Source organism: Paraburkholderia sp. JPY419 (assembly GCF_050435705.1).
Lineage (GTDB): Bacteria > Pseudomonadota > Gammaproteobacteria > Burkholderiales > Burkholderiaceae > Paraburkholderia > Paraburkholderia youngii.
In genome coordinates this window covers 692,060-748,258 of the sequence record NZ_JBNDKV010000002.1, presented here as the reverse complement: position 1 = coordinate 748,258, position 56,199 = coordinate 692,060, and the positions used below count along the sequence as shown (strand labels likewise).

Annotated in this window: 50 protein-coding genes and 3 pseudogenes (2 of these 53 only partly in view); 30 read left to right on the top strand and 23 right to left on the bottom strand. The window is 65.0% G+C overall.

Annotated elements, in window-relative coordinates; translation table 11 throughout:
- The 3 genes in view from bcsA to QFZ91_RS09605 are tightly spaced (at most 50 nt apart) and all read left to right on the top strand, a layout consistent with a single transcriptional unit that may run on beyond the window.
- Window positions 1-2,482, top strand: partial view of a UDP-forming cellulose synthase catalytic subunit gene (gene bcsA / locus QFZ91_RS09615; protein ID WP_176378075.1) — the 3' portion only. 50 nt of this gene lie to the left of the window's left edge; 2,482 of the gene's 2,532 nt are visible here — the last part of the coding sequence; its start codon lies beyond the left edge, outside the window; the stop codon is at window positions 2,480-2,482.
- Window positions 2,483-2,532: 50 nt separating this feature from the next.
- Entirely contained in the window at window positions 2,533-4,104 is a 1,572-nt protein-coding gene (gene bcsG, locus QFZ91_RS09610) for a cellulose biosynthesis protein BcsG (RefSeq protein WP_176123394.1), read from the top strand.
- Window positions 4,101-4,349, top strand: a complete 249-nt coding sequence (locus tag QFZ91_RS09605) for a hypothetical protein (RefSeq protein WP_429567094.1) — start codon at window positions 4,101-4,103, stop codon at window positions 4,347-4,349. The genes bcsG and QFZ91_RS09605 overlap by 4 nt, the downstream gene beginning before the upstream one ends.
- A 16-nt stretch (window positions 4,350-4,365) precedes the next feature.
- Here the strand turns inward: QFZ91_RS09605 and QFZ91_RS09600 are convergent, their stop codons facing one another.
- Window positions 4,366-4,995 (bottom strand): LysE/ArgO family amino acid transporter, encoded by a 630-nt coding sequence (locus QFZ91_RS09600; protein ID WP_368612039.1) that lies wholly within the window; start codon window positions 4,993-4,995, stop codon window positions 4,366-4,368.
- A 116-nt stretch (window positions 4,996-5,111) separates the two neighbouring features.
- On the opposite strand from QFZ91_RS09600, the gene QFZ91_RS09595 reads away from it, so the two are divergent.
- Window positions 5,112-6,005 (top strand): LysR family transcriptional regulator ArgP, encoded by an 894-nt coding sequence (locus QFZ91_RS09595; protein ID WP_429567093.1) that lies wholly within the window; start codon window positions 5,112-5,114, stop codon window positions 6,003-6,005.
- Window positions 6,006-6,042: 37 nt separating this feature from the next.
- On the opposite strand, the gene QFZ91_RS09590 is transcribed toward QFZ91_RS09595, so the two are convergent.
- Window positions 6,043-6,993 (bottom strand): LysR substrate-binding domain-containing protein, encoded by a 951-nt coding sequence (locus tag QFZ91_RS09590; protein WP_429567092.1) that lies wholly within the window; start codon window positions 6,991-6,993, stop codon window positions 6,043-6,045.
- Between the two features lie 117 nt (window positions 6,994-7,110).
- On the opposite strand from QFZ91_RS09590, the gene QFZ91_RS09585 reads away from it, so the two are divergent.
- The gene (locus QFZ91_RS09585) at window positions 7,111-8,283 is read left to right on the top strand and encodes a M20 aminoacylase family protein (protein ID WP_429567091.1); all 1,173 of its coding nucleotides are present in this window, start codon (window positions 7,111-7,113) and stop codon (window positions 8,281-8,283) included.
- 57 nt (window positions 8,284-8,340) lie between these two features.
- Window positions 8,341-9,723: an MFS transporter gene (locus QFZ91_RS09580; protein WP_429567090.1), complete on the top strand. Its 1,383-nt coding sequence runs from the start codon at window positions 8,341-8,343 to the stop codon at window positions 9,721-9,723.
- 141 nt (window positions 9,724-9,864) lie between these two features.
- On the opposite strand, the gene QFZ91_RS09575 is transcribed toward QFZ91_RS09580, so the two are convergent.
- The gene (locus QFZ91_RS09575; RefSeq protein ID WP_429568616.1) at window positions 9,865-10,377 is read right to left on the bottom strand and encodes a hypothetical protein; all 513 of its coding nucleotides are present in this window, start codon (window positions 10,375-10,377) and stop codon (window positions 9,865-9,867) included.
- A gap of 431 nt (window positions 10,378-10,808) precedes the next feature.
- Between QFZ91_RS09575 and QFZ91_RS09570 the strand changes: the two genes are divergently transcribed.
- The gene (locus QFZ91_RS09570) at window positions 10,809-11,366 is read left to right on the top strand and encodes a glycine zipper domain-containing protein (RefSeq protein ID WP_429567089.1); all 558 of its coding nucleotides are present in this window, start codon (window positions 10,809-10,811) and stop codon (window positions 11,364-11,366) included.
- Window positions 11,367-11,623: 257 nt separating this feature from the next.
- Here QFZ91_RS09570 and QFZ91_RS09565 read toward each other — a convergent pair whose 3' ends face one another.
- From QFZ91_RS09565 to QFZ91_RS09545, 5 genes and pseudogenes are all read right to left on the bottom strand, one after another.
- Window positions 11,624-11,965, bottom strand: coding sequence for a cytochrome C oxidase subunit IV family protein (locus tag QFZ91_RS09565; RefSeq protein ID WP_013089047.1), 342 nt, complete (start codon window positions 11,963-11,965; stop codon window positions 11,624-11,626).
- Window positions 11,966-11,973: 8 nt separating this feature from the next.
- Window positions 11,974-12,681 (bottom strand): heme-copper oxidase subunit III family protein, encoded by a 708-nt coding sequence (locus tag QFZ91_RS09560; protein ID WP_176378066.1) that lies wholly within the window; start codon window positions 12,679-12,681, stop codon window positions 11,974-11,976.
- A pseudogene (locus QFZ91_RS09555) lies at window positions 12,678-13,290 on the bottom strand (cytochrome c oxidase subunit 3). Before QFZ91_RS09555 ends, QFZ91_RS09560 begins: the two are co-directional and overlap by 4 nt.
- The gene (gene ctaD, locus QFZ91_RS09550) at window positions 13,287-15,047 is read right to left on the bottom strand and encodes a cytochrome c oxidase subunit I (RefSeq protein WP_429567088.1); all 1,761 of its coding nucleotides are present in this window, start codon (window positions 15,045-15,047) and stop codon (window positions 13,287-13,289) included. Before ctaD ends, QFZ91_RS09555 begins: the two are co-directional and overlap by 4 nt.
- A 13-nt stretch (window positions 15,048-15,060) precedes the next feature.
- Window positions 15,061-16,206, bottom strand: coding sequence for a c-type cytochrome (locus QFZ91_RS09545; RefSeq protein ID WP_429567087.1), 1,146 nt, complete (start codon window positions 16,204-16,206; stop codon window positions 15,061-15,063).
- Window positions 16,207-16,596: 390 nt separating this feature from the next.
- Here QFZ91_RS09545 and QFZ91_RS09540 point away from each other — a divergent pair, with 390 nt between their 5' ends.
- Window positions 16,597-17,046, top strand: a complete 450-nt coding sequence (locus QFZ91_RS09540) for a DUF1269 domain-containing protein (protein WP_429567086.1) — start codon at window positions 16,597-16,599, stop codon at window positions 17,044-17,046.
- Window positions 17,047-17,250: 204 nt separating this feature from the next.
- Here the strand turns inward: QFZ91_RS09540 and QFZ91_RS09535 are convergent, their stop codons facing one another.
- Entirely contained in the window at window positions 17,251-18,516 is a 1,266-nt protein-coding gene (locus QFZ91_RS09535; RefSeq protein WP_176378061.1) for an MFS transporter, read from the bottom strand.
- Window positions 18,513-19,494 (bottom strand): annotated as a pseudogene (locus QFZ91_RS09530) (PRC-barrel domain containing protein). The gene QFZ91_RS09535 and the pseudogene QFZ91_RS09530 overlap by 4 nt, the downstream one beginning before the upstream one ends.
- Window positions 19,495-20,037: 543 nt before the next feature.
- Here QFZ91_RS09530 and QFZ91_RS09525 point away from each other — a divergent pair.
- Both QFZ91_RS09525 and QFZ91_RS09520 read left to right on the top strand, forming a co-directional pair.
- Window positions 20,038-21,432 (top strand): NCS2 family permease, encoded by a 1,395-nt coding sequence (locus QFZ91_RS09525; protein ID WP_429568615.1) that lies wholly within the window; start codon window positions 20,038-20,040, stop codon window positions 21,430-21,432.
- Between the two features lie 83 nt (window positions 21,433-21,515).
- Entirely contained in the window at window positions 21,516-22,262 is a 747-nt protein-coding gene (locus QFZ91_RS09520; protein ID WP_368716661.1) for a DUF899 domain-containing protein, read from the top strand.
- A 38-nt stretch (window positions 22,263-22,300) separates the two neighbouring features.
- Here the strand turns inward: QFZ91_RS09520 and QFZ91_RS09515 are convergent, their stop codons facing one another.
- Window positions 22,301-22,483: a hypothetical protein gene (locus QFZ91_RS09515; RefSeq protein ID WP_129956541.1), complete on the bottom strand. Its 183-nt coding sequence runs from the start codon at window positions 22,481-22,483 to the stop codon at window positions 22,301-22,303.
- A gap of 95 nt (window positions 22,484-22,578) precedes the next feature.
- Entirely contained in the window at window positions 22,579-23,490 is a 912-nt protein-coding gene (locus QFZ91_RS09510; protein WP_429567085.1) for an NAD-dependent epimerase/dehydratase family protein, read from the bottom strand.
- Between the two features lie 104 nt (window positions 23,491-23,594).
- On the opposite strand from QFZ91_RS09510, the gene QFZ91_RS09505 reads away from it, so the two are divergent.
- The 8 genes from QFZ91_RS09505 (at window position 23,595) to hutG (ending at window position 33,042) form a co-directional block, all read left to right on the top strand.
- A complete protein-coding gene (locus QFZ91_RS09505) occupies window positions 23,595-24,518 on the top strand; it encodes a LysR substrate-binding domain-containing protein (RefSeq protein ID WP_429567084.1) in 924 nt (307 codons plus the stop codon).
- A 273-nt stretch (window positions 24,519-24,791) separates the two neighbouring features.
- A complete protein-coding gene (gene hutH, locus QFZ91_RS09500) occupies window positions 24,792-26,312 on the top strand; it encodes a histidine ammonia-lyase (RefSeq protein ID WP_429567083.1) in 1,521 nt (506 codons plus the stop codon).
- Between the two features lie 25 nt (window positions 26,313-26,337).
- A complete protein-coding gene (gene hutC / locus QFZ91_RS09495) occupies window positions 26,338-27,033 on the top strand; it encodes a histidine utilization repressor (protein WP_176378054.1) in 696 nt (231 codons plus the stop codon).
- A gap of 81 nt (window positions 27,034-27,114) precedes the next feature.
- Window positions 27,115-28,803: a urocanate hydratase gene (gene hutU, locus QFZ91_RS09490; protein WP_429567082.1), complete on the top strand. Its 1,689-nt coding sequence runs from the start codon at window positions 27,115-27,117 to the stop codon at window positions 28,801-28,803.
- Between the two features lie 29 nt (window positions 28,804-28,832).
- Window positions 28,833-29,459, top strand: coding sequence for a HutD/Ves family protein (locus tag QFZ91_RS09485; protein WP_429568614.1), 627 nt, complete (start codon window positions 28,833-28,835; stop codon window positions 29,457-29,459).
- Between the two features lie 84 nt (window positions 29,460-29,543).
- Window positions 29,544-30,773 (top strand): imidazolonepropionase, encoded by a 1,230-nt coding sequence (hutI, locus tag QFZ91_RS09480; RefSeq protein ID WP_429567081.1) that lies wholly within the window; start codon window positions 29,544-29,546, stop codon window positions 30,771-30,773.
- 20 nt (window positions 30,774-30,793) lie between these two features.
- A complete protein-coding gene (locus tag QFZ91_RS09475) occupies window positions 30,794-32,179 on the top strand; it encodes a formimidoylglutamate deiminase (protein ID WP_429567080.1) in 1,386 nt (461 codons plus the stop codon).
- A 50-nt stretch (window positions 32,180-32,229) separates the two neighbouring features.
- Window positions 32,230-33,042 (top strand): N-formylglutamate deformylase, encoded by an 813-nt coding sequence (gene hutG / locus QFZ91_RS09470; protein ID WP_429567079.1) that lies wholly within the window; start codon window positions 32,230-32,232, stop codon window positions 33,040-33,042.
- 243 nt (window positions 33,043-33,285) lie between these two features.
- Here the strand turns inward: hutG and QFZ91_RS09465 are convergent, their stop codons facing one another.
- Entirely contained in the window at window positions 33,286-33,420 is a 135-nt protein-coding gene (locus QFZ91_RS09465) for a hypothetical protein (RefSeq protein ID WP_429567078.1), read from the bottom strand.
- Window positions 33,421-33,762: 342 nt separating this feature from the next.
- On the opposite strand from QFZ91_RS09465, the gene QFZ91_RS09460 reads away from it, so the two are divergent.
- On the top strand, window positions 33,763-34,425 hold the full coding sequence (locus QFZ91_RS09460; protein ID WP_429567077.1) for a hypothetical protein: 663 nt from the start codon (window positions 33,763-33,765) through the stop codon (window positions 34,423-34,425).
- Window positions 34,426-34,508: 83 nt separating this feature from the next.
- Window positions 34,509-36,455: a DUF3857 domain-containing transglutaminase family protein gene (locus QFZ91_RS09455; RefSeq protein WP_429567076.1), complete on the top strand. Its 1,947-nt coding sequence runs from the start codon at window positions 34,509-34,511 to the stop codon at window positions 36,453-36,455.
- Window positions 36,456-36,513: 58 nt separating this feature from the next.
- On the opposite strand, the gene QFZ91_RS09450 is transcribed toward QFZ91_RS09455, so the two are convergent.
- From QFZ91_RS09450 to glgC, 5 genes are all read right to left on the bottom strand, one after another.
- A complete protein-coding gene (locus QFZ91_RS09450) occupies window positions 36,514-37,665 on the bottom strand; it encodes a branched-chain amino acid ABC transporter substrate-binding protein (RefSeq protein WP_176378048.1) in 1,152 nt (383 codons plus the stop codon).
- A 427-nt stretch (window positions 37,666-38,092) separates the two neighbouring features.
- Window positions 38,093-38,554 carry a hypothetical protein gene (locus tag QFZ91_RS09445; RefSeq protein WP_429567075.1) on the bottom strand — a complete coding sequence of 154 codons (462 nt, stop codon included), beginning with the start codon at window positions 38,552-38,554 and terminating at the stop codon, window positions 38,093-38,095.
- Window positions 38,555-38,711: 157 nt separating this feature from the next.
- Complete coding sequence (pdxY, locus tag QFZ91_RS09440) at window positions 38,712-39,578, bottom strand: pyridoxal kinase PdxY (RefSeq protein ID WP_176108975.1); 867 nt, start codon at window positions 39,576-39,578, stop codon at window positions 38,712-38,714.
- Between the two features lie 260 nt (window positions 39,579-39,838).
- Window positions 39,839-41,299, bottom strand: coding sequence for a glycogen synthase GlgA (glgA, locus tag QFZ91_RS09435; protein ID WP_429567074.1), 1,461 nt, complete (start codon window positions 41,297-41,299; stop codon window positions 39,839-39,841).
- Between the two features lie 136 nt (window positions 41,300-41,435).
- On the bottom strand, window positions 41,436-42,701 hold the full coding sequence (glgC, locus tag QFZ91_RS09430; RefSeq protein WP_176378046.1) for a glucose-1-phosphate adenylyltransferase: 1,266 nt from the start codon (window positions 42,699-42,701) through the stop codon (window positions 41,436-41,438).
- 323 nt (window positions 42,702-43,024) lie between these two features.
- On the opposite strand from glgC, the gene QFZ91_RS09425 reads away from it, so the two are divergent.
- Entirely contained in the window at window positions 43,025-44,275 is a 1,251-nt protein-coding gene (locus QFZ91_RS09425; protein WP_429567073.1) for an alpha/beta fold hydrolase, read from the top strand.
- Window positions 44,276-44,532: 257 nt separating this feature from the next.
- Here the strand turns inward: QFZ91_RS09425 and QFZ91_RS09420 are convergent, their stop codons facing one another.
- The gene (locus QFZ91_RS09420; RefSeq protein ID WP_429567072.1) at window positions 44,533-45,081 is read right to left on the bottom strand and encodes an aspartate carbamoyltransferase; all 549 of its coding nucleotides are present in this window, start codon (window positions 45,079-45,081) and stop codon (window positions 44,533-44,535) included.
- 213 nt (window positions 45,082-45,294) lie between these two features.
- On the opposite strand from QFZ91_RS09420, the pseudogene QFZ91_RS09415 reads away from it, so the two are divergent.
- A pseudogene (locus QFZ91_RS09415) lies at window positions 45,295-45,573 on the top strand (alpha/beta fold hydrolase); the annotation flags it as partial.
- Between the two features lie 209 nt (window positions 45,574-45,782).
- On the opposite strand, the gene QFZ91_RS09410 reads toward QFZ91_RS09415, so the two are convergent.
- Window positions 45,783-45,929: a hypothetical protein gene (locus QFZ91_RS09410; RefSeq protein WP_176378044.1), complete on the bottom strand. Its 147-nt coding sequence runs from the start codon at window positions 45,927-45,929 to the stop codon at window positions 45,783-45,785.
- Between the two features lie 387 nt (window positions 45,930-46,316).
- Here QFZ91_RS09410 and QFZ91_RS09405 point away from each other — a divergent pair, with 387 nt between their 5' ends.
- Window positions 46,317-46,556, top strand: coding sequence for a GDCCVxC domain-containing (seleno)protein (locus tag QFZ91_RS09405; protein ID WP_429567071.1), 240 nt, complete (start codon window positions 46,317-46,319; stop codon window positions 46,554-46,556).
- A gap of 48 nt (window positions 46,557-46,604) precedes the next feature.
- Here QFZ91_RS09405 and QFZ91_RS09400 read toward each other — a convergent pair whose 3' ends face one another.
- Window positions 46,605-47,537, bottom strand: coding sequence for a DMT family transporter (locus QFZ91_RS09400; RefSeq protein ID WP_429567070.1), 933 nt, complete (start codon window positions 47,535-47,537; stop codon window positions 46,605-46,607).
- A gap of 129 nt (window positions 47,538-47,666) precedes the next feature.
- On the opposite strand from QFZ91_RS09400, the gene QFZ91_RS09395 reads away from it, so the two are divergent.
- Both QFZ91_RS09395 and QFZ91_RS09390 read left to right on the top strand, forming a co-directional pair.
- Complete coding sequence (locus QFZ91_RS09395) at window positions 47,667-48,584, top strand: LysR family transcriptional regulator (RefSeq protein ID WP_429567069.1); 918 nt, start codon at window positions 47,667-47,669, stop codon at window positions 48,582-48,584.
- Window positions 48,585-48,811: 227 nt separating this feature from the next.
- Entirely contained in the window at window positions 48,812-49,603 is a 792-nt protein-coding gene (locus QFZ91_RS09390; protein WP_368590842.1) for an SDR family NAD(P)-dependent oxidoreductase, read from the top strand.
- 126 nt (window positions 49,604-49,729) lie between these two features.
- Here the strand turns inward: QFZ91_RS09390 and QFZ91_RS09385 are convergent, their stop codons facing one another.
- The gene (locus QFZ91_RS09385; protein WP_429567068.1) at window positions 49,730-50,725 is read right to left on the bottom strand and encodes an LLM class flavin-dependent oxidoreductase; all 996 of its coding nucleotides are present in this window, start codon (window positions 50,723-50,725) and stop codon (window positions 49,730-49,732) included.
- A 327-nt stretch (window positions 50,726-51,052) separates the two neighbouring features.
- On the opposite strand from QFZ91_RS09385, the gene QFZ91_RS09380 reads away from it, so the two are divergent.
- The 3 genes from QFZ91_RS09380 (at window position 51,053) to QFZ91_RS09370 (ending at window position 54,752) form a co-directional block, all read left to right on the top strand.
- Window positions 51,053-52,654 carry a rhodanese-related sulfurtransferase gene (locus QFZ91_RS09380; protein ID WP_429567067.1) on the top strand — a complete coding sequence of 534 codons (1,602 nt, stop codon included), beginning with the start codon at window positions 51,053-51,055 and terminating at the stop codon, window positions 52,652-52,654.
- 533 nt (window positions 52,655-53,187) lie between these two features.
- Window positions 53,188-53,739, top strand: a complete 552-nt coding sequence (gene bamE, locus QFZ91_RS09375; RefSeq protein WP_429567066.1) for an outer membrane protein assembly factor BamE domain-containing protein — start codon at window positions 53,188-53,190, stop codon at window positions 53,737-53,739.
- Window positions 53,740-53,798: 59 nt separating this feature from the next.
- The gene (locus QFZ91_RS09370; RefSeq protein WP_429567065.1) at window positions 53,799-54,752 is read left to right on the top strand and encodes a patatin-like phospholipase family protein; all 954 of its coding nucleotides are present in this window, start codon (window positions 53,799-53,801) and stop codon (window positions 54,750-54,752) included.
- A 37-nt stretch (window positions 54,753-54,789) separates the two neighbouring features.
- On the opposite strand, the gene QFZ91_RS09365 is transcribed toward QFZ91_RS09370, so the two are convergent.
- Window positions 54,790-54,969: a hypothetical protein gene (locus QFZ91_RS09365; RefSeq protein ID WP_429567064.1), complete on the bottom strand. Its 180-nt coding sequence runs from the start codon at window positions 54,967-54,969 to the stop codon at window positions 54,790-54,792.
- Window positions 54,970-55,326: 357 nt separating this feature from the next.
- Between QFZ91_RS09365 and QFZ91_RS09360 the strand changes: the two genes are divergently transcribed.
- Both QFZ91_RS09360 and QFZ91_RS09355 read left to right on the top strand, forming a co-directional pair.
- Window positions 55,327-56,016, top strand: a complete 690-nt coding sequence (locus QFZ91_RS09360; protein WP_176110610.1) for an ABC transporter permease — start codon at window positions 55,327-55,329, stop codon at window positions 56,014-56,016.
- A gap of 5 nt (window positions 56,017-56,021) precedes the next feature.
- Window positions 56,022-56,199 carry the 5' portion of an ABC transporter permease gene (locus QFZ91_RS09355; protein ID WP_176378038.1) on the top strand. Its footprint extends 536 nt past the window's final position, so 178 of the gene's 714 nt are visible here — the first part of the coding sequence; it begins with the start codon at window positions 56,022-56,024; its stop codon lies off the right edge, out of view.

Genomic DNA, 56,199 nt, shown 5'->3' with positions numbered 1-56,199 from the left:
CGCGCGCGGCCTTGGCGTGCCCGCCACGCGCACGCCGCTCGACTGGTTCGTGCGGCTGTTCTTCCAGCCGCCCGCGCCGGGCAAGCCCGATTACGCGCGCCGCTGGATGCGCGCGGCCGTGCTGCATTTCGCGCTGCAATGGGGCGTGCTCGAACCGCATCGACTGCGCGCATGGCTGTGGCGCGCGTTCGTGCGCGCGCCGCGTTCGTCGTCACGAAGCGCGGCGGCGACAATGCGGGCGCTGGCCGCCTGGATCGACCGTTGGCTGGTGCCGCTCTGGCTGCTCGGGCGGCGCGGGCGCGAGCGCGTCGACGCGCTGCTGGCGAGCTTGCCGTGGCAGCGCTGGGGCACGCGGCTCGAAGACGCGACGCAGCGCGTGGGCCATGTTCGCTGGCTGCTGCCGTTGATGGTTGTCGCGGGTATCGGTTTGTGGGCGGTGATCGGCACGTCGCCGCTGCAGTCCGACGGTCAGTTCGAGTTCTTCGCCGTGCTCGTATTCATCGCGCTGATCGTGCGACGCTTTCCGGGGCGCATGCCGGTGCTGATCCTGACGACGCTCGCGATGCTCGCGATGGTGCGCTACGTGTGGTGGCGCGTCACCCAGACGCTGTCGTTCCAGACGCCGGGGGAGGCGATTCTCGGTTATCTGCTGTTCGGCGCGGAAGCGTATACATGGGTGATTCTGCTGCTCGGTTTCGTGCAGACCGCGTGGCCGCTGAAGCGCGCGGTCGCGACGCTGCCCACCGACACATCGAGCTGGCCGAGCGTCGACATCTACATCCCGACTTATAACGAGCCCCTGGCCGTCGTGCGGCCCACCGTGTTCGCCGCGCAAGGCATCGACTGGCCCGCCGACAAGCTGCGCGTCTATCTGCTCGACGATGGCCGCCGCGAGGAATTCAGAGCCTTCGCGCAGGCCTGCGGCATCGACTATCTGACCCGCGACGACAACCGTCACGCGAAGGCCGGCAACATCAATAGCGCGCTCGCCCGCACGCAGGGCGAGTACGTCGCGATCTTCGATTGCGATCACGTGCCGACGCGCTCGTTCCTGCAAACGACGATGGGCACGTTCCTGCGCGACGCGCGCTGCGCGATGGTGCAGACGCCGCATCACTTCTTTTCGCCGGACCCGTTCGAGCGCAACCTCGGCACGTTCCGCCGCGTGCCGAACGAGGGCAATCTGTTCTACGGGCTCGTGCAGTCGGGCAACGATCTGTGGAACGCATCGTTCTTTTGCGGCTCGTGCGCGATCCTCAAACGCGATGCGCTCGAAGAAGTGGGCGGCATCGCGGTGGAGACCGTCACCGAAGACGCGCACACCGCGCTGAAGCTGCATCGGCGCGGCTACACGACCGCCTATCTGCCGACCGTGCAGGCCGCAGGTCTCGCGACCGAGAGCCTCGCGAGCCATATCCAGCAGCGCACCCGCTGGGCGCGCGGCATGGCGCAGATCTTTCGCATCGACAATCCGTTCATCGGCCGCGGGCTGGGCTTTTTCCAGCGGCTATGCTATGGCAACGCGATGCTGCATTTCTTCTACGGCGTGCCGCGGCTCGTGTTCCTGACGATGCCGATGGCGTACCTGTTCTTCCAGATGTACTTCATCAACGCATCGGCGACGACGATCGCCGGATTCGTGCTGCCGTACATCGTGCTCGCGAACCTCGCGAACTCGCGCATGCAGGGCAAGTACCGTCACTCGTTCTGGGCCGAAGTCTACGAGTCGGTGCTCGCGTGGTACATCGTGCTGCCGACCACGATCGCGTTCTTCAGCCCGAAGCACGGCAAGTTCAACGTGACCGACAAGGGCGGGCGCATCGGCGAGGGCTACTTCGACTGGTCGACGTCGAAGCCGTATCTGGTGCTGCTCGCACTGAACAGCGGCGCGCTCGCGGCCGGCGTGTACCGGCTGATGTTCGGGCAGAGCGGCGAAACGGCGACGATCCTGATGAACGTGTTCTGGACCCTCTACAACCTCGTGATGCTCGGCGCGGCCTCGAGCGTTGCGCGTGAGGCGAAGCAGGTGCGCGTCACGCATCGCATCGCGATGCGCGCGGCGGCGACGCTACTGCTCGCGGACGGCTCGACGCTCGCCTGCACGACCAGCGACTATTCGACCGGCGGCCTCGGTCTCGATGTCGAGCCGGGTTTGAATCTGGCGCCGGGCGACAGTCTCGGCGTGTGCCTGAGCCGCGGCGATCGCCAGTTCCATTTTCCGGTGTACGTGAGCCGCTGCGTCGGCCGGCACCTCGGCGTGCGCTTCGACGGCCTCACGCTCGAACAGCAACGGCAACTCGTGCAATGCACGTTCGGCCGCGCCGACGCGTGGCTCGACTGGCATGAGCAAACGAGCGAGGACGCGCCGCTGCTTGGTTTGAAGGAAGTGCTCGCGATGGGCGTCGAAGGCTATTCGCGACTGTGGGGCGGGCTCGCGCGTGCCTGCGAGACACTGCTCGCGCTCGACCGCACCCGCTATTGATGCAGCCTGCGCGCATCGTGTCGCGCGCAGGCCAAAGAGAGAACCTGTCGATGACTTTGTGGAACCTGTACTTCATCCTCAAGCTGTACCTGTTCGCGGGCGGCCATCTGCAGCCGCTGTGGCTCGCGAATCTCGGCTTCGCGCTCGCGCTCGTCGTGACTTCGACGCTGCGCCGGCGCGCGCTGCGCATCGTGCGCAACCTGGTCGGTCTCGCGCTCGGCGTGCCGCTGATGTACCACGAGGCGAACGTGCCGCCGTTCTCGCGTCTGACCGAGGAGTTCGGCAATCTGACCACGTTCAGCTACGGCTACTGGCTCGAACTGGCGCAGCGCTTCCTGCCGCCGATGCTGCTGCTCGGCGCGCTCGGCGCGCTCGTCGGCTATCTGATCGTGAATCGCTGGGTGCGCGTCGCGACCTTCGTGCTGATCGCGCTGGTCGCGATTCCGCTGTGGCACGAGGGCGGCGTGGTGCTCGCGCAACTGCGTGGAGCGTCGGCGAACGCGGCGGCGAATGCCGGCCCGAATGGAGCGAACAACCCGCTCGCCGCGCAGCCGCTCGACCATAACGCTGCGCTCGCCGCGTTCCGCACGCAGGAGTCGCAACGGCAGGTCAGCTTCGGCCATCTGGCCGCCGATCCGAACGCGCAGTTCGACGTGATCGTGCTGCACATCTGCTCGCTGTCGTGGGACGACCTCGATGTCGCGAAGGCGCGCAATCATCCGCTGCTGTCCCGCTTCGACTATCTGTTCACGAACTTCAGCACCGCGGCGAGCTATAGCGGGCCGGCCGCGATTCGCGTGCTGCGCGCGAGCTGCGGCCAGCAGGCGCACGCGGACCTGTACAAGAACGCGCCGCAGCAGTGCTATCTGCTCGCCGATCTCGCGCAGGCCGGCTACACGCCGCAGACGATGCTGAACCACGACGGCCACTTCGACAATTTCCTGGAACTGGTCCACGACAACGCCGGCGTGCCGAACGTGCCGCTGATTCCGAACACGAGCGTGCCGGTCGCGATGCATGCGTTCGACGGCTCGCCGATTCGCGACGACTACGAGACGCTCGCCGCGTGGTACGCGCAGCGCGCGAGCATCGCGGGGCCGGTCGCGCTGTACTACAACACGATCAGCCTGCACGACGGCAACCGGCTGCCGAATAGCAGCCTGACGAGTATCGATTCATATCCACTGCGCGTGAACAAGCTGATGAGCGACTTCGACCGCTTCGCCGATCTGATCGCATCGTCGGGGCGGCGCGCGGTGATCGTGTTCGTGCCCGAGCACGGCGCGGCGCTGCGCGGCGACACGAACCAGGTCGCGGGCCTGCGCGAGATTCCGACGCCGCGCATCGTGCACGGGCCGGTCGGCGTGCGCGTGGTCGGCTTCCAGGGCAATCATGGGCCGACCACGGTGATCGACGATCCGTCGAGCTTCCTCGCGCTCGCGCAGCTGCTGTCGAATCTCGTGTCGAACAGCCCGTTCAAGCCGGGTGTGAGCCTGTCGCAGTACGCGACGAATCTGCCGCAAACGCAGATGGTCGGCGAAAACGAGGGGACGGTGACGATGAAGACCGCGTCCGGCTATGTGGTGAAGACGCCGGACGGCGTGTGGGTAGACGGCAAATGACGAACGCGCGCAATACGTCGAAAAACGCCGCGCGCGGCGGCTGGCCCGTCGACGATATCAGCGGCCTCGCACTGCGTCTGCCCGAGGTCGAGCCGGGCCGCTATTTCGATGCTCAGGCGAAGGAGGCTTACGAGCAGTCGCTGCTGAAGTGGCCGGTGCTCGCCCGGCTGATGAACCTCGTGCCGCGCGACGAAGCCGAAGTGCGGGCCGCGCAAGATGCGCGGCAAAAATCGGGCGTGGAATAAGGCCCGCGTCGAACGCTCAACGCAACTGCGTAACCGCCAGCAGCAGCACCATGCTGCCGATCGCGCCATCCAGCACACGCCACGCAGTCGCGCGGCGAAACAGCGGCGCCAGCATGCGCGCGCCATAGCCGAGCGCGACGAACCACACCGCGCTGACCGTCATCGCGCCGAGCGCGAAGGCGACCCGCGCGCCTTGCGGTTCGCGCGCGCCGGCCGTGCCGATCAACAGGAACGTGTCCAGATAGACGTGCGGATTGAGCCACGTGAACGCGAGCGTCATCAGGATGATCGGCAGCGCGCGTTGCGTGGGCGGGACTTGATCGGCGGAGGCGCCGCTCGAACCGTCGAGCACCGCGTGTCCCGGCCGTACCGCGCGGCGCAGCGCGCTGATGCCGAACCAGGCCAGATACGCGAGCCCGACGTAGAGCATCGCGTGCACGAAGCGCGGGTAGCGCTCCATCAGCACCGCGGCGCCGCCGACGCCTGCGCCGATCAGAATGAAATCCGACAACGTGCACAACAGCACGATCTTGCCGACGTGCGAGCGCATGATGCCCTGCCGCAGGACGAACGCATTCTGCGCGCCGATCGTCACGATCAGTGATGCGCACAGCGCCGCGCCGTGGGAGAAAGACAGCCAGTTCATAAATGGTCCGAAAAATGGAAGCAGTAGGGATAGACGGGATATTCCAGCCGCGCTAGTCTGCGTGATTGCGTCACATAAGAGAACCTAATTTACTTAATGCCGATTAAGGAACGCTAATGCTCGACTACGCCTTGCTCAATGCGCTGGCCGCCGTGGTCCGCCACGGCTCGTTCGACCGTGCTGCAAGCGAGCTGAATATCACTGCGTCCGCGGTGTCGCAGCGGGTCAAGCTGCTCGAGGAGCGCGTCGGCAGCGTGCTGGTGAAGCGCGGTCAGCCGTGCGTCGCCACCACCTCGGGCGCGCTGCTGTGCCGCCACACCGAGCGCGTGCAATTGCTCGAAGCGGAGCTGAACGGCCGCCTGCCGACACTGCCCGGCGCGCTCGTCGAGCAGTGGCCGGCGCTGCGCGTCGCCGTCAATGACGACAGCGTCGGCACCTGGTTCATCGACGCGGTCGCGCCGTTCTGCGTCGAACGCGAGATGCTGCTCGACCTCGTGATCGACGACCAGGACTACACCGCGCAGCGCATCCGCGACGGCAGCGTGCAGGGCGCGATCACGACGCAGGCCGAACCGGTGCAGGGCTGCCGCTCGACGCGCCTCGGCCGCATGCGATACCTCGCGGTGTGCTCACCAGCGTTTTTCGCGCGCTATTTCGCCGACGGCGTCACGCGCGACAGCCTGCGGCGCACGCCGTGCGTCGACTTCAACCCCAAGGATCAGCTGCAAAAGCGCTTCATGCGGCGCATCACACGCGCGGAGATCGATCCGCCGCTGCACTGGATTCCGCACGTCGCCGGCTTTATGCGCGCGTGCGTGATGAGCCTCGGCTGGGGCATGTGCCCCGAGCGGATGGTCGCCGGGCATCTGCAGCGCGGCGAACTGGTCGAGGTCGCGCCGGGCAAGCATATCGACGTCGATCTGTACTGGCAGAGCTGGCGGCTGTCGATCGGCTGGCTCGACGATTTCAGCGCGATGCTCAGGAAGCGGGCCGGCGAGTTTCTCGATTGACGACACAGCGAAGACGCATGCAGGAACGCTCCGAGCGCTACAGCATCAGTTCGATCGAATGAAACAGCCGGCGCTGTTCGGGGTTCTGCGAGCGCGCGCCTTCGTCGATCGTCTCGCGCAGGCAGTCGAGAAAGCAGGCGGCCGCCGGGCTCGTCGGCGCACCGCGCCGCGACGTGATGCTGATGATGGTTTCGTCGAGCGTTTCGCGCAGCGGCAGCGCCCACAGGTTTTCCTTCGCGCGTATCGCCTCGACGAGCGGCCACGGAAAGATGCTGACCATGTCCGTGTGCGCGAGCAGTCCCAGCACGATCGCGAGCGAATGCGCTAGCACGATCGTTTGTGGCACCCGCATGCCGCGCTTGACGAACAGATTGTTCGACATCGACTCGCGGCTCGCCGGGTCCCAGTTGAGGATCCATTCCTCGTTTTGAAGGTCGAGCAGCGTGCGGCATCCGGCCTTCGGATGGTCGCGCCGCGCTACCACCGCCGCGTGCGTCGAAAAGAGCGGCGCGTTCTGAAACTCCGACTGCGGCGACGCGGGCGGCGGCCGACCGATCGAAAAATCGAGGCTGCCGTCGCGCAGACGCGGCTGCACGACCGCGAGCAGGCCTTCGAAAAATTCCAGTTGCACGTCCGGCATCCGTTCGCGAAAACGCCGCACGGCGGGCGGCAGCAAGGTCAGCGCGACCCACGGCGTGACGCCGATCGACAGCTTGCCGGCCGCGGCTCCGCGCAATGCGTCGATCTCGGCTTGCGCGCGCTGCAACTGGCCGAGCACGAGCCGCGCATGCACGACGAGCGCGCGGCCGAACTCGGTGAACGCGACGCCGCTCGCGCTGCGCACGATCAGCGGCGCGTGCAGATTGGCTTCGAGCTCGCGCATCGCTTTGGTCACGGCGGCTGGCGACAGCCCCAGCGAGCGGGCGGCAGCCCGGATACTTCCGGTATCCGCGATCGCGGCCAAGGTACTGAGCTGATGCAGTCTCATGCGAATCGGGAGTATGAAAGGGGGCAACCAGTGGTTGGCACCCGCAACGATTCTACGCCTGCCTCTCGAAATTCGGCGCGGCTATGCTCGGTTCACGCTGACATGGAGACAGACGGCATGAACACGATGGTCATTCCGGCGGGCATCGCCCAAATCGAACAGGAAATGGTCGCGCTGCGACACAGCATCCACGCGCATCCGGAGCTCGCCTACGAGGAGTTCGCGACCGGTGATCTGGTCGCCGAACGCCTGCGGGAGTGGGGCTATACCGTGCATCGCGGCTTGGGGCAAACGGGCGTGGTCGGTCAACTGAAGCTCGGCAACGGCACGCGCCGGCTCGGCCTGCGCGCCGACATGGACGCGCTGCCAATCCACGAAACCACCGGCCTGCCATACGCGAGCAAGCGGCCCGGCAAGATGCACGCATGCGGTCACGACGGCCACACGGCGATGCTGCTCGCCGCCGCCAGGTATCTGGCGCATGAAAAGAGTTTCGACGGCACGCTGAATCTGATCTTCCAGCCGGCCGAGGAAGGGCTCGCCGGCGCGAAGAAAATGCTCGACGACGGCCTGTTCGAGCAGTTCCCCTGCGACGCCGTGTTCGCGATGCACAACATGCCGGGCTTTCCTACGGCCAAGCTGGGCTTCATGCCGGGGTCGTTCATGGCGTCGTCGGATACGGTGATCATCAAGGTGATCGGCCGCGGCGGTCATGGCGCGGTGCCGCACAAGGCGGTCGATCCGGTCGTCGTGTGCGCGCAGATCGTGCTTGCGCTGCAGTCCATCGTGTCGCGCAACATCGCGCCGCTCGATATGTCGATCATCACGGTCGGCGCGATTCACGCCGGCGAAGCGCCGAACGTGATTCCCGAAACCGCCGAGATGCGCCTGTCGGTGCGCGCGCTGCGGCCCGAGGTCCGCGACCATCTGCAACAGCGCATCACCGAGGTCGCGACCGGCCAGGCGGCCGTATTCGGCGCGCGCGCCGAGGTCGACTATCAGCGCCGCTACCCGGTGCTCGTCAACGATGCGGCCATGACCGCGCTCGCGCGCCAGGTTGCGCTCGATTGGCTCGGCGAAGACGGGCTGATTCGCGACATGCAGCCGCTGACCGGCAGCGAGGACTTCGCGTTCCTGCTCGAACGATGCGCGGGCAGCTATCTGATCATCGGCAACGGTGACGGCGAGGGCGGCTGCATGGTCCACAACCCCGGCTACGACTTCAACGACGCATGCCTCGCGACCGGCGCGGCCTACTGGGTCAAGCTCGCGCAGACGTTCCTCGTTTGACGCGGCGGCGCGCGAGCGCGTTGCCCTGGCAGCACAAGGATAACGATGGAGACACAAATGGACTATTCCGCCACACCGCGGCCCGCGAGCGCCAACGGACTCAATGCGCTCGATGCGTCGCGCCTCGCCGATCAACCTCAAAAGCGCGTCGGCCACGCAAAGGCGATCGCCGCGATCACGCTCGGCAACGGCCTCGAGTTTTACGATTTCACGATCTACAGCTTCTTCGCGACGGTCATCGGCGAGCTGTATTTCCCGGTCGAGGGACAACTCGTGCAACTGATGCTCGCGGTCGGCACGTTCGGCGTCGGCTTCATCATGCGGCCGGTGGGCGGCATCGTGCTGGGCGGCTACGCGGACCGCGCCGGACGCAAGGCCGCAATGAGCCTGACGCTGTGGCTGATGACGCTCGGTTCGGCGCTCATCGCGTTCGCGCCGACCTATGCGGCGATCGGCGTCGCGGCGCCGCTGCTCGTGATTCTCGCGCGGCTGATTCAGGGCTTTGCGCTGGGCGGCGAGGTGGGCGCATCGACGGCGCTGCTGCTCGAATACGGCAGCGATCGCACGCGCGGTTTTTACGGCAGCTGGCAGTTCGTGAGCCAGGGGATGAACACGGTGGTGGGGTCGCTGCTCGGCGTCGCGCTGGCCGCGACGCTGTCGCCGGCCGCGCTCGAAAGCTGGGGCTGGCGCGTGCCGTTCGTGATCGGCATGGCGATGGGGCCGATCGGCATCTACATCCGGCGGCATCTCGACGAGACGCTGCCGGGTGTCGAAGATGGCGCGGCAGCGGCTGGTGAAATGGGTGCGCAGCCCGTGGCGCAAACTCCGTCGCTGCCGGTCCGCGAGCTGTTCCGCGACCACGCACGCTCGATCACGACCGGCGTGCTGACGACGATCGGCGGCACCGCGGCGAACTACATCGTGCTGTTCTATCTGTCGACCTACGCGATCCGCATCCTGCATCTGCCGATGGCGACCGCGCTATGGGCCGCATGGACCGGCGCGGTGGTCACGGTGATCTGCTCGCCGTTCGCGGGCGCGCTGTCCGATCGGGTCGGCCGCAAGCGCGTGCTGTGGGTATCGCGTGTGTTGCTGATTTTCGCCGTCTATCCGGCGTTCATGACGATCAATGCTTCGCCGACGGTGCCGGTGCTGCTCGCGGTGGTCGCGGGCCTTGCGCTGCTCGTCACGTTCACCGCGGTGCCGAACATCGTGATGCTGCCCGAGCTGTTTCCGCGCGCGATTCGCGCGACCGGCATGTCGATCGTGTACTGCCTCGGCGTGTCGATTTTCGGCGGCTTCGCGCAGTTCTTCGCGACCTGGCTGATCCAGATTTCGGGCAGCAATCTCGCGCCGGCGTGGTACCTGATCGGCTGCGGCGTCGTGTCGTTGCTGCCGCTGCCGTTCATGCGCGAGACCGCGGGCAGGGCGATCGATTGACGTGACGGGGACTGCGGTCGGCTGTAAAAGAGAGGCGTGATTATTTCGATCGCGCCTCTTTTGTCATTTGCACCGCGGTGTCAATACGAACACCGCGCATCACCGGTGAATTTGTGACCTGCCCGTTTGATGACGACCGGACTACGACGGGCCGGCCGCGTCCGCCCGGACCCTGTTGCGCTCCAGTCTCATGTACAGGTTCGCGACGCAGATACCGAAGACGATGTGAACGAACAGGCTGGCGCCGTTGCGCGCTTCTGCAAACCACGGAAAAAACTGTGTCATGCCGTAGAAATTGATCAGGTAAACGACTGCAGCGAAAGCGCCACCCGCCAGTGAAGCCATTCCCATGCTCGAGTCAAGCTTGAATGACGTCATGATGAAACCGAGGATAAGCGCCAATACGATGGCAAGGCCAAAATGCACCACAAAGGCCGCGAGCACGATGCCAATCGAGAATGATTGCGGCGATTGCAATGCGCCTCGTCCCAGCATGATCGCGGCGACCATGCGTGGGGGCTCCAGCAGACTGCCGCCCGTCATCACTGCCATCAGGACGACTCCTAACGCCAGGAACACAGCCCCCGCGATGACGCCTGCCAGCACGGCTGCCCGCCAGTCGGGCTGGCCGTGTGTGAATTGATGGGAACCCATGTGAAGTTGCACGATTTTTCTCCCGATTGATTCGGATAATTCATTCTAGTTCTCTGTGTCGCGAGATTGATAGCGCCGCGTGACTATCGTCAGCCCGAGGAATGATCTTCGTTCTGGCGACGACGTGGCGTGCAGCGTGTCAGCGGATCGATAATTAATCTTTTAACTCGCAGTCGAGGATCAAATGCCTTGATGTCTGCTTTCGGCAACGGCCGCAAGCGTATCCGTTCGGTGTGCGCGAAAGTGATCAACCACAACGGCGGCAAAGGCGTAATGTTACATAGCGGACTGTTCAGAGTGGACGGAATGGAACCCGATCGCGGCACCATGGCGTAGTCCCGGTGCGTGCCACCGCGTGCACCTTTGCCTCGGCACGGGCGAGGTGGGGCGGCATAGTCTGCTACCGCTAGTCAATGATGGAAGGAGGCCACATGTCACTCATCGTCGCAGCACGCTTTACGACATTCCCCGCCGCTGAAGACGCGGTGCAACGGCTCTTCAATGCCGGTTTCGTCGAGGAGGACGTCACCCTGTTTTTCGTCAATCCGCCCGGCCAGCACGCACGTTTTCAGCCCGGCGGTGGTACCAGCACCGACGCAAACGCGAGAGAGGCGCCGAAGGGTGCCGAGATAGGCGTCACGATTGGCGCAGCGGTTGGCGCCGTGCTCGGCGTCGGGATCTTTGCGGTGTTTTCGGCGCCGCTCATCGTGTCGCTGATCGCAGCCGGGGTGAGTGCGTATGTCGGTGCATTGGTCGGCGCGATGATGCGCACGCAGGAAGCCAGCGACGAAGAAATCCGTGGTTCCGGCGTGCTGGTGGCCGTACACGTGTCGCCGGACAACCAGTTGGACGCCGCACGGGTGCTGCGCGATGCGGGAGGCGCGGCGGTCGAACGCGCGACCGGCAACTGGCAACAAGGGCGGTGGGCCGACTTCGATCCGCTCAAGCAGCCTGTGCCGCTCAGCGAATTCAGTGAGAAGCACGCCTGATTCGAAGGTGTTTTTCGCCGAAATTTTCAGCGAGCGAGGAAACATGAACGGCCCGGCATTTGTCGGGCCGTTTTGTATTTGGAGCGGTGCGTTCCAGGCACGCCCCCGTGCTGAATGAACCCTGCTGATGCGTGCAAGTATCCGGCGGCGGATTCCATGCTTGACGAAACCGATGGAAGTATTGAATGGTTTCGAACATTGTTTCCGTGGTGAACGACTTGATCGAAACATCTAATGTCGGACTGACTCAGCAGAGATCAATGGAAGAAGAGTTCGCGCATGCCGAAGGTGTGATGCGCTTCGGCAGCCATCAGCACCAGCAGCACCAGCAGGCACAGGGGCGGTATCAGGATCGCGTACACCAGCGCCAGCCGTTCCCACATCATGTGCATGAAAATCGACACGATCAGCCCGGCCTTGGCGATCATCAGCACGATGATCAGCGTCCAGCGCAGCAGGCCCTGCACGTGGAAGTAATCCACCATGTACGACAACGTGCTCAGTACGAACAGCAGGCCCCAGATCTTCAGGTAAATGCCGATCGGATGCTGCTGGCCGTGCGCGGCGTCGGGTCGATGGGCGAGATCGGTGTGGTCCATGGTCTGCCTCACCACAAATAGAACAGCGCAAAGATGAACACCCACACCAGGTCGACGAAGTGCCAGTACAAGCCGGCAATTTCCACGATCTGGAAGTTGCCGTGCTCGGTGAACCCCGGCTGCAGGATCTTGCGTCTTATCAGCAGCAGGTAGATCACACCGCAACTGACGTGAAAGCCGTGGAACCCGGTGATCATGAAAAAGCACGCGCCAAACTGCGCCGCGCCCAGCGGGTTACCCCAGGGGCGGATACCTTCATGGACGATCAGCTTGGTCCATTCGAAGGCCTGCATCGACACGAAGGTCGCGCCCAGCAGCGCGGTCGCCAGCAACAGTTGGGCGGCGCGCCTGGCGTTGCGCCGGTAGCCAAAGTTGACAGCCATCGCCATGGTGCCGCTGCTGCTGATCAGGACGAACGTCATGATGGCGATCAGCAGCAAGGGCACATCCACGCCGAAGACAGTGAGCCCGAACACTTTGGAAGGGTCGGGCCACGGCACGGTGGTCGACATGCGCACCGTCATGTAGCCGATCAGGAAACTGCTGAAGATGAAGGTGTCCGACAGCAGGAAGATCCACATCATCGCCTTGCCCCACGGCACCTTGAAGGCCTGGCGGTCGGCCGACCAGTCGGTGACGATGCCGCGCCAGCCGTCAGGCCCGGCGTCGGTGGGCGGGGTGACAGCGGATTCGGTCGGGAGCGTGGGCGTGGTCATGGCGCAGCTCCATACAGCGGCCCGCAGATGGTGGCGACGAACCCAGGGGTGATCCACCACATCGCGCGCCAGCAGCACGAGCCAGACAGCCAGCAGGAAATGCCAGTAGATGGCGCACAGCGCGATGGCACGCTGGGTCCGGAACGGGTTCCCACGCTGGAGACGCGCGATCGTCACGGCCCAGGCCACCAGCCCGCCCAGCACATGCAACCCGTGCAGGCCGGTGAGCAGGTAGAGGAAGCTATTGGAAGGATTGACGGTGACAGTCTGCCCCGCCGCCGACAGCATGCGCCACGCGCTCAGTTGTCCGATCACGAACACGGCCGCGAGCACACCGCCGGACAGCAGCCACGCCGCGCGGTGCATGGTAATTCGCCGGGCGCGCTGCATGGCGATGCTTGCCAGCACCAGCGCGCCGGTGTTCCACCACAGCAGAGCCGGATGCGGGATCGGCTGCCAGTCGGGCTCGCGCATGCGCATCGCATAGGCGAGCAGGAGCAGTGAAAACAATGTCGTTGCCACCGCCATGAAGATGATCAGGCCGATGCGGCTCGCATTCGGCAAGACAGGCGGCGCGTCAGGAACGAAGGAGCGGCGCAGTGTAGTCATTCGCTTGCCTCGCCGGGTTGCAGCGTCGGGTGGGCCGGTGCCGGTTCAGGCGCCGTCTCAGGCGGCTGGTTTTGCGGGACGAAGTCTTCCTCGTGCCCCGCCGGGCTGTATTCGTACGCCCAGCGGTAGACGACGGGCAGCGCGGGGCCCCAGTTGCCGTGCACGGGTGGCGTTTGCGGCGTCTGCCATTCCAGCGTGGTGGCCCGCCACGGGTTGCCGTCGGCACGCTTGCCGCGCGCGAGGCTCCACGCCAGGTTGTACAGGAACAGCAACTGCGCCGCCGCAACGATCAGCGCAACGACGGTGATGAACGTGTTGAGCGTCTGCGCCGAATGTGGAATGAAGCTGTAGCCCTCATACTGGTAATACCGCCGCGGCATGCCGAGGATGCCGAGATAGTGCATCGGGAAGTAGATCGCATAGGTGCCGACGAAGGTAACCCAGAAGTGCACGCGCCCGATCGTGTCGTTGAGCATGCGGCCCGTCACCTTCGGATACCAATGGTAGATGCCGCCAAACACCACCAGGATCGGCGACACGGCCATCACCATATGGAAGTGCGCCACCACGAAGTACGTGTTCGACAGCGGAATGTCCACGCTCACGTTGCCGAGATAGAGCCCGGTCAACCCACCCAGGACGAAGGTGCTGATGAAGCCGATGGCAAACAGCATCGGCACAGTCAGGTGGATATCGCCGCGCCACAGCGTCAGCACCCAGTTGTAGACTTTGAGAGCGGTCGGAACGGCGATGATGAGCGTGGTCGTGGCAAAGAAGAAGCCGAAGTACGGATTCATGCCGGCGATGAACATGTGGTGCGCCCAGACCACGAAGCTCAGCGCACCGATGGCGACGATCGCCCACACCATCATCTTGTAGCCGAAGATGCTCTTGCGCGCGTGCGTGCTGATCAGGTCCGATGCGATGCCAAAGGCTGGCAGCGCGACGATGTAGACCTCCGGATGCCCGAAGAACCAGAACAGGTGCTGGAACAGCAGCGGGCTGCCGCCGGCATGCTTGAGCGTCTGCCCCATCGATACCACGGCCGGCACAAAGAAGCTGGTGCCGAGTGTCCTGTCGAGCAGCATCATCACCGCCGACACGAACAGCGCCGGAAACGCCAGCAGCGCCAGGATGGTCGCGGTGAAGATGCCCCACACCGTGAGCGGCATGCGCATGAGCGTCATGCCACGCGTGCGCGCCTGCAGCGTGGTGGTGACGTAATTCAAGCCGCCCATCGTTGCCGCGACGATGAAGATCGCCAGCGACACCAGCATCAACACGATGCCCCACTCCACGCCCGGCGTGCCCGGCAGGATCGCCTGGGGTGGATACAGCGTCCAGCCCGCGCCGGTCGGCCCGCCTGGCACGAAGAAGCTCGACACCAGCACCAGCACGGCCAGCAGGTAGACCCAGTAGCTCAGCATGTTGAGAAACGGGAACACCATGTCGCGCGCGCCCAGCATCAGCGGGATCAGGTAGTTGCCGAAGCCGCCCAGAAACAGCGCCGTCAGCAGGTAGATCACCATGATCATCCCGTGCATGGTGACGAACTGATAGTAGTGGTTGGCGTCGATGAAGCTGAACTTGCCCGGAAAGCCGAGCTGCAAGCGCATCAAGTTGGACAGGACAAGGCCGACCAGGCCGATGGCGATGGCCGTCAGCGAGTACTGCACGGCGATGACCTTGTGGTCCTGGCTCCAGACATAGCGGGTCCACAAGCTTTGCGGGCCGTGTTCGGGGTGCGCGTAGGTCATTGCGTCTGCTCCGCTAGGGTTGGGCTGCGCTGGTGGCGGCCGAGCCGCCTAGCGATTGGATGTAGGTCACCAGCGTGGTCAGCTCCTGCTCGCTCAGGTCGAACTTCGGCATGATGGGTGCGAAGCCCTTCACGACGCGGGCCGTCGGGTTGCGGATGAAGGCGCGCAGATAGGCTTCGTCCACCTTCGCCGTGCTGCCGTCGGCCATCGTTTCGGTCTTGCCGTACAGGCCCTTCCAGGTGGGGCCCACGCGCGGACTGCCGTCCACGGTATGGCAGGCGAAGCAGCCCTTGGCCTCTGCGAGCGTCTTGCCCTGGTTAGCGAGCGCCTGGGCGCCGCCGCCTGCAGCGGCGGCGGCGGCCTGCACCTTGGCCTGCTGCTGCGCGAACGTGCTCTGCTGCGCCAGCCAGCGTGAGAACGATGCTTCGTCTTCTACCACCACCACGCCGCGCATGTTGGCGTGCCCGAGACCGCAAAGCTGCGCGCACAGAATGTCGTAACGCCCGGCCTTGGTCGGCGTGAACCAGAAGGTGGTCACCATGCCGGGCACTATGTTCATGCGCGCGCGGAACGGCGGTACGTAGAAGTCATGCAGCACATCGCGCGACCGTGTCAGGACCTGGATCGGCCGGTTCAACGGCAGGTGCACCTCGGGTGTCTCGATCAGGTAGTTGTCACGGCCGTTGGGGTCGCCGGGGTTCATGCCGAAGGGGTTGTCGTTGCTGATGTAGCGCACGTCCGTCGTGCCCAGCTTGCCACCGGGGCCGGCAAAGCGGAAGCGCCATTGCCATTGCTGGGCGAACACTTCCATCTGCAGCACGTTGGACGGCGGCCGTATGTAGTCCGCGTAGACGAAGAGTCCCGGTGCCAGCAACGCTGCCACGCCTACCGAGGTCAGGCCGATCAGCCACCATTCCAGGCGCCTGTTGTGCGGCTCGTAAACAGCGCGATGACCCCTGCGGTGGCGGTAGCGCAGCAATGCGATCACGATGAACAGGTTGATCGCGATGAAGAACACGCCGGTAATGACGAGCGTGATCGTCAGCATGTCGTCCATGCGCACCCAGTTCGAGGCGATCGGTGTGGTCCACCACGGGCTGGCAAAGTGAAACCCCACCGCCAATACGATGATCAGGAACAGGGCAATCGCAAGCGACATAGGTCACCTCGCTGCGCGTCACTCGCTGGCAGCCGCTAACAAAAGGCTCCAGGCGTCGGCGCCGCCTTGCCGTACTTCGGTACTGTCCGCGCCGGCACGTCTTTAGACCAAAGGTAGTCCTCTCCTCTGCATCGTGCAAGGCTGCGCAAGGGGGAAGTGCGCCCCATGTATAGGCGGATGAATGGAGGAGTCGCTTGCTGCGATGCAATGCAAAACGGCCGCCTCCTGCATCGATTTCCCAGGCCACCTACGCCTCCTGATGGCACGCGGCAGGGGTACGATAAACAGCATCGACCCGTTGGGGGACTCCTTGATTGATGGAGAGCCGACAGGAGACGTCTTTATTTCCTCGTACCTGACTCGACGACGGCGAAGGCGATCGTAGACGACTTGCTGCGGGCGCGGATCACATGGCGACATATCCATGTCCTCGCGAATCACAGTGTCGCACTCGAACAGTTACCCGAGGCATCCTTACTGCAAAGCAGCGACGTCGTCCACTCGCTCGAACGCGGCGTGGCGCTCGGCGGTGCGACCGGCGCGCTTCTCGGCCTCGTGGCACTGGTGTTTCCTCCCGCGGGGCTCACGATTGCGGGCGGAGCCGTCGTCGCATTGACGTTGACAGGTGCCGGCTTCGGGGCCTGGACGGCCACGATGATCGGCGTCGACGAACCGAACGCACGACTCGAGCGCTTTCGTGGCGCCATACGTGACGGCCAGATCCTGATCATGGCCGACGTGCCTGGATCGCGCGAACAGGAGATCGAGCAGATGGTCGCGCATCATTTTCCGAAGGCCGATCTCGAAGGTGCGGAGCCGACGACCCCGATCTTCCCCTGAGAAGCAGTCGAGACGAGGCCATCGGTGCCCTTTGCAGCCAACACAAAAAATCTACAAACCGCAGACCGAATCGGTCCAGCTCACGAACACGGCGACGCTGACCCCCAGTGTGACGGCACGACGCCTTCGGAATCGTTCAGCCGTTTGCGGCGCGAACTGACTGTGACAGTCAGCTCACGCCCCGACTGATACACCTGACGCGCCTCACCGCGCCGCCGACTTCCCACGCCCCGGCACCGCCGCGCCATTGCCATCGCCGTTGCTAGCCGCCGCCACGCGCGTCTCGGGCATCGCCGCCCACACCAGCAGCACCGCGAGGGCACCGGCCGCCGCGAGGCAGAAGAAGCTCACCATGTTGCCGAAACGATCGGCGACGAAGCCCGCCGCCGTCGTGCTCAGCGTGGCGCCGATGCCGGCCGCGAGTCCGAACAGGCCGATACACAGGTTGTAGCGGCCCTTGTCGCCGGCGACGTCGGCGGCGATCAGCGGCAGCATCACGCCGAATACCGCGGCGCTCAAGCCGTCGAGCATTTGCACCGGTACCAGCAGATAAGGGCTGCTGATGCCCGCGAACAGCAGCGCGCGGATCGGCAGTGCGGAGAAGCCGAGCAGCAGGATCGGCCGGCGGCCCCAGCGTTCGGCCGAGCGTCCGACCCACGGCGACAAAATCGCGACGATCGCCTGCGGCACGATGATGCACGCCGCGATCACGAGCTGCACGTTGTCGCCCATGCCGGCCGTCACTTCGCCGGCTGCGAGGTTCAGCATCGCCGCGTTCGACAGATGGAACAGCACGATGCACGCGGCGAACAGCAGCATGCGCCGGTCGCGCAGCAGCTCGCGTAGGCTTTCGCGCCGCTCGAGCTGCTCAGGGGTGGGCAGCGTTTGCGGCAGCTCGATGGTGTCGGTGCGCTGGATCATAGAGAGCGCGATCAGCGCGGGAACGGCGAGACCGGCGGTCAGAAAGAACACCGCGCGCGGCGAGTAGTACTCGCCGAACAGACCCATCAGACCGGCCGCGACCGCGCTGCCGATCGACGCCCAGCGCGCATTGCGGCCGAGCCGGTCGCCGAGATTCGCGCGACCCACCAGCGCGAACGAGATCGCCGCGAGCGCCGGCGTCAGCATGCAGCTCGCGAAGCCGTGGAACACCTCGGCGGCGATCACCGGCAGCAGGGTCGGGCTCATCGCGAGCAGCATCGCGCTCAGGATGATCGCGGTGATCGCCCATGCGGCCGCCGCTTTCTTGTTGCGCAGCGCGTCGACCGCGGCGCCGCCGGGCACCTGGCTGACCATCGCGCTGATCGTGCCGACCGACAGCACCATGCCGATCTCGCCCTGGGTCCATTTGTGCGACGCGAGGTACGACGCGATGAACGGCCCGAAGCCCGTCTGCACGTTGGCGACGAAGAAGTTGAGCCAATCGAGCGCGCGCAGACTTCGCGCCGTGACCTGAGTGCGGACCGTCATCGGACCGCCCGTGCGTTGGAAACCGCGACGGCCGAAGCGGCCGGCGGCGGCGAGGCCGCCGGCGCTGCGCTCGCGGCAGGCTGCGCAGGCGGGGCGGGTGGCGGCGCGGGCGACACCGCGCGGATCGGCTTGTCGGCCACATAGGGCGGCGTCGCGTTGATCTGCGCATCGCTCAGCTCGAGCTGCGGATGCAGCTCCTTGTCGCGCGTGACGAAGCGCAGCGCCGACCAGTTCGCGGCGATCGTGCGCCGGTCGGTGCTGACGATGCCGCTGACGTCGAGCACGACCGCCTGCGGCTGCGCATTGCCGTCGATCAGCACGTCGACCACGCGGCCCACCTTGGCGCCGTTCGCGCGCTCGACGGTCGCATCGAGCAGCGCCAGCTCCAGCGCGTTCGTTTTGTTCGCGGCGGCCGGCACTGCCGTCGCGGTGAGTGTGATAGGCGCGCCCTTCGCGGTCGGGGTGAAGTGGAACGTGCCCCACGGAAAGTTCACCTTGCGATCTCCGACGCCGAGGAAGCCCTGCAGATTGACGACCATCTCGCGCGGCTTGCCGGCCGCGTCGGTGGTCATGTCGATCGCGCGGCCGACCACCTTGCCGTCGGGCTTCTGCACCGGGCTGTCGAGCAGCGCGCGCGCGTCGCTGCGCTCGATCGTGCGCAGCACGATCAGCGGTGGCGGTGGCGGGGGCGGCGGCGGCGGAGCCGGCACGACGACGGGCGGCGGCGGTTTCGACCTTGTGCGGCTTGACGACCGGCTTCTTCGGCTTCTTCGGCTCCTCGGGCCCCTCGTTCGCCTCGGTCTCGACCGGCTCGGGCGCGGACGCGGCGACCGGCGGGCTCGCCGGCTCGACCGGCATCACCCGCGCGTCGACGATCGGCGCCTGCTGCGTACCCCACAGCAGGCTGCTGCAACCGGACAGCGCGGCGAGCGCAAACAGCGCGGCCACGGTGCATAGCCAGCGAAACAGTCGAAGCATCTCCAGCGAATCAGGCGAATCGAGCGAGCGAAGCGATCCAAGCGGTCCAAACGGGACAATCGGCAGGCGCCCGGCGGGGCGCGGAAAACCGCCAGTCATCAGGAAAAACTCCACGGGCAGGTGCGGACGGGCGCGATGAGCCGCCGCGGTTGGAATGGGGTACGGCCCAGAGTTTAACCTGCGCTGCCGCGCGGGCAGGCTTTCACGGACTGGCTTGCAGGCGTTTCGCCGATGCTCCGGCGATATTGCGCTGCACGCCGCGTGCCTGCAACGCGATCGCCGAAGTGGGTTCGGCGCGTTTCGCGGCCGCTCGAATGCCCTAGGTGTAAACGCGCGCAGTGCTGGCGCGAGCGACCGTCGCGCAAAAGTTATAAGTCGCGCGACATGTCCGGCATGCCATACATGCGATTGGACGCATAGTTCTCTTCACCTACATTTCGACTCAGAAAAGCGTTACCCACACCAACAAATCCACGAGACGAACCTGATGACGGCCGCGCTGGCGGCCGTTTCAGCGCGCTGATAAAGGAGGCACTCATCATGATGGAACCCCAGGCCCTCGCGAATTCCGACGTCGCGAGCGAATCCTTCGAAACCGAATCATTCCGCGGTAAGGGCTTTATCGACCGCTACTTCGACATTTCCACGCGCGGCAGCACGCAGCGCCAGGAGATCGTCGCGGGCATCACGACCTTCCTCGCGATGGTTTATTCGGTATTCGTCGTGCCGGGCATGTTCGGCAAGGCGGGCTTCGATACCAGCGCGGTGTTCGTCGCCGTGTGTCTGACCACGGCGTTCGGCTCGCTGCTGATGGGCGTGTGGGCGCGTCTGCCGATCGCGATCGGCTGCGCGATCTCGCTGACCGCGTTCACCGCGTTCGGCCTCGTGCTCGGCAAGGGCCTGCATCCGAACGTCGCGCTCGGCGCGGTGTTCCTGATGGGCGTCGTGTTCACGACGATTTCGGTGACCGGCGTACGCTCGTGGATCCTGCGCAATCTGCCGACCGGCATCGCACACGGCACCGGCATCGGCATCGGCCTGTTCCTGCTGCTGATCGCCGCGAACGACGTCGGCCTCGTCGTCAAGAATCCGGGCGCGGGGCTGCCGGTGTCGCTCGGCAATATCACGGCGTTGCCGGCGCTGATGTCGGTGGCCGGACTCGCCGCGATCTTCGGGCTGGTGCGGCGGCGCGTGCCGGGCTCGATCCTGATCGTGATCGTCGCGATCTCGGCGATCGGGCTCGCGATCGATCCGGCCGTGGCGTTTCACGGCGTGTTCGCGGTGCCGTCGTTGAGCGCGCCGGGGCATGCGTCGCTGATCGGCGCGATGGACGTGAAGGGCGCGCTGTCGATGGCGGTGCTGCCGAGCGTGCTCGCGCTCGTGATGACCGCCGTGTTCGACGCGACCGGCACGATCCGCGCGGTCGCCGGCCAGGCGGGGCAACTCGACGAGAACGGCCGCATCATCAACGGCGGCCGCGCGCTGACCGCCGATTCGCTGAGTTCGATCTTCTCGGGCCTGCTCGGCGGCGCGCCGGCGGCCGCGTATATCGAATCGACGGTCGGGGTCGCGGCGGGCGCGAAGACCGGGATGGCGGCGGCGGTCGTCGGTCTGCTGTTTCTGGTCGTGATGTTCTTCTCGCCGCTCGCCGCGCTGGTGCCTTCGTACGCGACCGCACCCGCGCTGATGTACGTGGGGCTGCTGATGCTGTCGAACGTCGGCAAGCTGCATATGGACGACATGGTCGATGCGATGGCGGGGCTCCTGTGCGCGGTGTTCATCGTGCTGACCGCGAACATCGTGACCGGCATCATGCTCGGCTTCGCGACGCTCGTGATCGGACGCGTGGTCAGCGGCGAGTATCGCAAGCTCAACGTCGGCACCGTGGCGATCGCGGTGGTGCTGGTCGGGTTTTATCTCGGCGGCTGGGCGATCTGAGCGTTTGTCCTTGACTTTCGCCACCGCGTTTCTAAACCGTAGCTGTATGGTCAAGCCCTGCATCCGCAGGAAAGGAGACGCAGATGGAACCGCAACATCGTATCGCCAGCGAGCAGGAGTGGCTCGCGGCGAGCCGCGCGCTGCTCGCCGACGAAAAAGCGCATATGCGCGCTGGCGACGAACTCGCGCGCAGGCGTCGCGAATTGCCGTGGGTCAAGGTCGAGAAGCTTTATACGTTCGACACGCCGGACGGCCGCAAAACGCTCGCGGAGCTGTTCGACGGCCGCAGCCAGCTGATCGTTTATCACTTCATGCTGGGGCCGGACTGGCAGGAGGGCTGCGTCGGCTGCTCGTTCCTGTCGGACCATATGAGCGGGATTCTCACGCATCTCGTCCATCACGACGTCAGCTATGTGACCGTATCGCACGCGCCGCTCGAGAAAATCGACGCGTTCAAGCGGCGCATGGGATGGACCTTTCCGTGGGTGTCGTCGAGCGGCAGCGATTTCAATTTCGACTACCACGTGTCGTTCACGCCCGAGCAGCTGGCGAGCAAAAAGGCGTTCTACAACTTCACCGAACAGGACGTCGGCATCGACGAACAGCACGGCCACAGCGTGTTCTACAAGGACGAAAACGGCGACGTGTACCACACGTACTCATGCTACGCGCGCGGCGACGAGCGCTTCGTGAACACCTACGCGCTCTTGGACATCACGCCGAAAGGCCGCAACGAGAAGAGCAATCTGACCGACTGGGTCAGGCTTCACGACCGCTATGGCGACGAGGCGCACGGCGGCTGCGCGGAGTCCGGCTCGTTTACGGTGTGAAGTGGTGAAGGTGACGCAGAGAGAACGGCGGGGGCGCGCTACAGCGCCATCTCGAAGGCGGGTTTGAGAAACACCTCGATCGCCATCACGATGAGACTCATCGCCGCGGCGGAGAGCGTCAATACGCCGTATTCGTCGTAGCGCGTGTCGTACAGGCACGCGACGACGAACAGAATCGCCAGGAAGTTCGTCAGCCAGTAGAAGTTCAGCGCGAGCGTCATCGGTCGAATCCAGGCTCATGGGCGACGGTACGAATCGCGCCGTCGGGTCGACGCGATTCTATCGAAACTAGCTTACGGATTCGCAACGGCCGCGCTTACACAGCTTGCGGCACCATCATGTCGCGTTCGATCCATTCGATCACCGACGTGCGCCGCGGCTGCCAGCCAAGCAGCCTGCGCGCGCGCTCGCCGCGCACGCGGCTATTCGAGCCGAGACCGTACGAGGCCATTTCGTAGCCCCATTCCTGTTTCGCGTCTTCGAGCGGCCAGTTTTGCGGCGCGCCGAGCTTCATCGCGCGCGCGATCGCGGTGCTCATGTCGCGAAACGACACTTCGCCGCTTTCGACGAAATAGAACGTGCCGGCAGGGGTTTTATCGAGCGCGAGACGATACAGCTCGGCGACGTCGTCGATATGCACGTTCGACCAGATGTTGCCGCCGCTGCCCACATGACGCACGACGCCGCTCTTTTGCGCCTGGCGCACGAGCCGCGGCAACTGCACGCTCGCGCTGCCGGCCACCGCGCCGTGACCGTAGATCAGCGTGTTGCACAGCACGGCCGAGCGCACGTTGCGTTGCGCGGCGTCGAGTACCAGCTGATCGATCGCGACGCGCGCGGCCTTGTCGGCGCTCGGGGTGGGCAGCGCGTCTTCGTGATAGATGCGTGCTTCACCGGCTTCGCCGCCCGACGCATCGCCGACGATGCTCGACCCGCTCGTGTGCAGGAACACCTTGCCCGAACCCGCGAGTCCGTCGATCAGCGCGCGCACCGCGCCTTCGTGATCGCTGCTCGCGGCGTTGATCACCGCGTCGGCCGCTTGCGCTTCGGCGATCAGCAACGCGCGGTCGTCGAGCGTGCCGATGACCGGCTCGATCCCGAGCCGTTGCAGCTCGGCGCTGTGTTCGGGCTTGCGGATCAGCCCGCGCACCTGATGACCGGCGCGCGCCAGATGCGCCGCGATCGAGCCGCCGATGAAACCGCTCGCGCCAGTAACGAAAATCTTCAAGACGTTCTCCTGAGGGAATTGCTGGTACAGGCACGCAGTATCGCTCGCGCGGATTCTCGCAAAAAGCGTGTTAGTCTCAAATCAATCTTGATTCGAAATCAACAATGAAAACCTCCACCGACGAATTGCTGGTGTTCGTCACCGTGATCGACAGCGGTTCGATCACGGCGGCGGCCGAGAAGCTGGGGCAGACCGTCTCCGCCGTGAGCCGCGCGCTCACGCGCCTCGAACAGAAGCTCGACACCGCGCTGGTGCGGCGTACGACGCGGCGTCTGCATCTGACCGAGGAGGGCGACGCGTTCCTGCGGCGCGCCCGCGCGATTCTCGACGCGCTCGAAGAGGCCGAGGAGTCGGTCGCGCGCGGCCGCCAACGGCCGTCGGGGCGCTTGCGCGTCGATGCGGCGTCGCCGTTCATGCTGCATTGCGTGGCGCCGCATATGACCGCGTTTTCGGCGCTGTATCCGGAGATCCGGCTCGAACTGACCAGCAACGAGCGGATCGTCGATCTGCTCGAACAGAAGGTCGACATCGCGATTCGGATCGGCGCGCTGCAGGATTCGACGCTGCATGCGCGCGCGCTCGGCGAGAGCAGGCTGCGCGTGCTTGCGAGCCCCGCGTATCTGGCCGAGCACGGCGAGCCGAGCACGCTCGATGCGTTGCGCACGCATCGGCTGATCGGCTTTACGGCGCCCGAGCATCTGAATCGCTGGCCGTTGAGGGAAAGAGGCCGGGGAACGAAGCGCGTCAACGGGCAACGGGACGAAGCCGCGCTGCTAAAGATCGAACCGTCGATCACCGCATCGAGCGGCGAAACCTTGCGGCAACTGGCGCTGTCCGGCTGGGGCATCGCCTGTCTGGCCGACTTCATGACCGCCGCCGACGTGCGTGACAACCGCCTCGTGCCGATTCTCGGCAACCTGCTCGTCGACGAACGGCAACCCGTGCATGCGGTGTACTACCAGAGCGCATCGCTCGCGGGGCGCGTGCAGTGCTTCCTCGATTTCATCGCGGCGCGGGTCAAGCTCTGATCCGCGTCGCGGCGCCTTCTCTCCTATAACTCAGAGATCGGCCGAGTCGCGCCGCAAAGGTGTATATACAAGTGTAGGTTAAGCCGCAGAGCCCAAGCCGGCCCATGCGTCCTGCATCCGCCGCATGCCGACGCGCGGCCAAACCTGCTGACCTTACGCGGAATCCTGCGGCAAATAATGGAAATCCCCAGGCACGGAATCTCGAAAAAGAAGTTGTATATACAAGGCCCGCCGGCTAGACTTATTTGAACTTGTATAGACAGGACGACAACCATGATTCTGAAGCCCGGCCACCTGACCCTCCCGCAACTGCGCCAGATCGCACGCGAGCAGGTCACCCTGCAACTCGATCCCGGGAGCCACGCCGCCATCGACGCGTGTGCGCAGGCCGTCGCCGACATCACCGCCAAGGGCGAGCCGGCTTATGGCATCAACACGGGCTTTGGCCGCCTCGCCAGCACCCACATCCCGCGCGATCAGCTCGAATTGCTGCAACGCAATCTGGTGCTGTCGCACGCCGTCGGCGTCGGCGAGCCGATGTCGCGCCCGGTCGTGCGTCTGCTGATCGCGCTGAAGCTCTCGAGCCTCGGCCGCGGCCACTCGGGCATCCGCCGTGAAGTGATGGAAGCGCTGATCGCGCTGTTCAACGCCGACGTGCTGCCGGTGATCCCGGTCAAGGGTTCGGTCGGCGCATCGGGCGACCTCGCGCCGCTCGCGCATATGTCGGCGATCCTGCTCGGCGTCGGCGAAGTGTTCGCGAAGGGCGAGCGCATGCCGGCCACCGAAGGCCTCGCGCTCGTCGGCCTGAAGCCGCTCACACTGCAAGCGAAGGAAGGTCTCGCGCTGCTGAACGGCACCCAGGCGTCGGCCGCGCTCGCGCTCTACAACATGTTCGCGATCGAAGACCTGTTCCGCACGGCGCTCGTCGCCGGCGCGCTGTCGGTCGACGCGGCGATGGGCTCGGTCAAGCCGTTCGATGCGCGCATCCACGAACTGCGCGGCCATCAAGGCCAGATCGACGCGGCGGCCGCATATCGCTCGCTGCTGCAAGGCTCGGCGATCAACGTGTCGCACGCCGATTGCGACAAGGTGCAGGACCCGTACAGCCTGCGCTGCCAGCCGCAGGTGATGGGCGCGTGTCTCGACCAGATGCGTCAGGCCGCCGAAACGCTGCTGAGGGAAGCGAACGCGGTTTCCGACAATCCGCTGATTTTCCCGGACACCGGCGAAGTGCTGTCGGGCGGCAACTTCCACGCCGAGCCGGTCGCGTTCGCGGCGGACAACCTCGCGCTCGCCGCGGCGGAAATCGGCGCGCTCGCCGAGCGCCGCATCGCGCTCCTTATCGACGCGACGCTGTCGGGCCTGCCGCCGTTCCTCGTCAAGGATGGCGGCGTGAACTCCGGCTTCATGATCGCGCACGTGACGGCTGCCGCGCTCGCGTCGGAGAACAAGACGCTCGCGCATCCGGCCTCCGTCGATTCGCTGCCTACGTCGGCGAACCAGGAAGACCATGTGTCGATGGCGACGTTCGCCGCACGCAAGCTCGGCGATATCGCCGACAACACCGCGAACATCCTGTCGATCGAATTGCTCGCCGCCGCCCAGGGCGTCGATCTGCGCGCGCCGCACAAGACCAGCCCGAGCTTGCAGAAGGTGATGGACCTCGTGCGCAAGGACGTCGCGCACTACGAGCTCGATCACTACTTCGCCCCGGATATCGCGGCGGTCACGAAGCTCGTGCAGGCCGGCGCGGTCGCGAAGCTGAGTCCGTTCTCGTTCGTGTCGGAACAATGAGTCGTCGAGAGCGCGGATCACGACAATGAACGCACCCGCTTATCAGGGCATCAAGGACTTCATCCTCGCGCGCATTCATGCGGGCGAGTGGGCCGAAGGCGACCAGGTGCCCTCCGAAAACGAGCTTGCGCGCGAGTTCAGCGTCGCGCGCATGACGGTCAACCGCGCGTTGCGCGAGCTGACCTCGGAGCAGGTGCTCACACGCGTACAAGGCTCGGGCACGTTCGTCGCCCGGCCCAAGTACGAGTCCACCTTGGTGGCGATCCGCAGCATCTCCGATGAAATCGTCGCGCGCGGTCACCGCTATCAGGCGAAGGTGCTGAACATCGGCGCCAGCATCGCCGATGCGGCGCTCGCCGAAGAGATGCAGGTGAGCGCGGGCAGCCCCGTGTTTCATTCGCGTCTGCTGCATTTCGAAAACGACGAGCCGGTGCAGTTGGAGCAACGCTGGGTCAATCCGGCCGTCGCGCCCGAATACGGGCTGCAGGACTTCACGAACACCACGCCGAACCAGTACCTCGTGCGCGTCGCGCCGCTGCAGCGCGTCGAGTACCGCATCGAGGCGCTCGCCGCCGACGACATCACGCGCGAGCTGTTGAACATGAGTGAACGCGAGCCGTGTCTGGTGCTGCACCGGCGTACGTGGTCGCAAGGCGAGGTCGCCTCGATCGCGAATCTGTGGCATCCGGGCACCCGTTATCGCTTCACTGGGCATTTCTGAATTCGCTTTTTCGCGCCTTCTCGCGCCTTTTCGTTTCCGCCGAATCTTTATCGAACATCGTCACGCATTCCGAGGCACACCATGAACAATCCGAAACACATCGATCCGCGTCTTGATCCGACTCGCACGGTCCGCGCACCGCGCGGCGCGGAAAAGACCTGCAAGACCTGGATCGCGGAAGCCGCGTACCGGATGATCCAGAACAATCTGGACCCCGAGGTCGCCGAGCACCCGCACGCGCTCGTCGTGTACGGCGGCATCGGCCGCGCCGCGCGCAACTGGGATTGCTTCGACCAGATCCTCGCGTCGCTGAAGGAGCTGAACGAAGACGAAACACTGCTGATTCAATCGGGCAAGCCGGTCGGCGTGTTTCGCACGCATGCGGACGCGCCTCGCGTGCTGCTCGCGAATTCGAATCTGGTGCCGCATTGGGCGACCTGGGAACACTTCCACGAACTCGACCGCAAGGGCCTGATGATGTACGGCCAGATGACGGCGGGCAGCTGGATCTACATCGGCAGCCAGGGCATCGTGCAGGGCACCTACGAGACCTTCTTCGCGGTCGCGAACCAGCACTTCGACGGGGAGCCTGCGGGCCGCTGGATTCTGACCGGCGGTCTCGGCGGCATGGGCGGCGCGCAGCCGCTCGCGGCGACGATGGCGGGCTTCTCGATGATCGCGGTCGAATGCGACGAGACGCGCATCGACTTCCGTCTGAAGACGCGCTACGTCGACAGGAAAGCGAAGACGCTCGATGAAGCGCTCGCGATGCTCGACGAAGCGAAAAAGGCCGGCAAGCCGATCTCGGTCGGCCTGCTCGGCAACGCGGCCGACGTGTTCGCCGAGTGCGTCGCGCGCGGCATCACGCCGGATTGCGTGACCGACCAGACCAGCGCGCACGATCCGATTCACGGCTACCTGCCGCAAGGCTGGACGGTGGCGGACTGGCGCGAGCGTCAGAAGACCGCGCCGGACAGCATCGTCACGCCGGCTAAACAGTCGATGGCGAGGCAGGTGCAGGCGATGCTGACGCTGCAGGAACGCGGCGCGGCCACGCTCGACTACGGCAACAACATCCGTCAGATGGCGCTCGAAATGGGCGTGGAAAACGCGTTCGATTTCCCCGGCTTCGTGCCGGCGTATATCCGCCCGCTGTTCTGCGAAGGCAAGGGCCCGTTCCGCTGGGTCGCGCTGTCGGGAGACCCCGAGGACATCTACAAGACCGATGCGAAGGTCAAGGAGCTGATCCCCGACGATCCGCATCTGCACAACTGGCTCGACATGGCGCGCGAACGCATTGCGTTCCAGGGTCTGCCGGCGCGCATCTGCTGGGTCGGCGTGAAGGATCGCTATCGTCTCGGCCAGGCGTTCAACGAAATGGTCAGGAACGGCGAGCTGAAGGCGCCGATCGTGATCGGCCGCGATCATCTCGACACGGGCTCGGTCGCGAGCCCGAACCGCGAAACCGAATCGATGAAGGACGGCTCGGACGCGGTCAGCGACTGGCCGTTGCTGAACGCGCTGCTCAATACCGCGGGCGGTGCGTCGTGGGTGTCGCTGCATCACGGCGGCGGCGTCGGCATGGGCTTCTCGCAGCACTCGGGCGTCGTGATCGTCGCGGACGGCACCGAAGCCGCGCACCAGCGCCTCGGCCGTGTGCTGCTGAACGATCCGGCCACCGGCGTGATGCGTCACGCGGATGCCGGCTATGAACTCGCGCAGCAGACCGCACGCGAGGCAGGCCTCAATCTGCCTATGCTGGGACGCTGATCGTGACCCAGGCCCACCACGCGGGCGACATGGCAAGCGTCTCGCTGATTCGCGGCGCCGAGCTCGTGGCGGCGCCGTGGAAAAACGGCGGCGGCGTTACGCGCGAAGTCGCGGCGTTTCCGTCGCTGGTCGGCGGGCAGGGTGCGGGCGCCGACTTCGTGTGGCGTGTGAGCGTCGCCGATGTCGCGCAGGCCGGGCCGTTCTCGCGCTTCGACGGCGTCGACCGGACGCTCGTGCTGCTGTCTGGCGCGGGCATGCTGCTCGATGAGCTGGGCGACGCGGGCGTCATGTCGACGCATGTGCTGCGGCAGCCGCTCGACGTCGCGCGCTTTAACGGCGAGACGCGCATCGACGCGCGTCTCGTCGCTGGCGCGACGCGCGACTTCAACCTGATGGTGCGGCGCGACGTGGCGCGGGGCGAGCTGGACGTGTGGCGTGTCGGCGCGAAGCAGGATTCGCCGCGCGTGCTCGACGGCGACGCGGCGCTGCTGTTTTGCGCGGGCGGAGCGGTCACGGTCGCGCTGGCGGCGGACCACGCGCAAGCCGTGCGGCTCGACACCGGCGACACGCTGCGCGTCGACGGGCCGAACGCGCTCGCATGCACGCTAACGGGCGACGGCGCGGTGCTCGCCATCACGATCCGCTATACGCGATGACGATTCACGCGTGATGAGGCATTGCATGCGCTCCATCACGGCCAACCCATCCACAGACACGCAACGAGCGGCAAAGAGCACGCGATGAAGCAAACCGTCTGGCATCACCTGAATTTGTGCCCGCAGGGCGATCCTCGCCACACGCTCGCCGATGCCGCGATCGCTGTCGAAGACGGCCGCATCGCGTGGCTCGGCGGGTTCGCCGAGTTACCCGCGCAATATGCCGGATGGCCGCGCGAAGACCTGCGCGGCGCGTGGGTGACGCCGGGCCTGATCGATTGTCATACGCACCTCGTGTATGGCGGCCAGCGTGCCGACGAATTCGCGCAACGGCTCGCGGGCGTCAGCTACGAAGAAATCGCGCGACAGGGCGGCGGCATCGTATCGACGGTGCGGGCCACGCGCGCGGCGGACGAAGCGTCGCTGTTCACGCAGGCGGCGGCGCGGCTCGAACCGCTGCTCGCCGAAGGCGTGACGGCGATCGAAATCAAATCGGGCTACGGTCTCGATCTCGCGAGCGAGCGCAAGATGCTGCGCGTCGCGCGACAACTCGGCGAGCGCTATCCGGTCACGGTCTATACGACGTTTCTCGGCGCGCACGCGCTGCCGCCCGAATTCGCGGGCCGCGCCGACGCGTATATCGACGAAGTCTGCAACACGATGCTGCCCGCGCTAGCGGACGAAGGCCTCGTCGATGCGGTCGACGTGTTCTGCGAGCGCATCGGTTTTTCGCTGGAGCAAAGCGAGCGAGTGTTCAACGCGGCCGCGCACTACGCGCTGCCGGTCAAGATGCACGCCGAGCAGTTGTCGAACGGCGGCGGCACCGCGCTCGCGGCGCGGCATCGCGCGCTGTCGGCGGACCACCTGGAGTTTCTCGACGAAGCCGGCGTCGCCGCGATGAAGGAAGCGGGCACCGTCGCGGTGCTGCTGCCGGGCGCGTACTACTTCATCCGCGAGACGCAGTTGCCGCCGCTCGAACTGCTGCGGCGCTACGAGGTGCCGATCGCGATCTCGACCGACAGCAACCCGGGCACATCGCCGGCGACTTCGTTGCTGCTGATGATGAACATGGCGAGCACGCTGTTTCGCATGACCGTGCCCGAGGTGCTGCAGGGCGTGACCACGCATGCGGCGCGCGCGCTCGGCAGCAGCGATCGGCACGGCACGCTGCAGGTGGGTCGCGCGGCCGACTTCGCGGTGTGGTCGGTCGATTCGCTGGCCGAGCTCGCTTACTGGATTGGCCGGCCGTTGTGCGCGCGCGTCGTGCGCGCGGGCGAAACCGTGTATACGCGGCGCGGGTCGAGTGTGACCTGAACCGAACCGGAACCTGACAGATGACGCAATCCAATCAATCGCTGTTCGCCGCCGACGCGTATCTGCCCGAGGGCTGGCGCCGCAACGTGCTGCTCGAATGGGACGCGCGCGGCACGCTGAGCGCCGTTACGCCGGATCGACCCGAAGCGCCGGCCGGTGTGCCGAAAGCGGCTGGCCCGCTGATGCCTGGCATGCCCAACCTTCACTCGCACGCGTTTCAGCGCGCGATGGCGGGGCTCACCGAATATCGCGCCAACGCGACCGATAACTTCTGGTCGTGGCGCGACCTGATGTATCGCTTCGCCGCGCGCATCACGCCGGAGGGCCTCGCGAGCGTCGCGCAGTGGCTCTACATCGAAATGCTGAAGGCGGGCTATACGTCGGTGTGCGAGTTCCACTACGTGCATCACGCGCAGGACGGCCAGCGCTACGCGAATCGGGCCGAGCTTGCTGAGCGCGTGGTCGATGCGGCGGCGGCGAGCGGCATCGGCATCACGATGCTGCCGGTGCTGTATCAGTACAGCGGCTTCGGCGCGCGCGCGCCGCGCGAGGATCAACGGCGCTTCATCAATACGCCGGAGAGCCTGCTCGATCTGCTCGGCACGCTGCGCGCCGCGCGCCCCGAACATGCGGCACTGCGTTACGGTGTGGCGCCGCATTCGCTGCGCGCGGTATCGGAGGCATCGTTGCGCGCGCTGCTTGGCGGCATCGATGCGAGCGCGCCCGTGCATATCCATATCGCCGAGCAAACCGCCGAGGTGGACGCGTGCATCGAAACCGAAGGCGCGCGGCCGGTGCAATGGCTGCTCGATCGTTTCGAGGTGGATAGCCGCTGGTGTCTCGTGCACGCGACCCATGTCGATCCGCATGAAACGCTAGCGCTCGCGAAAAGCGGCGCGGTCGCGGGCTTGTGTCTGACCACCGAGGCCAATCTCGGCGACGGCATTTTCCCCGCGCACGACTATCTGGACGCGCACGGCCGCATCGGCGTCGGCTCGGATAGCCATATCGGCGTCGACTGGCGCGCCGAATTGCGTCTGCTCGAATACGGCCAGCGTCTGACGCGCCGGCAGCGCAACGTGCTGGCGTCGGCGCAGGCTCCGCATGTCGCGGACCGCCTGTATGCGGCCGCGCTCGACGGCGGCGCGCGCGCGACCGGCCGCGCGGTCGGCGCGTTGCAGCCCGGCCATCGCGCGGACTGGCTCGTGCTCGACGCCGCTCATTCGAGCATCGCCGAGCACGAGCGAGAAGCGTGGCTGTCGGGCGTCGTATTCTGCGAGCACGGCGATACGCCGATCCGCGACGTCTATGCGGGCGGCATCAAGGTCGTCGATGATCGCCGGCATCGCGACGAAGAGCGCGCATATGCGCGCTATCGCGCGGCGCTCGCGGAACTGCTCAAATAACGGCGATGCGCGCCGAACCGATTCTCCGATCCCTCTGATTCCGGACTGACATGACTGCTTCGAACCTCACGCCGGTTTTCTCGCTGCATCAGGGAAGCCTGCCGCTGCTGATCTCCATCCCGCATCTGGGCACGCAAATCCCCGCCGACATCGCCGCGACGATGACGCCGGTCGCGCAACGCACCGACGATTGCGACTGGCATCTCGATCGCCTGTACGCATTCGCGAAGGTTCTCGGCGCGTCGTTCCTGACGCCAACCTACGCGCGCTACGTGATCGACCTCAACCGTCCGCCCGACGGCGCGAACCTGTACCCGGGGCAGGACACCACGGGTCTCTTGCCGGTCGATACGTTCGACAAGGAGCCGCTCTATCGCGACGGCCATCTGCCCGACGACGCCGAAGTCGCGCGCCGTCGCGACGCGTACTGGAAGCCGTATCACGACGCGCTCACTGGCGAAATCGCGGCGCTGAAGGCGAAGCACGGCAAGGTGCTGCTGTGGGAAGCGCATTCGATCCGCTCGCGCGTGCCGCGATTTTTCGACGGACGTCTGCCGGACTTCAACTTCGGCACGTCGAACGGTACGAGCGCGGCGCCGGGACTAGGCGACGAACTGGCCGCGCTGGTCGAGCGCCACGGTGGCTATACGGCGGTCGCGAATGGCCGCTTCAAGGGCGGCTATATCACGCGCCAATATGGTCAGCCCGAGCAGGGCGTGCATGCGGTGCAACTCGAACTGTCGCAGATCACGTACATGGAAGAGCGCTTGCCTTATGCATACGATGAAGACCTCGCCGCGAAGGTCGCGCCGTTGCTCGAAGCGCTGGTGACGACGGCTCTCGCTCGCGTGAAAGCAGCCTGACTAGGTGATCCGACGGGTGCCGTGAGGACGGCGTCGGCGTGCATCGGTTAGCGGATCGCGAAGGTGTAACAGCATGTGTCCGTGATTGCATATCGGCGCGATCGTATGGAATGGTTTGGGCGTCTAGCGCGCACAGCGTATCGTGCGCCGGCTGTTTCACGACGCGGCGCGCCATGAAAAAAGAGCCCCGCGAAAGCGGGGCTTTTTATGTGCACCGCGTCCTTGGACACGGTTTCACCGCCATTAGTGGCAGCGCTTTTCCCAATGATGATGAACCTTCACCTTATGGCACTCGTGGTGATGTTCATAAGCTTGAGCGGGAGCGATCGCGCTCAGGGTGGCGACGGCTGCGGCGATGGTGAGAACGATTTTCTTCATTACAAAACCCTTAAGTCAATGTTGTGGAGCGACCCATGCAGCACGACCCGTGCCGCATCGGCGTGTAAGCATGCCACATCGAGCGCCCGCGAACAGGAACGGTGCGCAAATACGTGTGTCAATGCAACACGCGATGTGTTGTAAGCCCTGTTTTAGCGCGCTTTGCGCTGAATTGGCCGGTGCGTACCATGTCATGCGTGTACCTTCGGCATATGGGCCCCACCGCACGCAGGGCGGCATAGCTGCCTTGCACGCGACAGCGCGAGACGACTACCCTTTCAAAACGATGACATGCGCGACGCGGTCATCGATTCATCAGGCGAAAAGATGGAAGACCCAGCGATGGAAGATTCCGACCAATTGCTGCTGCCAGTCTGGCGCGCGAACCTGGTGTTGCTGACCAGCGAGGTTGGCGCCGCGAGCCGGCTCGCGCGCATGATGACGTTTTCCGCGAGCTATCTGAAGCTGATGCTGTCCGGCCAACGCGAATTCAGCGAGGAATTCGTGCGCGGCGTCGAGGCGGTCACCGGCTTGCCGGGCGGCTGGATGAACGTGCCGCACAGCGGTCACGAGATTCCGCCGAACGCGCGCGAGGCGATCGACAACGAGCAGCCGCTCGCGCGCTTTCGCGGCACCGCGCATCCGGTGCGCAAGAAGACGGTGCTGCGGCCCGAGCCGATTTTCGGGCAACCGGGGCCCGCGCGTCGCGTCGAGGAAGAAACGCTCGATGTCGAAGCGCACCGCCGTCATGTGCATTTTCGCAAGGTACGCGATGTCGCGACGCAGGAAGTGCGGCGCTTCGAGCGGCATCTGCTGCATGCGCCGGTCGAACTCGCGTCGATGCGTGCGAAGGTCGAGGACGTGATGGCCGCGGCCGAACTCGACGACCGCATTCAGGCCGATCTCGAGGGCCGGCTCGAACAGATCGACAAGCACCGGCACATGCTGCTGCGGCACGTGGAAAAACTGCAGGCGCTGCTGAGCCAGCTCGACGACGGCGAGTGATCGCGATTGACGGCGGCCCCGGTCCGAAACGCGCGGGCCGGCGATGTGCTACAACGACGACACGCATCTTGCCGAGGTGGATCTTGGGGAACATCGTCGTCAGGTTGGCGCACGCGTCGCTCGCGCGAAGCGTGCGCGCCGCGGCGCTGCTTGCGGCGCTAACTGCCGCGAGCGGCATCGCCTTCCCCCTTCGCGCGAGCGCCGCCGAAATCGCTACCTCCCCCAACGAACGCGCCCCTGCGACGATCGAGCGTGACGTCCATTTGTTCGTGATCCAGAAAGACGGCTCCATCGAGGAACACGACGACACGGTGATGCGCGCGGACACGGCCAGCGGTGTCGACGCAATCGCGCAACGCTACGTGTGGTTCAACAAGGACATCGAGCAGGTGCAACTGCTGGCCGCCGAAACGATCGATCCCGACGGTACCGCGCATGCCGTCGGTCCCGAGGCGATCCGCGACGTGCAGGAGCCGCGTTCGTCCGGTGCGCCGAGCTTCGAGGACGGAGTGTTGCGCACCGTGATCTTCCCCGGCGTCACGAGCGGCTCGCGCGTGCATCTGGCGTTTCGTAAGACCCGCGCGAAGCCGCTGCAGGCGGGCACTTTCGGTTATCTGGTCGAGCCGTCGCTCGAACCCGTCGACGAGCAGCGTCTGATCTTCGATCTGCCCGCCGACGTGCCGCTCTACGCGGACGCGCGCGGCTACGTCGCGGTGCCGCCCGTCACCGCGAACGGCCGCACCCGCTACGAGTTCGACTATCGGCACGGCCCCTATCCGCGCGTGGAAGCGGGCGCGGTCGGCTATGCGAACTGGGGTGACCGGCTGATGGTGTCGACGGTAGCGGACTTCGCGAGCTTCGCCGAGCGCTATCGCGGTCCCGCCGATAACGACGCGACCCGCGACGATCCCGCGATCGTCAGTCTTGCTCAGCAACTGACGGCCAGCCTCAGCGATCCGCACGACAAAGCCCGCGCTTTATACGACTGGATGCGTCTGAACATCCGCTACGTCGCGCTTTTCCTCGGCGAGACGGCGGCGATTCCGCACAAGGCGGCCGATATCCTGCGCAACCGCTATGGCGACTGCAAGGACCATGTCGCGCTATACGGTGCGTTGCTCGCGGCGGTCGGCATTCGCAGCGAGCCGGTGCTGCTGAATCTCGGCCCGTACTACACGTTGCCCGAGGTGCCGGGCTACGGCGCGAGCGCGATCAATCACGCGATCATCTGGATTCCCGAGTTGGCGCAATTCGCGGACACGACGGCGGGCGGCACCGCGTTCGGCTATCTGCCTGGCGGCGTGATGGACCGGCCGGTGCTGCTCGTCGACGCCGGCGTGCTCGCGCGCACGCCCGCCACTCAACGGCACGAACGCAACGCGCGCGTGCAGATCGACATCGATGAAAACGGCACCGCGCATTACGCGTACCGCGTCGAAGACCGGGGCTATCCCGCGGAGATCGAACGCAACACGTTCCGACGCGCGACGCGCGAGGGCGCGCAGCAGATTGCCGCGAGCCGTCTGCTGAAAACGGGCTTGCATGGCACCGCGCAGTTGCAGACCGACGACGTCGCCGTGACCGGCGGACCGTTCGCGACGTCGATGCAGGGCAGCGTGCCGCATCTGATCTGGCCAGACGGCACGACCGCCGTGCCGGCGCTGACGAGTCTCGCCGGCGGCATGAACTCACAGGTCGAGGCGTGGCTCGCGGAACCCGTCAGAACGCAGCCGTGGGCATGCATCGGCGGGGAGTTCGATGAAACGCTGGAAATGAGTTTGCCGCGCTTCGTGCGCGTGACGGACCTGCCGACTGACACCACGGTCGAGGACCCGTTGCTCTCATTTGCGTCGCGCTACGTGTTCGATCCGGTGACGCGCACGTTGCAGGTCAACCGGCATCTGCGCGCCGCGTTCGGCCACCAGATGTGTACGGCTAACGAGTTCGCGGCGATTCGCGACGACCTCGTGCGCATCGAGCGCGATCTGGATGCCGAGGTGGTCGTCAGGGCGGCGGCCGGGAGGCAGTAGCGCGCCCCACGCCGGCCGCAAGCTGGGCAGGGCCGCTACGATTCACTGGACAGCGAACTCAGGTGCCGCTCTTCGTGACGACCGGCACCCATGCGCCGTTCTTCACCTGATACAGCGTCGAGGCGCCGCTCTTCAACGCGCCGGTGTTGTCGAACGAGATCTTGCCGGTCACGCCGTCGTAGTCGATCGACTTGAGCACCGGGCGGTACACGTTCGGCGAATCGGATTTGGCCTGCTGCATCGCCTTGATCGCGACCCACGCGCCGTCATAACCGAACGGCGCATACGACAGCACATCCGCGCCGAAGCGCTTCTTGAACTTCGCGTTGAAGTCCTTGCCACCCGGCAGTTGCGCGAGCGGGCGGCCGTATTCCCAGGCCATCGCTCCGTCGGACGCATCGCCCGCGAGCTTGATGAAGTCTTCGTCCATCACGCCGCCGCCGCCGACCAGTTGCGCGTTCAGGCCGAGCTGCTTCATGCGCCGCGCGAAGCCCGCCGCCTGGCTGTCGAGGCCGGCGAAGAACACGAGGTCCGCATTGGCGCCCTTGAACTTGGTGATCTGCGTGCTGAAGTCGACCGCGTGGTTGTCGGTGTAGTCGCGCGCGACGATCGTGCCGCCGTGTGCCTTCACGGCCTTCTCGAACTCGTCGGCTTCGCCCTGGCCGAACGCGGTGCGATCGTCGATGATCGCGATGCGCTTGGCCTTCGTTACCTCGACCGCATAAATGCCTGCGTTGCCGGCGTTCTGCGCATCGGTCGAAATCACCATGAAGGTGTTCGCGAAGCCGCGGCCCGTGATGATCGGATTCGTCGCGGCGGGATCGAGCACCGGAATGCCGGCCTGTTCGTAGACCTGCGAGGCCGGGATCGTCGTGCCCGAGTTGAAGTGGCCGACCACCACCGCGACGCCCGAGTCGACCAGCTTCTGCGCGGCCTGCACGCCGACGCGCGGGTCGGCCTGGTCGTCCTGCGAGACGATCTCGAAGTGTGCGACTTTGTCGCCGATCTTGATCTTCTGTGCGTTGGCCTCGTCGATCGCGAGCCGCACACCGTTTTCCAGATCCTTGCCGTAGCCGGCATTGGCGCCCGTCAGCGGCGCGGCAAAACCGATCTTGACCGGCAGGTCGTCGGCGAAACTGGCAACAGGCGCGACGGCAAACATCGCACCCACGAGCATGGCCAGCGGTTTCAGCGTGTTGCGAAGACTCATGGTCTCTCCTTGCATCGACGGTTGTTATGAAAGCGGTGCGACGAAAGCGGTACGACACGTGAGGCCGAGGGAAGCCCTCGCGCATCGCAAGGCTACGAAGGATCGGTCGCCGCTCACAATGCTGGAATACGCGCAGTGACGTTGCGCTTCGCAGCGTGTTCGCGGGTCAATCTGGGGCGAATATAGAAAGCCAAATTGCCGTCGTCTTGGCAATTCGTGGCGTTTTGGATGAGCATTTCGGCATAGCGGGCCGTGTGCGCATCACGTCCACAATGAGCGTGCGTGAGGCATCCAGGCTGGCTTGCCGCGAGAAGTTCCGCTGCGGCTGCGGATTGCGGCATACGCTTAAGAAACCGGCGCGAGCGCGCCGGCCAGTGTTGCGGTGTTGCGGAGTTAGCGTTGGGGCGGAGAGATTCGAGCCTTTCGCCTAGCGCTCGCCTTGCTGACGCAGCAATTCCTCACGCAGACGCAGGAGCGGCGCCTTCGTGTCTTCGTCGGCCCACGTGTCGAGATCGTCGATGGCGCGCTGGCAGCCGTCGAGCACCACGTCCAGATCGACCGGCACGCCGTTGTTCAGTGCGAATTCGATCGTCTCGGCGAATTGCTGGCACTCGTCCTCGCCGTACGAGATGTCGAGACTGTCGGCGATGATTTCGGCGATGTTGCTGCGTGCCTTGTCGTCGGCCGTCACCATCTCGACGATGCCGCGCGCGACGGCAGGCGAGTAGTAGAGCGCGATATCGAGCCATTGCGCGGGATCGAAGTCGGGCTGGTCGAACTGGTTCTCGAAGTACTCGATCGCTTCCTGTTCGTGCGCTTCGTCAGCGTCGACGCTGATGCACAACTGCTCAAAAAATTCTTCCCGCTCGCTGCGGATATGACCGTCCATCGAATGCCTCGTCTGCTGAATGCCGAATGCTGAAAAATCCCGTGGAATGCGGGCGCAAGCCCCGTTCCACGCGGCACGCATTATAGGACGGCTGCTGGCGCGACGCTGGTGGCGGCGCCCAGCAACGGGTGACTCGCGTCAGTGACCTGAGCTCGACCTAAGCCGTCTCCGCAACCCACGCATCGAACCACTCGCGCGGCTGGGCGATTTCATTTTGCATCGCCACGAGTTCGAGTTCATAGCGCCCGGCCTGCCAGGTCGCCTTGACCACCGCGTTGACCGCGGCGAGCGTGTGCTCGAAGGCCGAGCGGATCGAATCGCCGAGCAGCGTGCGCGCGACGAAGACCGCGCTCGTCAGATCGCCGACGCCGACCGGCTGGCGCGCGAACGGATAGAGCGGGCGCTGTCCCATCCACGCTTCGCGTTCGGTGACGACGAGCATGTTGAAGCGGTCGGCGGGACTGTTGCGATCGAGCAGATGCTTGACGAGCACGAGCTTCGGCCCGCGCGCGAGCACCTCGCGGCACGCGGTGACGGCTTCCTCGAGCGTCTCGATCTCGCGGCCGACGAGGCGCTGCAATTCGATGTGGTTCGGCGCGATCCCGTCGGCGACCTGCGGCATTTCGTTGACGAGGAATTCCTGGATGCCGGGATCGACCTTGTAGCCGCCCATGGCGCCCATCACCGGATCGCAAAAGTACCAGGCGCGGGGATTGGCCGCCTTCACGGCCTTGACGATGTCGATCACCGCCTGCGCCTGTTCCGTCGTGCCGAGATAGCCGGAGAGCACCGCGTCGCAGCGCGGCAGCATGCCGATCGCGCCGATGCTGTCGACGAGATCTTCCATCTTCGATGCGTCGATCGCGCTGCCGCTCCAGTGCCCGTATTGCGTGTGATTCGATAGCTGCACCGTATTGAGCGGCCACACGTTGACGCCGAGCCGGCACATCGGAAACACGGCCGCGCTGTTGCCGGCGTGACCGAACACGACATGGGACTGGATGCTCAGAACGTTTTTCGTCATGGTAAGGCTCGCGCAACCGGTCATGCGCGATCAACAAAGCGGGAAGGGAGTCTCGCGCGGGCGGGCCGATGGCCCCGGCGCCGCGCGGCAGACATGCTTGATACAGATGGTGCAGGAAAAACGCACAAACTGCATAGCCGGCAAGTCAGCAAACAGGAGTTTGACAGCCGCGAGTTGATCCGTCCCCGTGCTGTTGCGCCGAACCATCAAACGCACCTGAACATTAACGAAATCTGACAGTTTCCCGCCTAGCCGATGCTTCAGACGAGTTCGCGATACAAAGCCAGATAGCGGTCGGCCGAGGCGCCCCAGCCGAAGTCCTGGCGCATTGCGCGCCGCTGCGCGGCTTTCCATTCGGTGCGGCGTCCGTACAGCGCAAATGCGCGGCGGATTGCTGCGGCGAGTCCGGTCGGATCGAAGCGGTCGAACACGAAGCCGGTGGCGAGATCGTCGGCGAGGTTTTCGAGCGATGCGTCGGCGACCGTATCGGCGAGACCGCCGACGCTGTGCACGAGCGGCAGCGACCCGTAGGCGAGCGCATAGAGTTGCGTGAGCCCGCACGGCTCGAAGCGTGACGGCACCGTGACCACGTCGCTGCCGGCGATGATCGTATGCGCGAGCGCTTCATCGAAACCGAGTTCGACCGCGACCGATTCGGGATGCGCCTGCGCGACCATCCTCAGGCCATTCTCGAGCGCCGGATCGCCGGTGCCGAATACGACCAGTTGGCCTCCGCGCTTGACGATCTCGGGCACCGCGCCGAGCAGCAGATCGAGGCCTTTCTGTTCGGTCAGCCGGCTCACCACGCCGAACAGCAGCGCGTCGCTTCGTTGCGCGAGACCGAAGCGCTTTTGCAGCGCTTCCTTGCAGGCGAGCTTGCCGGCCAGCCGCGACGAGCTGAAGCGCGTCGCGAGCAGCGTATCGCTGGCGGGATTCCACACCGTGTAGTCGACGCCGTTCAGAATCCCGCTCAGATCGTGCGCGCGATGGCGCAGCAGCGCATCGAGCCCGCCGCCGTGCGCGAGCGTCTGGATTTCGCGCGCATAGTTCGGGCTGACGGTCGTGATGCGGTCGGCGTAATAGAGCCCCGCCTTCAGGAACGACAGCTGTCCGTAGAATTCGACGCCGTGCATGTTGAAGAAATCGTGCGGCAGGCCGAGCAGGCCGAACTGATGCGCGGGAAAGATCCCCTGGTACGCGAGGTTGTGGATCGTGAACACGCTGTGCGCCGGCGCGCGGCCGTGCTCGCGTTCGGCGGCTTTCAGGTAGGCGGGCGCGAGCCCAGCGTGCCAATCGTGCGCGTGGACGATCTGCGGCGACCACGTCGGGTCCATTTGCTGCGCGAGTTGCGCGGCGACCCAGCCGAGCAGCGCGAAACGCTGCGCGTTGTCGCCGTACGGCACGTGTTCGTCGTTCAGATACGGGTTGCCGGGGCGGTCGTACAGCGACGCGGCCCGGATCACGTAGACCGCGAGCCCGTTGGTGGGCAGCGTGCCGCGTTCGAGCGTCACGTTCGGCGCGCCGAAGCGGTTGCCCAGTTGCGCGACCGGCTGAAGATCGTGCAAGCCGGCGAGTACCGCCGGAAAGCCGGGCAGCAGCACGCGCACGTCGGCGCCGCGCTCGATCAGCGCGGACGGCAGCGCGCCCGCGACGTCGGCGAGACCGCCCGTTTTGAGAAGGGGATACAGCTCGCTTGCGACGTGCAGGGCGCGAATCGTCATAGGCCGGGTCTCTGTCGGGTTGGCAGGCTTGCTCGGGTTGGTAAAAGGTCAGCGGTGTTGCGGGTGAAGCCGGATGAAGCGAGGAAAGCATGGCCGGCGGCGCCGTGGCCGCCGGTGCATGCATGCGGCGGGCGCGCTACTTCGGATGCTTGCGCAGCGCTTCCTGCGTGACCAGCACGACGCCATCGTCGGTGCGATAGAAGCGCTCGGCGTCGCGCGCCGGGTCTTCGCCGATCACGGTGCCTTCCGGAATCGTGCAGCCGCGGTCGATCACCACCTTTTGCAGGCGGCAACTCGCGCCGACCGTGACCTGCGGCAGCAAGACTGCCTCATTGATATTACAGAACGAACTCACTTTCACGTTCGACGACAGCACCGAGCGCGAAATCTGCGAGCCCGAGATCACGCAGCCGCCGCAGACGAGCAGGTTGTTGCCCGAACCCTGCAGCCCCTTCATGTCGCGTACGAACTTCGCGGGCGGCAACTGCTCCTGGTAGGTCCAGATCGGCCACGACTCGTCGTACAGGTCGAGGGTCGGGATCGTCGAGGCGAGGTCGAGGTTCGCGGCCCAGTACGCGTCGATCGTGCCGACGTCGCGCCAGTACGGCTCGACGCTCGGGTCCGACGACACGCACGACATGCTGAATGGATGCGCGATCGCCACGCCCTGGGTGACCACGCGCGGCAGGATGTCCTTGCCGAAGTCGTGGTCGGTATCGATCGCGGCGATGTTCTCCTCGAGCTGCTTGTAGAGGTAGTCGGCGTTGAACACGTAGATGCCCATGCTCGCGAGCGCCGTGTCGGGACGGCCGGGTATCGCGGGCGGGTCGGCCGGTTTTTCGACGAAGCCGGTCACGCGGCGGTTTTCGTCGACCGCCATCACGCCGAACGCGACCGCGTCCATGCGCGGCACCTCGATGCAGCCGACCGTGCAGTCGGCGCCGCTGTCCGCGTGATCGGCGATCATGCGCGTGTAGTCCATCTTGTAGATGTGGTCGCCCGCGAGCACAACCACATACTTCGGACGGATCGAGCGGATGATATCGAGGTTCTGGAACACCGCGTCGGCGGTGCCGCGATACCAGTGCGCGCCTTCGACGCGCTGCTGCGCGGGCCACAGATCGATGAACTCGCCCATCTCGCCGCGCAGGAAGCTCCAGCCGCGCTGCAGATGCCGCAGCAGCGAATGCGCCTTGTACTGCGTGACCACCGCGATGCGGCGGATGCCGGAATTCAGGCAATTGGAAAGCGCAAAGTCGATGATCCGGTATTTGCCGCCGAAGTGCACCGCCGGCTTCACACGCTTGTTCGTCAGCGGCCCGAGCCGGGTGCCGCGTCCGCCGGCGAGGACGATCGCCAGGGTAGTGCGCTGTAAGTCGTTCAGCCGTGCCGGAGTATTCATATTTGTCTCCTGTCGATCGGCGCGAGCCCTTCAGCACTCACGCGCGACCTCATGCAAGATGGTTGCCTGATTGGTATACCCCCGGGAATGATCTGGCCGCGTCCTCTCCGCTGATGATTTGGGCTGCCTGGCAGTCGTACCGCATTGCCGTTCTTTGCTGCCTGTTTTTCGCGAGTCGGTTTGTCAGTTCTAGCACCGATTGGACTCGAGTGAATAAATGTTTATTGCGGGGGCCGCGTGGCCGACCATCCTGTAACGATCGCCTGTTATGGCGCATTTTTCGGTGCGGCGCAGCACATTGGCCACGAGGTCGTGTCCGGACGATGCTCGAGCGTGTGGGGCGCAATATGCATGCCACGTCGGTGCTGCCGCGCGCCGTGTCCGCGCTGCGCGACTGGCGCCAGAGTTCGGCGGTGCATCGTAGAATCGTGCGCTTCACGCCTCGTGCATCCCTGTTGCGTTTTTTCCAGACCATGCCGATGAATCTTCGCCACCCATTCCTGCTTGCCCTGTCGAGTATCTGCGCCTGTGCCGTGCTCTGCGCGGCGACTGTCGCCGTGGCCGCCACGCCGGCGAGCGAGGCGAGCCCGGGCGCCGCAAGCGGCGCGTCCTCAGTCGACGATTCCGGCCCGGCCTATGGTCCGGAGCTGCAGGGCTTCAGCTACCCCGCGCCGGTCGAGCGCTTCGAATTCACGTCGCAGGCGGTGCCTCTGCAGATGGCCTACATGGACGCGAAGCCCGCGCATGCGAACGGCCGCACCGTGGTGTTACTGCATGGCAAGAATTTCTGTTCTGCAACATGGGATACGACGATTCGCCGGCTAAGTGACGCCGGCTATCGCGTGATCGCACCGGATCAGATCGGTTTTTGCAAATCGAGCAAGCCCGAGCATTACCAGTACAGCTTCCAGCAGCTCGCGCGCAATACGCATGCGCTGCTCGAGTCGCTCGGCATCAGCGACGTGACGGTGGTCGGCCATTCGACGGGCGGCATGCTCGCGGTTCGCTATGCGCTGATGTATCCGCGTGAAACGCAGCAGCTGGTGCTGGTGAACCCGATTGGACTCGAGGACTGGAAGGCGAAGGGCGTGCCGTCGCTATCGGTCGACCAGTGGTATCAGCGTGAGCTGAAGACCAGCGCCGACGGTATTCGCCGCTACGAACAGGCGACTTATTACGCGGGGCAATGGCGCGCGGACTATGAGCCGTGGGTGCAGATGCTCGCGGGCATGTATCGCGGGCCGGGTAAGCAGATCGTCGCGTGGAATTCCGCGCTGCTGTATGACATGATTTACACGCAGCCGGTTTTCTATGAACTCGGGCAACTCAGCATGCCGACGCTGCTGCTGATCGGTCAGAAGGACACGACCGCGATCGGCAAGGATGCCGCGCCGCCCGAAGTGCGCGCGAAGCTCGGCCATTATCCGGAACTGGGCCGCGCGGCCGCGAAGGCAATTCCGCACGCGACGCTCGTGGAGTTTGCAGAGCTTGGGCACGCGCCGCAGATGCAAGATCCGGACGCGTTTCATAAGGCGCTGCTCGATGGACTCGCGGCGGTACAGACCGATCGTTGAGCGTCCAACCGGCTTGCTGTCCCGCTACCGTACTCCTGCGTCCTACATCGCCAGGCGAAACTTCCTGGCAGCTACTTTATGGTTTTTCGCGGATTTCCAGGGAGGACGCTGGCGGACAGGCTGTAGTCGTGCCACAAGCGGCCCTTCGGCGCTCACTTCTGAATTCGTAACAAGTCAAAGGTCCGGCGCTGACCCGCCACTGACCGGGCGGGGAAATCGGACCAGCCAATCATTGGCATCCTAATCGTGTGCGCTATCTATTCCGCTGTCGAGGCGTCTGCCGGATGATGGTGCATCATGCTTGGATCGTGCCCTGCCATCGCGTCGTGGCCATGATCGGACAACTGGGCGTCGAACCATTCGTGTAGCGCCATGACGAGGCGAGGCTCGTCCGCGCGATATACGATTTCGCCTCCATCAGGCAAGTCGTGATAGTGGATCGTCAGTTCACCCTGCTTCGCGGTACGTAGTACGGCTAGGCCCGGCATGTCGTTGCCGTGGATCTGCACCGGCGCATTGAAATCTCCCTCCGAAAACTGCCGGGCGATCATGGCCAAGTGTCCGCGGATCATGGCGGCCTGCTTCGGATCATGATGCTTCGTGACGACCTGCTGGGTTCCGCCGCTGGCCGTCTTCGTAAAGATGTGTGTGGCGGCCGCAAGGGAGAACGGCATTACCTCCGTGCCGTGTTGCTCAACTTCCCTCTGGCGTGGCGTAACGTCGGCGATGGCGGGCGACGACAGAACAGCTATCCCGAGAAGGACCGCGGTTGAGACCGCGACAACAGCCGCGGACGGGAGCGACATGGTTTGCTCCAATCGAAAGAGAGAACGCATAGTCTAGCGTTCACTGTCCGTTTCCGGTATTGGCGAACGTCCCTTCAGGGTCGGGAACCGCCGTTCCCTAGAAGTCCGCGAACAACCATTTTGCTGCCTCTGGCACAACTGAATTGCGCTCGACCCCTTATCGGATAAGGATTTGGACGGCGTCGGCGAAAAGTTTATGGCGTCATCAGTTGCACGCAGCCGGTTTTCTATGAACTGGGGCAACTCAGCATGCCGACGCTGCTGCTGATCGGTCAGAAGGACACGACCGCGATCGGCAAGGATGCCGCGCCGCCCGAAGTGCGCGCGAAGCTCGGCCATTATCCGGAACTGGGCCGCGCGGCCGCGAAGGCGATTCCGCACGCGACGCTCGTGGAGTTTGCGGCGCTCGGTCACGCACCGCAGATGCAGGACCCGGATACGTTTCACAAGGCGCTGTTGGACGGGTTGGCCGCGGTGCCGACGAACCGCTGAGGGTTCGAGCGGATTTTTGTCCCGTGTCCATGACGATCTCCCAAAAACGAAGCAGCCCGATCATCGTAAGCCGATCGGGCTGTTCCGGTCAGGCTGACCGTCCTGACCGAGGGCACGTCAGCGCACGCGCATAGCGCCGCGGCCACGGGAGCCGCGATATCACTTCCGTATCGAAGTTCACGCGACGCTGACGGCCGCGCGAGCGCGCATCAATAGCCGCCGCTGCTGGTGGCGCCGCTGCTGCTGCCCGACGAGCCCATGTCGCCGCCCGTGGACTGGCACGCGGCCAACGGTAACGATGCGACTCCTAGCGCGATGATCACGGATACGGCCGATAACAGTCTTGATACTTTCATGTAGAACTCTCCTGCACGGCCAACGCGACTGACTTGCCGCGCGGCCACGCGTTGAGCCGGGGAGTCGCGGATCGCTAGCGGCAAGTCCCGCGACGCCGGCGGCGGTTACAAAAAAGGACAGGCAAACCTTCTGCAAAACGGGCAAGCAACCGCTGTGCGCGGCCGACGATTCCGTTTCGCGGTTCCACGGCTACGCGCTCGTTCACGCGACGCCTAATCTACGAACGCCAACGGCTCGCCTTTATTCCACCGCAATGGGTTATTTGTGACACGTATCGCGTCGGGATGCTTGCCTTCAATGCGGCACGGACTTTGCGTAAGCCCCCCGCGACCGTTTGCCGGCCCTAACATTGACAGGTGCAAGGAATATGGATGTAGACGCGATCAATGCAAACCTCACCGATCCTGGAGTCCGCGTTGACCTGTCCGCACTGCGGGTGCGACACAGTCGTGACGATGCCGGGCGACGCCTGCGTCTACTTCTATGAATGCCCGCGGTGCAAAGCCTTGCTTTCTCCGAAGTCCGGCGACTGCTGCGTCTTCTGTTCGTATGGCTCGGTCAAGTGCCCGTCCGTGCAAGAGGCCGGTGCGTGCTGTGCGAAATCTGTCACTCGAGCCGGGCCATGAGCCGAGGCGAGCGCAGGCATCGAAACAAGGCTTGGCCTGAATAATCGGCTAACTCTCGACCGACGTGGCGGGATGCATGTCGAGCCTCGCGTTGGCGTCCCTTTTGAGTGGCGCCGCCGCCAGCACCGATGCAAGTACCATCAGACCTCCGCCAAACCATGCCGAGGTCGAAACGTGCTCCCCGAGCCATACGTAGGCGAATAGCGCACCGAACGCGGGCTCGCTGCCCATCAGCAAAGCGACGCGCGTCGGGTTACTGCGCTTGACGGCAAAATTCTGTGCGAAAAATGCGAACAACGTACAGGCGAGCACGAGGTAAGCAATGCTCGCCCAGAAGTCGCTGTGCCCATTGAGCGACGGCAGCGCCTGCCAATGCTGTGACGGCAACACGAACGCCACCAGCACACTGCCCAGTGCAACGACGCCTGCCTGGACCGCCGTTACCGACAGCGGGGCAAGATTCGATTCGCGCATCACGCGCTTGGTCACGCACACCATCAGCGCGCGCAGCAATGCCGCAAGAAGGATCAGCGCATCGCCTGCGGTCGGAATGATCGCGCCTCCGCTGACGAACGCGGCGCCCGTCAGCGACAAAGCCACGGCAATCCATTCGCCACTCGACGGCTTTCGTCGCAGCAACACCCATTCGACCAGCGGCGTCAGCGCGACACACAGACTGATAAGGAACGCCGCATTCGACGCGCGTGTGTGCGCGATCCCGAACGTCTCGGCCAGGAAGATGCTGAGCAGGATTGCGCTGGAACCGAGCGCGCCCAGCAAGGCGCACGCTTTAACGTGTCGAAGCGGGCGCAACGCAGGCGACAACACGACGAACGTTAGTCCGAAGCGCAACGCCAGCAGACCGAGCACCGGATAGATCGCGAGCGCGCCTTTAACGACCCCATAACTCGTGCCCCACACCATCGCGACCGCAAGCAGCATCAGGTCGGATATCCATAACGCCCTCGTTTGCTTCGACATGACGGACCTTGTGATTTCACTCGTATGGTCCGAATTGTCGGGTATTGCGCCGAAAACTATAATTCACGGCGGCGGAACATCTTTTATGTTTTAAATGCACAAGTGCCCAAGGCAGGTCCAAGGATCGCGATGAATCCGAATGAGCTTTTTGCGTTGCTACCCGACATGGCGATGTTTGCGAGGGTCGTCGACGCCGGCAACTTCTCCATCGCCGCGCGGCAACTGGGCAGTACACCGTCGACTGTCAGTCGGCAGATCAAACGCCTCGAGGATGCGTTGGGCACACGCCTGCTCGAGCGCTCGACCCGTAGCATCCGGTTGACGGATTCGGGCGCGCAGATTTACCGGTACTGCCGGGATATGGTCGGCGCGGCCTCGGGTGCCGTGGACGTCGCTGGACAAGGGGCGGGTGATCCGCGAGGCAAGGTCAGCATCAGTGCGCCGATTTCGTATGCGAGATCTGTCATCCATCCGCTCGTTCCGGAGTTTCTGCGCATGTGGCCCGACGTGGATGTCCATCTGGTCTTCGCCGACCACGACGTCGATCCGCTGCGTGACGATGTCGATCTGGTGATCCGGCTCACGCGTTCGCCTCCGCCGGGTCTTGCTGCCCGGCGACTCGGCGCGGTCAAATGGGTTCCGTGCGCGTCGCCTGCTTATCTGGCGGAGCGGGGGACGCCGGCCGAGCCGCGCGACCTGGCGCGGCATTTATGCATTTATCTGGGAGAGACGGTCGACGACAATCGATGGCATTTCCGCCGCGACTCCGAGACACAGATGGTCGAAGTGAAGGGGCGCTACGTTGCCAATGATACGAGTGCGCGATTGGATGCCGCGCTGCATGGTCTGGGCATTGCGAGCTTGCCCGATTTTGTCGCTGCGCAGGCGATTTCCGCGGGCGACATCGTCCAGGTGCTGAGCGACTGGGAGTTCGAGGCACGTCCCTATATGGGCCCGGTTTGGCTGCTTTATCCGCCGAATCGATTTTTGCCGTCTCGAGCACGTGCGTTGATCGATTACCTGGTGAGTCATCTCCACGACAGGTGACGAGCGCTTGGGCGCGACCATCACTTGGCCAAACGAAGTCGGAAAATCGCTGAGATGGCCTCGTTTTCCTGCTCGTACACGGTACTTCGGGCCTGCCTGCGTCACTGTCCGCCTGTCACTCATGTGCGTTGCCATTTCCGTCAGATCATCTAGTCTTTTTGCTGTTCGAAAGCGAGGTGCTACCCGACATCGCGATTTTTAATTCATCCATTGAAAGGAAATCACCCATGGACTTGAACCTGACAGGCAAACTCGCACTGGTGAGCGGCAGCACAGCCGGCATCGGTCTCGCTATCGCCAGCACGTTGGCGCAGGAGGGCGCTCGAGTCATCGTGAACGGCCGCTTGCAGTCATCCGTGGATGACGTAGTCGCGCAGCTCAAAGCGCAGACTGGCGGCGACGTGCAGGGATTTGCCGGCGATCTCGGTACCGCCGCTTCAGCAGAAGAACTCGCGCGACGCTACCCCGGCGTGGAAATTCTGGTCAACAACCTGGGCATCTTCGAGCCCAAGCCGTTTGAAGAGATCCCCGACGCGGACTGGCAGCGGTTCTTCGATGTCAACGTGTTGAGCGGGGTACGCCTCGCTCGCCTGTATCTGCCTGCGATGAGGCAGGCCAACTGGGGGCGCATCATTTTCATTTCGAGCGAAAGCGCGGTGCAGATCCCAGCTGAAATGATCCACTACGGGATGACGAAAACCGCCCAGCTGGCGGTCGCGCGCGGACTCGCCGAAGCCGTTGCCGGCACCGGCATTACGGTCAATAGCGTGCTGCCGGGGCCAACGAAATCGCGGGGAGTCGGTGAATTCGTGGAGACCCTTGCCAAGGCCGACGGCAAATCGTTCGAAGCGTTCGAAAAAGAGTTCTTCGAGAAGGTCCGTCCCACTTCGCTGATCAAGCGATTTGGTTCGCCGCAGGAAGTCGCGTCGCTGGTGGCCTATATCGCCAGTCCGCTTTCGTCGGCCACCACGGGAGCTGCGTTGCGGGCCGACGGGGGCGTTGTAAAGAGCGCCTTCTAGCACCGCGCCGGCCTGGGGCCGGCTTCTCATGCGACTGGTCCAACTCAGTGCAAAGACAAGGGCGGCTCGCCATGAGCCGCCCTTTTTTCGTGCGTGGCCGTGTCGGCCGATCGGTTCGCGAAGCGTTTATTCGACCGCCATCAATTCATCGCGCACCTCGGCGCCGATCTCGAACGAGCGCAGCCGCGCTTCGTGATCGTAAATCTGCGCGGTCAGCATCAACTCGTTCGCGCCTGTCTGCTCGATGATCGATTGCAGACCTTCGCGGATCGCGTCGCGATCGCCGAGCACAGTGCACGCGAGCGCTCGCGCGACGTTGTTCAGCTCCATCTCCGATGCGTCGAGCCGCTCGACCGGTGGCTGCAATTGCCCCGGCGTGCCGCGCCGCAGATTGATGAACTGCTGCTGCAGCGACGTAAAGAGGCGCGCGGCTTCGTCGTTCGTGTCGGCGGCGAACAGATTGACGCCGACCATCGCATACGGTTTCGCCAGCGTCGCGGACGGCCGGAACTGCGAGCGATACACCTGTAGCGCGCTCATCATGTAATCGGGCGCGAAGTGCGACGCGAACGCGAACGGCAGCCCGAGCGCCGCGGCCAGTTGCGCGCTGTACAGCGACGAGCCGAGCAGCCACAGCGGCACATTCAGGCCCGCGCCCGGCACCGCGCGAATGCGCTGGCCCGCGACCGGTTCGGCGAAGTAGCGTTGCAATTCGACGACATCATCGGGGAAGGTTTCGGCGCTCGCCTGCAGGTCGCGGCGCAGCGCGCGGGCGGTGGTCTGATCGGTGCCGGGCGCGCGGCCAAGGCCGAGATCGATCCGGCCCGGATACAGCGACGCGAGCGTGCCGAACTGTTCGGCGATCACGAGCGGCGCATGGTTCGGCAGCATGATGCCGCCGGAGCCGACACGAATCGTCTTCGTGCCGCCGGCCACGTAGCCGATCACGACCGAGGTCGCCGCGCTCGCGATGCCGGTCATGTTGTGATGCTCGGCGAGCCAGTAACGCTTGTAATTCAGTTTTTCCGCGTGCTGCGCGAGTGACAGTGTGTTCCTGAATGCATCAGCGGGCGTGGCATCGGCGGTGACCGGCGAAAGATCGAGAACCGAGAAGGGGATCATTGTCTATTCATAGCGATGGGCGGCGCTTTCGCGCGATGGGGCATTGTGGCAAAGCGGCGGCTTTTCTGCTGGCGGCGCGGCGATGTCCCTGACGGCCGAAGGGTCGCCAGCGCTGGTGAGGCGCGACGAGAGGCGATGCGTGGCGCGGAAATTGCGCTTGCGTAGCGTGTTCGCGCGGCGGTGCTTCGCATTCGCAGTGCGGTCGAATAAGCAATCCAACGAGTGACCGTGCGCCGATCGGAATTCGAGTGTACGGTTTAAGTATTCGGTACGGTGACGCGACGCGTCGCCCGAAATCTGGAATGTAGCGAAGGAGTTCCCGATCCCATGAATGTCGTCAAAGAGTTTCGTACCCGGTCGTTCCAGGACGTGTGCCACGCATTGCTCGACCGCGAGGAGATCGCGCTCGTCGACGTGCGTGAGGAAGATCCGCACGCGCGCAGTCATCCGTTGTTCGCCGCCAATCTGCCACTGTCGCGGCTCGAACTCGATGCGCCGCTGCGGATGCCGCGCCTCGCCGTGCCGATCGTCGTGTTCGATGCCGGCGAAGGGCTCGCGAGGCGCGCGGCCGAGCGCCTCGACGAGCTCGGCTATAGCAACGTCGCATTGCTCGAAGGAGGTCTGCAGGGCTGGCGCGAAGCGGGCGGCGAGTTGTTTAAGGATGTCAACGTGCCGAGCAAGGCGTTCGGCGAACTGGTCGAAAGCGTGCGTCATACGCCGTCGCTGTCCGCGCAGCAGGTGCAGGCGCTGCTCGATCGCGAGGCCGATGTCGTGGTGCTCGACGCGCGCCGCTTCGACGAGTTTCAGACCATGAACATCCCCGGCAGCATCAGCGTGCCGGGCGCGGAGCTGGTGTTGCGCGCGCGGCAGCTCGCGCCGGATCCGGCCACGCGCATTATCGTCAATTGCGCGGGACGCACGCGAAGCATCATCGGCGCGCAGTCGCTGATCAACGCGGGCGTACCCAATCCGGTGGCCGCGCTGCGCAACGGCACGATGGGCTGGACGCTCGCCGGCCAGCCGCTCGCGCATGGCAGCACGCGGCGCGTCGAAGGCGCGGTCGACGACGTATCCCGTCTCGCGGCGGCCGACGGCGCGCGCGCGCTTGCCGACCGGGCGCGCGTGCGCCGCACCTCGCGCGACGAAGCGCGCCGCTGGGCCGACGAGGCGGTGCGCACCGTGTATCGCTTCGATGTGCGCACGCCCGAGGAATACGAGGCGGGCCACGTGCCCGGCTTTCGCAGCGCGCCTGGCGGCCAGCTCGTGCAGGAAACCGACCTGTTCGTGACGGTGCGCGGCGCGCGTGTGATCCTCGCGGACAGCGACGGCGTGCGCGCGAACATGACCGCATCGTGGCTCGCGCAGATGAACATCGAGGTGTTCGTGGTCGATGGCCTGACGGCGGGCGATTTCGCCGAGAAGGGCGTGGCGCCGCTCGCGCGCAACGCGGTCACGCCACCCGACGTCGACGACATCGAGCCCGCCGAGCTTGCGGCGCTGCTGCAGTCGCCGGGAACCGTCGTGCTCGACTTCACGAGCAGCACGAATTATCTGAAGCGGCACATTCCGGGCGCATGGTTCGTGATCCGCAGCCAGCTCGCCGACGCGCTGCGCACGCTGCCCGATGCGAAGCGCTATGTGGTGACGTGCGGCAGCGACGTGCTCGCGCGCTTCGTCGCACCGGAACTCGCCGCGGCGACCGAGCGGCCGGTGCAGGTGCTGCGCGGCGGCACGCGCGCGTGGATCGACGCGGGCTTGCCGGTAGAGTCGGGCGGCACGCGGATGGCGTCGCCGCGGATCGACCGGTATCAGCGGCCATATGAGGGCACGGAGAACGCGCGCGAAGCGATGAGCGCGTATCTGGAGTGGGAGCATGGGCTCGTCGCGCAACTGGCGCGCGACGGCACACACGGCTTCCGGGTGATTTGAAGGGGCCGGCCTTCCGGAGGCCGGCCAGCCTGCGCCCCTTTCGCACCGCGCGAATCTTCTGCCAATTCGGTGTAAACGCGCTCTCGTCGAAAGCCTCCGATGCGTTTAGATTATCGACATCTGGAAGGCTTATCGAGGGACCAGGGCGGCCATAAAAGGCAGCGGTTTGTCATTCGGCGATGGCGCAAGGTGAGCAGCCAAGGTTGCTCATCGCTTCGTCTGGAGCAGGCCGCTGCGCGTCGTCCGCGGTGCTTCGCGCAAGGCGGCTGATGAGCCGCTGTCACTTCCGGTTGATCGTATCGACCGACATGGCGACGCTGGACACAGCGTCGCCTTTTTGCTTCTGGCTTGCCCATTTTCGACCGATCCCAGCCGATCTTTTAGCGCTGCGCGCAACACGTTGCGTGCGTAGCCGCACTCGTCGCGCCTGCGTTGCTCGCGGTTTTCTCCGCGCGCGGTTATCCTTGTAGTACACACTACAGACCGGCCATGCGCAGCAACTTTAGATGCCGCGCATCCGGACAGGAATCGAAGTGAGCCTCAAACCGCTGGGCGTCACGCTGCTAATAGCGTGCGTTGCGCTGACCGGCTGCGACCAACAGCAGAGCGATCAAGCCGTGCAAAAACTCAAGGACTTCTTCAACGCGGTCAAACCGGACGCGTTGTTGCTCAAGGATATGACGCCGGGCGTCACGACCGAAGCGCAAGTTCTCGCGCAGATGGGCAAGCCCGAAACCACCCGCACCTTCACCGACGGCTCGAAGCGCTTCGAGTATCCGCGCGGCCCGCAAGGCCTCACCACCTACATGGTCGACATCGATCGCGACGGCAAGCTGCAGGCGATTACGCAGGTGCTCACCGCGGACAACTTCGCGAAGATCCGCTCCGGCATGACCGAGGACGAGGTGCGTCGATTGCTTGGTAAGCCGGGAGAGGTCGCGGTGTTTCCACTAAAGCCGGAAACCGTGTGGAGCTGGAAATGGCGCGAGCGCGGCGTGACCGAGGAAGGCATCTTCAACGTTCACTTCGACCGGAACGAGAGGGTGTACACCACGTCACGCTCGGACGTGATTCGTGGGCGATAGGTGGGAAGAATGTCGAATAGAAGACGGCCGGACAAGCGGGCCGAAAGAGCGGGGTAGGCATGATACGTCGACGTCGATACAGCCGGATCGGGCTGGTGTTGGGGGGCGGCGCCGCGCGCGGCTGGGCGCATATCGGCGCGATTCGCGCGCTGCAAGACGCGGGCATCAAGCCCGACGTCGTGTGCGGCACGTCGATCGGCGCGCTGGTCGGCGCGGTCTATGCGAACGGCGATCTCGACTGGCTCGAGGAGTGGGTGTCGCGTCTCACGTGGCAGACCGTGGTGCGGCTGCTCGATCTGCGCATCTCGGGCGGCCTGCTCGGCGGGCGCAAGGTGATCCAGCTATTCGCCGACAAATTCGCCGGCCGCTCGATCGCGCAACTGAACATGCCGTTCGCGGCAGTCGCGACCGAGCTCGACACGGGCCGCGAAATCTGGCTGCAGGACGGCAGCACGGTCGACTCGGTGCGCGCGTCGATTGCGATTCCGGGCATCTTCACGCCGGTGTGGCACAACGGCGTGTGGCTCGTCGACGGTGGGCTGTGCAACCCGGTGCCGGTGTCGGTCGCGCGCGGCATGCGCGCGGACTGCGTGATCGCGATCGATCTGAACAACGACATCCTGAACGGCCGCGACTTCGGCGGCCCGGTCATCGAAACGCCCGCGCTCGATCCCACCGCGCCGCCGCCCGTCGCGCTGCGCCGCAACGGCAAGCCGTGGCCGCGCTGGTTGGCGCCAGCCCAAGCGAGCGCCACCGACGACGTGCGCGTGCCGCCGAAGCCGAGCGCGCACGTGCCGTCGATGTTGAGCTCGATCGCGCAAAGCATCGATATCATGCAGGTGCGCATCACGCGCAGCCGGCTCGCGGGCGAACCGGCCGATATCCTGATCCAGCCGCGTCTGGGCGGCATGGGCATCTTCGATTTTCATCGCGCGGCGCCGGCCATCGAGGAGGGGCGCGCGGCGGTCGAACACATGCTGCCGGCGATTCGCGCTCGGCTCGCGCTCGAATGAGCGCGAGCGGTCCAGCGTCGGAGCCGGCGCGCTCGCGCTAATGCAACAGCAGCGCGAGTTCGGCCGGGGCGCCTTCGAACGCGAAGGGATTGAGAAACTGGCGCCGCCACATCGGTTCGCGATCGACCTCGCTGAATTGCGCATCGGCGCAGACCGCGTCCCAGTGCTCCAGGATGACCTCGATCTGCTGGCGCGCGATCGCCAATGAGTGATTCATATGTGCTTCACAAAGCGCCTTTATGACTCATATATGAGTCAGGCTGGCCCGCGTCGGCGGAAGGGCGCCTGCCACCGCGGTCGCCGCGGCCTATCGAAAAAGCGACCCGAACTTTGCGAAATCGCGGCGCGGCCAGGCGCGCGCCGCACACCTGACAAAACGATAACCCTCGTGATACCAAGCGCTACGAGCGTTCCGCGCGCGCCGACAGCGCCATGCTGCGTCGCAGCAAGCCATCCGCCCGGTATTTGAGAAATTGATTTTCGCTTGCGAGACTCCGCGCCATGCCGGAGCAGCGAGCCGCCCACGAAGCTGCCGCCATCCGCGCCAATTCAACGAACCTGGATGGAGACACGCGTGTTCCTATACGGCTTTGGTCCCGTGCTGCTCGCCGGCACGCTGCAGACGATCGAGCTGTCCGTCCTGTCGCTGGCGGCCGCTGTGTTGCTCGGCCTCGCGGGCGCGGCGGCGAAACTCTCGTTCAACCGGCCCCTGCGGGCCATCGCGACCGGCTACACGACGCTGATCCGCTCGGTGCCCGACCTCGTGCTGATGCTGCTGCTGTTCTACAGCATCCAGATGGCGGTCAACGATCTGACCGACGCGCTCGATCTGCCGCAGTTCGACATCGATCCATTCGTGGCCGGCGTGCTGACGCTCGGCTTCATCTACGGCGCGTACTTCACCGAAACCTTCCGCGGCGCCTTTCTCGCGGTGCCGCGCGGCCAGCTCGAAGCGGGCAGCGCGTACGGCATGAGCGGCGTGCGCGTGTTCACCCGCATCCTGTTTCCGCAGATGATGCGCTTCGCGCTGCCCGGCATCGGCAACAACTGGCAGGTGCTCGTGAAGGCCACCGCGCTCGTGTCGATCATCGGTCTCGCCGACGTCGTCAAAGCCGCGCAGGACGCCGGCAAGAGCACCTTCAACATGTTCTTCTTCATCCTCGTCGCCGCGCTGATCTATCTGGCGATCACCACCGTCTCGAACGTCGCGCTGATCTGGCTGAACCGCCGCTATTCGATCGGCGTGCGACACGCGGAGCTCTGAACGTCATGATCGATATCCTCAATCAATTCTGGAAGGCGTATCTGTTCTGGGACGGGCAGCGCCTGTCGGGTCTCGCGGTCACGCTGTGGCTGCTGGTCGCGTCGATCGCGATCGGCTTCGTGTGCGCGGTGCCGCTCGCGGTCGCGCGCGTGTCGAAGAAGCGCTGGCTGTCGACGCCGGTAC

Bases quoted from the DNA above. Each gene is read 5' to 3' on its own strand.
- bcsG (WP_176123394.1), top strand. From the start codon at position 2,533: ATGACTTTGTGGAACCTGTACTTCATCCTCAAGCTGTACCTGTTCGCG.
- QFZ91_RS09605 (WP_429567094.1), top strand. From the start codon at position 4,101: ATGACGAACGCGCGCAATACGTCGAAAAACGCCGCGCGCGGCGGCTGG.
- QFZ91_RS09600 (WP_368612039.1), bottom strand. From the start codon at position 4,995: ATGAACTGGCTGTCTTTCTCCCACGGCGCGGCGCTGTGCGCATCACTG.
- QFZ91_RS09595 (WP_429567093.1), top strand. From the start codon at position 5,112: ATGCTCGACTACGCCTTGCTCAATGCGCTGGCCGCCGTGGTCCGCCAC.
- QFZ91_RS09590 (WP_429567092.1), bottom strand. From the start codon at position 6,993: ATGAGACTGCATCAGCTCAGTACCTTGGCCGCGATCGCGGATACCGGA.
- QFZ91_RS09585 (WP_429567091.1), top strand. From the start codon at position 7,111: ATGAACACGATGGTCATTCCGGCGGGCATCGCCCAAATCGAACAGGAA.
- QFZ91_RS09580 (WP_429567090.1), top strand. From the start codon at position 8,341: ATGGACTATTCCGCCACACCGCGGCCCGCGAGCGCCAACGGACTCAAT.
- QFZ91_RS09575 (WP_429568616.1), bottom strand. From the start codon at position 10,377: ATGGGTTCCCATCAATTCACACACGGCCAGCCCGACTGGCGGGCAGCC.
- QFZ91_RS09570 (WP_429567089.1), top strand. From the start codon at position 10,809: ATGTCACTCATCGTCGCAGCACGCTTTACGACATTCCCCGCCGCTGAA.
- QFZ91_RS09565 (WP_013089047.1), bottom strand. From the start codon at position 11,965: ATGGACCACACCGATCTCGCCCATCGACCCGACGCCGCGCACGGCCAG.
- QFZ91_RS09560 (WP_176378066.1), bottom strand. From the start codon at position 12,681: ATGACCACGCCCACGCTCCCGACCGAATCCGCTGTCACCCCGCCCACC.
- ctaD (WP_429567088.1), bottom strand. From the start codon at position 15,047: ATGACCTACGCGCACCCCGAACACGGCCCGCAAAGCTTGTGGACCCGC.
- QFZ91_RS09545 (WP_429567087.1), bottom strand. From the start codon at position 16,206: ATGTCGCTTGCGATTGCCCTGTTCCTGATCATCGTATTGGCGGTGGGG.
- QFZ91_RS09535 (WP_176378061.1), bottom strand. From the start codon at position 18,516: ATGACGGTCCGCACTCAGGTCACGGCGCGAAGTCTGCGCGCGCTCGAT.
- QFZ91_RS09525 (WP_429568615.1), top strand. From the start codon at position 20,038: ATGGAACCCCAGGCCCTCGCGAATTCCGACGTCGCGAGCGAATCCTTC.
- QFZ91_RS09520 (WP_368716661.1), top strand. From the start codon at position 21,516: ATGGAACCGCAACATCGTATCGCCAGCGAGCAGGAGTGGCTCGCGGCG.
- QFZ91_RS09515 (WP_129956541.1), bottom strand. From the start codon at position 22,483: ATGACGCTCGCGCTGAACTTCTACTGGCTGACGAACTTCCTGGCGATT.
- QFZ91_RS09505 (WP_429567084.1), top strand. From the start codon at position 23,595: ATGAAAACCTCCACCGACGAATTGCTGGTGTTCGTCACCGTGATCGAC.
- hutH (WP_429567083.1), top strand. From the start codon at position 24,792: ATGATTCTGAAGCCCGGCCACCTGACCCTCCCGCAACTGCGCCAGATC.
- hutC (WP_176378054.1), top strand. From the start codon at position 26,338: ATGAACGCACCCGCTTATCAGGGCATCAAGGACTTCATCCTCGCGCGC.
- hutU (WP_429567082.1), top strand. From the start codon at position 27,115: ATGAACAATCCGAAACACATCGATCCGCGTCTTGATCCGACTCGCACG.
- QFZ91_RS09485 (WP_429568614.1), top strand. From the start codon at position 28,833: ATGGCAAGCGTCTCGCTGATTCGCGGCGCCGAGCTCGTGGCGGCGCCG.
- hutI (WP_429567081.1), top strand. From the start codon at position 29,544: ATGAAGCAAACCGTCTGGCATCACCTGAATTTGTGCCCGCAGGGCGAT.
- QFZ91_RS09475 (WP_429567080.1), top strand. From the start codon at position 30,794: ATGACGCAATCCAATCAATCGCTGTTCGCCGCCGACGCGTATCTGCCC.
- hutG (WP_429567079.1), top strand. From the start codon at position 32,230: ATGACTGCTTCGAACCTCACGCCGGTTTTCTCGCTGCATCAGGGAAGC.
- QFZ91_RS09465 (WP_429567078.1), bottom strand. From the start codon at position 33,420: ATGAAGAAAATCGTTCTCACCATCGCCGCAGCCGTCGCCACCCTGAGC.
- QFZ91_RS09460 (WP_429567077.1), top strand. From the start codon at position 33,763: ATGGAAGATTCCGACCAATTGCTGCTGCCAGTCTGGCGCGCGAACCTG.
- QFZ91_RS09450 (WP_176378048.1), bottom strand. From the start codon at position 37,665: ATGAGTCTTCGCAACACGCTGAAACCGCTGGCCATGCTCGTGGGTGCG.
- QFZ91_RS09445 (WP_429567075.1), bottom strand. From the start codon at position 38,554: ATGGACGGTCATATCCGCAGCGAGCGGGAAGAATTTTTTGAGCAGTTG.
- pdxY (WP_176108975.1), bottom strand. From the start codon at position 39,578: ATGACGAAAAACGTTCTGAGCATCCAGTCCCATGTCGTGTTCGGTCAC.
- glgA (WP_429567074.1), bottom strand. From the start codon at position 41,299: ATGACGATTCGCGCCCTGCACGTCGCAAGCGAGCTGTATCCCCTTCTC.
- glgC (WP_176378046.1), bottom strand. From the start codon at position 42,701: ATGAATACTCCGGCACGGCTGAACGACTTACAGCGCACTACCCTGGCG.
- QFZ91_RS09425 (WP_429567073.1), top strand. From the start codon at position 43,025: ATGCTCGAGCGTGTGGGGCGCAATATGCATGCCACGTCGGTGCTGCCG.
- QFZ91_RS09420 (WP_429567072.1), bottom strand. From the start codon at position 45,081: ATGTCGCTCCCGTCCGCGGCTGTTGTCGCGGTCTCAACCGCGGTCCTT.
- QFZ91_RS09410 (WP_176378044.1), bottom strand. From the start codon at position 45,929: ATGAAAGTATCAAGACTGTTATCGGCCGTATCCGTGATCATCGCGCTA.
- QFZ91_RS09405 (WP_429567071.1), top strand. From the start codon at position 46,317: ATGCAAACCTCACCGATCCTGGAGTCCGCGTTGACCTGTCCGCACTGC.
- QFZ91_RS09400 (WP_429567070.1), bottom strand. From the start codon at position 47,537: ATGTCGAAGCAAACGAGGGCGTTATGGATATCCGACCTGATGCTGCTT.
- QFZ91_RS09395 (WP_429567069.1), top strand. From the start codon at position 47,667: ATGAATCCGAATGAGCTTTTTGCGTTGCTACCCGACATGGCGATGTTT.
- QFZ91_RS09390 (WP_368590842.1), top strand. From the start codon at position 48,812: ATGGACTTGAACCTGACAGGCAAACTCGCACTGGTGAGCGGCAGCACA.
- QFZ91_RS09385 (WP_429567068.1), bottom strand. From the start codon at position 50,725: ATGATCCCCTTCTCGGTTCTCGATCTTTCGCCGGTCACCGCCGATGCC.
- QFZ91_RS09380 (WP_429567067.1), top strand. From the start codon at position 51,053: ATGAATGTCGTCAAAGAGTTTCGTACCCGGTCGTTCCAGGACGTGTGC.
- QFZ91_RS09370 (WP_429567065.1), top strand. From the start codon at position 53,799: ATGATACGTCGACGTCGATACAGCCGGATCGGGCTGGTGTTGGGGGGC.
- QFZ91_RS09365 (WP_429567064.1), bottom strand. From the start codon at position 54,969: ATGAATCACTCATTGGCGATCGCGCGCCAGCAGATCGAGGTCATCCTG.